General features: G+C 60.4%; 56 protein-coding genes, 1 tRNA gene and 1 pseudogene (1 of these 58 cut by a window edge). 36 read left to right on the top strand and 22 right to left on the bottom strand.

All coding sequences use genetic code 11. The features are described from left to right. The 6 genes from ACVW0R_RS01010 to ACVW0R_RS00985 all read left to right on the top strand — a co-directional run. Nucleotides 1-388, top strand: partial view of a hypothetical protein gene (locus ACVW0R_RS01010; protein WP_457501492.1) — the 3' portion only. It extends 86 nt beyond the left edge of the window; only the last 388 of its 474 coding nucleotides appear in the window; the start codon falls outside the window, past its left edge; the stop codon is at nucleotides 386-388. Nucleotides 389-530: 142 nt separating this feature from the next. Next, complete coding sequence (locus ACVW0R_RS01005; protein WP_457501491.1) at nucleotides 531-1,709, top strand: hypothetical protein; 1,179 nt, start codon at nucleotides 531-533, stop codon at nucleotides 1,707-1,709. A gap of 108 nt (nucleotides 1,710-1,817) precedes the next feature. Next, a complete protein-coding gene (locus ACVW0R_RS01000; protein WP_240530346.1) occupies nucleotides 1,818-2,219 on the top strand; it encodes a hypothetical protein in 402 nt (133 codons plus the stop codon). Nucleotides 2,220-2,336: 117 nt separating this feature from the next. Further along, the gene (locus ACVW0R_RS00995; protein ID WP_011429403.1) at nucleotides 2,337-3,638 is read left to right on the top strand and encodes an aldehyde dehydrogenase family protein; all 1,302 of its coding nucleotides are present in this window, start codon (nucleotides 2,337-2,339) and stop codon (nucleotides 3,636-3,638) included. 132 nt (nucleotides 3,639-3,770) lie between these two features. Next, entirely contained in the window at nucleotides 3,771-4,412 is a 642-nt protein-coding gene (locus tag ACVW0R_RS00990) for a hypothetical protein (protein ID WP_011429402.1), read from the top strand. Between the two features lie 2 nt (nucleotides 4,413-4,414). Further along, complete coding sequence (locus ACVW0R_RS00985) at nucleotides 4,415-4,789, top strand: DUF3493 domain-containing protein (protein ID WP_011429401.1); 375 nt, start codon at nucleotides 4,415-4,417, stop codon at nucleotides 4,787-4,789. A gap of 19 nt (nucleotides 4,790-4,808) precedes the next feature. Here ACVW0R_RS00985 and ACVW0R_RS00980 read toward each other — a convergent pair whose 3' ends face one another. Further along, nucleotides 4,809-5,186: a hypothetical protein gene (locus tag ACVW0R_RS00980; RefSeq protein ID WP_011429400.1), complete on the bottom strand. Its 378-nt coding sequence runs from the start codon at nucleotides 5,184-5,186 to the stop codon at nucleotides 4,809-4,811. A 238-nt stretch (nucleotides 5,187-5,424) separates the two neighbouring features. Here ACVW0R_RS00980 and psaC point away from each other — a divergent pair, with 238 nt between their 5' ends. Then, on the top strand, nucleotides 5,425-5,673 hold the full coding sequence (psaC, locus tag ACVW0R_RS00975) for a photosystem I iron-sulfur center protein PsaC (RefSeq protein ID WP_011429399.1): 249 nt from the start codon (nucleotides 5,425-5,427) through the stop codon (nucleotides 5,671-5,673). Nucleotides 5,674-5,834: 161 nt separating this feature from the next. Here psaC and nadD read toward each other — a convergent pair whose 3' ends face one another. Then, nucleotides 5,835-6,458: a nicotinate-nucleotide adenylyltransferase gene (gene nadD, locus ACVW0R_RS00970; RefSeq protein WP_011429398.1), complete on the bottom strand. Its 624-nt coding sequence runs from the start codon at nucleotides 6,456-6,458 to the stop codon at nucleotides 5,835-5,837. Continuing rightward, nucleotides 6,455-7,069 carry a Holliday junction branch migration protein RuvA gene (gene ruvA / locus ACVW0R_RS00965; RefSeq protein ID WP_011429397.1) on the bottom strand — a complete coding sequence of 205 codons (615 nt, stop codon included), beginning with the start codon at nucleotides 7,067-7,069 and terminating at the stop codon, nucleotides 6,455-6,457. The genes nadD and ruvA overlap by 4 nt, the downstream gene beginning before the upstream one ends. A 136-nt stretch (nucleotides 7,070-7,205) precedes the next feature. Here ruvA and ACVW0R_RS00960 point away from each other — a divergent pair, with 136 nt between their 5' ends. Beyond that, nucleotides 7,206-8,141: an alpha/beta fold hydrolase gene (locus ACVW0R_RS00960; protein WP_011429396.1), complete on the top strand. Its 936-nt coding sequence runs from the start codon at nucleotides 7,206-7,208 to the stop codon at nucleotides 8,139-8,141. A gap of 9 nt (nucleotides 8,142-8,150) precedes the next feature. Here the strand turns inward: ACVW0R_RS00960 and ACVW0R_RS00955 are convergent, their stop codons facing one another. Further along, on the bottom strand, nucleotides 8,151-8,687 hold the full coding sequence (locus ACVW0R_RS00955; protein ID WP_099812453.1) for an HNH endonuclease: 537 nt from the start codon (nucleotides 8,685-8,687) through the stop codon (nucleotides 8,151-8,153). Between the two features lie 379 nt (nucleotides 8,688-9,066). Here ACVW0R_RS00955 and ACVW0R_RS00950 point away from each other — a divergent pair. After that, a pseudogene (locus tag ACVW0R_RS00950) lies at nucleotides 9,067-9,417 on the top strand (metallophosphoesterase family protein); the annotation flags it as partial. 93 nt (nucleotides 9,418-9,510) lie between these two features. Here the strand turns inward: ACVW0R_RS00950 and ACVW0R_RS00945 are convergent. Beyond that, nucleotides 9,511-10,425, bottom strand: a complete 915-nt coding sequence (locus ACVW0R_RS00945; protein ID WP_011429393.1) for a cation diffusion facilitator family transporter — start codon at nucleotides 10,423-10,425, stop codon at nucleotides 9,511-9,513. 141 nt (nucleotides 10,426-10,566) lie between these two features. On the opposite strand from ACVW0R_RS00945, the gene ACVW0R_RS00940 reads away from it, so the two are divergent. The 3 genes from ACVW0R_RS00940 (at nucleotide 10,567) to ACVW0R_RS00930 (ending at nucleotide 13,959) form a co-directional block, all read left to right on the top strand. Further along, entirely contained in the window at nucleotides 10,567-11,985 is a 1,419-nt protein-coding gene (locus ACVW0R_RS00940) for a UDP-glucose dehydrogenase family protein (RefSeq protein WP_457501490.1), read from the top strand. Continuing rightward, nucleotides 11,982-12,929, top strand: coding sequence for a UDP-glucuronic acid decarboxylase family protein (locus ACVW0R_RS00935; protein WP_457501489.1), 948 nt, complete (start codon nucleotides 11,982-11,984; stop codon nucleotides 12,927-12,929). Before ACVW0R_RS00940 ends, ACVW0R_RS00935 begins: the two co-directional genes overlap by 4 nt. A 139-nt stretch (nucleotides 12,930-13,068) precedes the next feature. Next, nucleotides 13,069-13,959, top strand: coding sequence for a diguanylate cyclase (locus tag ACVW0R_RS00930; protein ID WP_457501487.1), 891 nt, complete (start codon nucleotides 13,069-13,071; stop codon nucleotides 13,957-13,959). Between the two features lie 3 nt (nucleotides 13,960-13,962). On the opposite strand, the gene gcvH is transcribed toward ACVW0R_RS00930, so the two are convergent. Continuing rightward, entirely contained in the window at nucleotides 13,963-14,352 is a 390-nt protein-coding gene (gcvH, locus tag ACVW0R_RS00925; protein WP_099812456.1) for a glycine cleavage system protein GcvH, read from the bottom strand. 78 nt (nucleotides 14,353-14,430) lie between these two features. Beyond that, complete coding sequence (locus ACVW0R_RS00920) at nucleotides 14,431-15,336, bottom strand: alpha/beta fold hydrolase (protein ID WP_099812457.1); 906 nt, start codon at nucleotides 15,334-15,336, stop codon at nucleotides 14,431-14,433. A gap of 119 nt (nucleotides 15,337-15,455) precedes the next feature. Between ACVW0R_RS00920 and ACVW0R_RS00915 the strand changes: the two genes are divergently transcribed. Then, the gene (locus tag ACVW0R_RS00915) at nucleotides 15,456-16,388 is read left to right on the top strand and encodes an NAD(P)H-dependent glycerol-3-phosphate dehydrogenase (protein WP_011429387.1); all 933 of its coding nucleotides are present in this window, start codon (nucleotides 15,456-15,458) and stop codon (nucleotides 16,386-16,388) included. Nucleotides 16,389-16,699: 311 nt separating this feature from the next. Next, entirely contained in the window at nucleotides 16,700-17,065 is a 366-nt protein-coding gene (locus tag ACVW0R_RS00910) for a response regulator (RefSeq protein WP_099812459.1), read from the top strand. A gap of 81 nt (nucleotides 17,066-17,146) precedes the next feature. On the opposite strand, the gene ACVW0R_RS00905 is transcribed toward ACVW0R_RS00910, so the two are convergent. Continuing rightward, nucleotides 17,147-18,199, bottom strand: coding sequence for a VOC family protein (locus ACVW0R_RS00905; RefSeq protein WP_011429385.1), 1,053 nt, complete (start codon nucleotides 18,197-18,199; stop codon nucleotides 17,147-17,149). A gap of 397 nt (nucleotides 18,200-18,596) precedes the next feature. Here ACVW0R_RS00905 and pflB point away from each other — a divergent pair, with 397 nt between their 5' ends. The 10 genes from pflB (at nucleotide 18,597) to cysW (ending at nucleotide 32,373) form a co-directional block, all read left to right on the top strand. Continuing rightward, nucleotides 18,597-20,903: a formate C-acetyltransferase gene (gene pflB / locus ACVW0R_RS00900; protein WP_414508716.1), complete on the top strand. Its 2,307-nt coding sequence runs from the start codon at nucleotides 18,597-18,599 to the stop codon at nucleotides 20,901-20,903. A gap of 86 nt (nucleotides 20,904-20,989) precedes the next feature. Beyond that, on the top strand, nucleotides 20,990-21,367 hold the full coding sequence (locus tag ACVW0R_RS00895; protein WP_011429383.1) for a pentapeptide repeat-containing protein: 378 nt from the start codon (nucleotides 20,990-20,992) through the stop codon (nucleotides 21,365-21,367). A gap of 161 nt (nucleotides 21,368-21,528) precedes the next feature. Then, the gene (pflA, locus tag ACVW0R_RS00890; RefSeq protein ID WP_011429382.1) at nucleotides 21,529-22,281 is read left to right on the top strand and encodes a pyruvate formate-lyase-activating protein; all 753 of its coding nucleotides are present in this window, start codon (nucleotides 21,529-21,531) and stop codon (nucleotides 22,279-22,281) included. A 181-nt stretch (nucleotides 22,282-22,462) separates the two neighbouring features. Next, nucleotides 22,463-22,873 (top strand): OsmC family protein, encoded by a 411-nt coding sequence (locus ACVW0R_RS00885; protein WP_011429381.1) that lies wholly within the window; start codon nucleotides 22,463-22,465, stop codon nucleotides 22,871-22,873. Nucleotides 22,874-22,963: 90 nt separating this feature from the next. After that, nucleotides 22,964-25,594 carry a bifunctional acetaldehyde-CoA/alcohol dehydrogenase gene (gene adhE / locus ACVW0R_RS00880; RefSeq protein ID WP_457501486.1) on the top strand — a complete coding sequence of 877 codons (2,631 nt, stop codon included), beginning with the start codon at nucleotides 22,964-22,966 and terminating at the stop codon, nucleotides 25,592-25,594. A 25-nt stretch (nucleotides 25,595-25,619) separates the two neighbouring features. After that, the gene (locus tag ACVW0R_RS00875; protein ID WP_457501485.1) at nucleotides 25,620-28,397 is read left to right on the top strand and encodes a bifunctional acetate--CoA ligase family protein/GNAT family N-acetyltransferase; all 2,778 of its coding nucleotides are present in this window, start codon (nucleotides 25,620-25,622) and stop codon (nucleotides 28,395-28,397) included. Nucleotides 28,398-28,465: 68 nt separating this feature from the next. Further along, nucleotides 28,466-29,506, top strand: coding sequence for a sulfate ABC transporter substrate-binding protein (locus ACVW0R_RS00870; protein WP_457501484.1), 1,041 nt, complete (start codon nucleotides 28,466-28,468; stop codon nucleotides 29,504-29,506). 139 nt (nucleotides 29,507-29,645) lie between these two features. Further along, a complete protein-coding gene (locus ACVW0R_RS00865) occupies nucleotides 29,646-30,725 on the top strand; it encodes a sulfate/molybdate ABC transporter ATP-binding protein (protein ID WP_099812463.1) in 1,080 nt (359 codons plus the stop codon). Nucleotides 30,726-30,731: 6 nt separating this feature from the next. Continuing rightward, the gene (gene cysT, locus ACVW0R_RS00860) at nucleotides 30,732-31,544 is read left to right on the top strand and encodes a sulfate ABC transporter permease subunit CysT (RefSeq protein WP_099812464.1); all 813 of its coding nucleotides are present in this window, start codon (nucleotides 30,732-30,734) and stop codon (nucleotides 31,542-31,544) included. After that, nucleotides 31,534-32,373, top strand: a complete 840-nt coding sequence (gene cysW / locus ACVW0R_RS00855; protein ID WP_099812465.1) for a sulfate ABC transporter permease subunit CysW — start codon at nucleotides 31,534-31,536, stop codon at nucleotides 32,371-32,373. Before cysT ends, cysW begins: the two co-directional genes overlap by 11 nt. A 113-nt stretch (nucleotides 32,374-32,486) precedes the next feature. On the opposite strand, the gene msrA is transcribed toward cysW, so the two are convergent. From msrA to sfsA, 3 genes are all read right to left on the bottom strand, one after another. After that, complete coding sequence (msrA, locus tag ACVW0R_RS00850; RefSeq protein ID WP_099812466.1) at nucleotides 32,487-33,155, bottom strand: peptide-methionine (S)-S-oxide reductase MsrA; 669 nt, start codon at nucleotides 33,153-33,155, stop codon at nucleotides 32,487-32,489. Nucleotides 33,156-33,253: 98 nt separating this feature from the next. Beyond that, complete coding sequence (gene xth / locus ACVW0R_RS00845; RefSeq protein WP_457501483.1) at nucleotides 33,254-34,039, bottom strand: exodeoxyribonuclease III; 786 nt, start codon at nucleotides 34,037-34,039, stop codon at nucleotides 33,254-33,256. A gap of 24 nt (nucleotides 34,040-34,063) precedes the next feature. After that, nucleotides 34,064-34,783 (bottom strand): DNA/RNA nuclease SfsA, encoded by a 720-nt coding sequence (gene sfsA, locus ACVW0R_RS00840; RefSeq protein WP_011429372.1) that lies wholly within the window; start codon nucleotides 34,781-34,783, stop codon nucleotides 34,064-34,066. Between the two features lie 190 nt (nucleotides 34,784-34,973). Here sfsA and ACVW0R_RS00835 point away from each other — a divergent pair, with 190 nt between their 5' ends. Further along, nucleotides 34,974-35,570, top strand: coding sequence for a LabA-like NYN domain-containing protein (locus ACVW0R_RS00835; protein WP_011429371.1), 597 nt, complete (start codon nucleotides 34,974-34,976; stop codon nucleotides 35,568-35,570). Between the two features lie 34 nt (nucleotides 35,571-35,604). Here ACVW0R_RS00835 and cbiE read toward each other — a convergent pair whose 3' ends face one another. From cbiE to ACVW0R_RS00820, 3 genes are read right to left on the bottom strand one after another with little or no spacing between them, the layout of a single operon-like run. Next, nucleotides 35,605-36,864 (bottom strand): precorrin-6y C5,15-methyltransferase (decarboxylating) subunit CbiE, encoded by a 1,260-nt coding sequence (cbiE, locus tag ACVW0R_RS00830; protein ID WP_099812468.1) that lies wholly within the window; start codon nucleotides 36,862-36,864, stop codon nucleotides 35,605-35,607. Further along, nucleotides 36,865-37,752, bottom strand: a complete 888-nt coding sequence (locus ACVW0R_RS00825) for a hypothetical protein (protein WP_457501482.1) — start codon at nucleotides 37,750-37,752, stop codon at nucleotides 36,865-36,867. Nucleotides 37,753-37,785: 33 nt separating this feature from the next. Then, nucleotides 37,786-38,415, bottom strand: a complete 630-nt coding sequence (locus ACVW0R_RS00820) for a cobalt-precorrin-8X methylmutase (protein WP_011429368.1) — start codon at nucleotides 38,413-38,415, stop codon at nucleotides 37,786-37,788. Between the two features lie 493 nt (nucleotides 38,416-38,908). On the opposite strand from ACVW0R_RS00820, the gene ACVW0R_RS00815 reads away from it, so the two are divergent. Further along, nucleotides 38,909-39,979: an alpha/beta fold hydrolase gene (locus ACVW0R_RS00815; RefSeq protein ID WP_099884263.1), complete on the top strand. Its 1,071-nt coding sequence runs from the start codon at nucleotides 38,909-38,911 to the stop codon at nucleotides 39,977-39,979. A 141-nt stretch (nucleotides 39,980-40,120) separates the two neighbouring features. Here the strand turns inward: ACVW0R_RS00815 and ACVW0R_RS00810 are convergent, their stop codons facing one another. The 3 genes from ACVW0R_RS00810 to rimP form a co-directional block, all read right to left on the bottom strand. Continuing rightward, the gene (locus ACVW0R_RS00810) at nucleotides 40,121-40,768 is read right to left on the bottom strand and encodes a flavin prenyltransferase UbiX (RefSeq protein ID WP_011429365.1); all 648 of its coding nucleotides are present in this window, start codon (nucleotides 40,766-40,768) and stop codon (nucleotides 40,121-40,123) included. A gap of 55 nt (nucleotides 40,769-40,823) precedes the next feature. Next, nucleotides 40,824-42,191: a transcription termination factor NusA gene (gene nusA / locus ACVW0R_RS00805; RefSeq protein WP_011429364.1), complete on the bottom strand. Its 1,368-nt coding sequence runs from the start codon at nucleotides 42,189-42,191 to the stop codon at nucleotides 40,824-40,826. Nucleotides 42,192-42,350: 159 nt separating this feature from the next. Beyond that, complete coding sequence (rimP, locus tag ACVW0R_RS00800; RefSeq protein WP_099812470.1) at nucleotides 42,351-42,824, bottom strand: ribosome maturation factor RimP; 474 nt, start codon at nucleotides 42,822-42,824, stop codon at nucleotides 42,351-42,353. A 321-nt stretch (nucleotides 42,825-43,145) separates the two neighbouring features. On the opposite strand from rimP, the gene ACVW0R_RS00795 reads away from it, so the two are divergent. Continuing rightward, nucleotides 43,146-43,661 (top strand): TIGR02652 family protein, encoded by a 516-nt coding sequence (locus ACVW0R_RS00795; protein ID WP_457501481.1) that lies wholly within the window; start codon nucleotides 43,146-43,148, stop codon nucleotides 43,659-43,661. A 34-nt stretch (nucleotides 43,662-43,695) separates the two neighbouring features. On the opposite strand, the gene ACVW0R_RS00790 is transcribed toward ACVW0R_RS00795, so the two are convergent. After that, a complete protein-coding gene (locus ACVW0R_RS00790; RefSeq protein WP_011429360.1) occupies nucleotides 43,696-43,836 on the bottom strand; it encodes a hypothetical protein in 141 nt (46 codons plus the stop codon). Here ACVW0R_RS00790 and ACVW0R_RS00785 point away from each other — a divergent pair. Next, nucleotides 43,786-44,178, top strand: a complete 393-nt coding sequence (locus ACVW0R_RS00785; RefSeq protein WP_049749706.1) for a DUF29 domain-containing protein — start codon at nucleotides 43,786-43,788, stop codon at nucleotides 44,176-44,178. The genes ACVW0R_RS00790 and ACVW0R_RS00785 overlap by 51 nt on opposite strands. A 112-nt stretch (nucleotides 44,179-44,290) precedes the next feature. Here ACVW0R_RS00785 and ACVW0R_RS00780 read toward each other — a convergent pair. Beyond that, a tRNA-Met gene (locus ACVW0R_RS00780) sits at nucleotides 44,291-44,362 on the bottom strand. A 59-nt stretch (nucleotides 44,363-44,421) separates the two neighbouring features. Here ACVW0R_RS00780 and ACVW0R_RS00775 point away from each other — a divergent pair. Then, nucleotides 44,422-44,967: a GDYXXLXY domain-containing protein gene (locus ACVW0R_RS00775; protein ID WP_414402642.1), complete on the top strand. Its 546-nt coding sequence runs from the start codon at nucleotides 44,422-44,424 to the stop codon at nucleotides 44,965-44,967. 35 nt (nucleotides 44,968-45,002) lie between these two features. Here the strand turns inward: ACVW0R_RS00775 and ACVW0R_RS00770 are convergent, their stop codons facing one another. The 3 genes from ACVW0R_RS00770 to ACVW0R_RS00760 are packed head-to-tail and all read right to left on the bottom strand — an operon-like array spanning nucleotide 45,003 to nucleotide 49,240. Further along, entirely contained in the window at nucleotides 45,003-45,647 is a 645-nt protein-coding gene (locus tag ACVW0R_RS00770) for a Rho termination factor (protein WP_457501480.1), read from the bottom strand. Beyond that, complete coding sequence (locus tag ACVW0R_RS00765) at nucleotides 45,640-46,986, bottom strand: AAA family ATPase (protein WP_414515229.1); 1,347 nt, start codon at nucleotides 46,984-46,986, stop codon at nucleotides 45,640-45,642. The genes ACVW0R_RS00770 and ACVW0R_RS00765 overlap by 8 nt, the downstream gene beginning before the upstream one ends. A 46-nt stretch (nucleotides 46,987-47,032) precedes the next feature. Next, nucleotides 47,033-49,240 (bottom strand): phosphoketolase family protein, encoded by a 2,208-nt coding sequence (locus ACVW0R_RS00760; RefSeq protein ID WP_457501479.1) that lies wholly within the window; start codon nucleotides 49,238-49,240, stop codon nucleotides 47,033-47,035. Nucleotides 49,241-49,962: 722 nt separating this feature from the next. Between ACVW0R_RS00760 and ACVW0R_RS00755 the strand changes: the two genes are divergently transcribed. From ACVW0R_RS00755 to ACVW0R_RS00725, 7 genes are all read left to right on the top strand, one after another. Then, nucleotides 49,963-50,388 carry a hypothetical protein gene (locus ACVW0R_RS00755; protein ID WP_228375410.1) on the top strand — a complete coding sequence of 142 codons (426 nt, stop codon included), beginning with the start codon at nucleotides 49,963-49,965 and terminating at the stop codon, nucleotides 50,386-50,388. Between the two features lie 534 nt (nucleotides 50,389-50,922). Next, on the top strand, nucleotides 50,923-51,978 hold the full coding sequence (locus ACVW0R_RS00750; RefSeq protein WP_414403017.1) for a leishmanolysin-related zinc metalloendopeptidase: 1,056 nt from the start codon (nucleotides 50,923-50,925) through the stop codon (nucleotides 51,976-51,978). 95 nt (nucleotides 51,979-52,073) lie between these two features. Further along, nucleotides 52,074-52,361 (top strand): hypothetical protein, encoded by a 288-nt coding sequence (locus ACVW0R_RS00745; protein ID WP_457501478.1) that lies wholly within the window; start codon nucleotides 52,074-52,076, stop codon nucleotides 52,359-52,361. A 60-nt stretch (nucleotides 52,362-52,421) separates the two neighbouring features. After that, nucleotides 52,422-52,769: a hypothetical protein gene (locus ACVW0R_RS00740; protein WP_099812476.1), complete on the top strand. Its 348-nt coding sequence runs from the start codon at nucleotides 52,422-52,424 to the stop codon at nucleotides 52,767-52,769. Next, the gene (locus ACVW0R_RS00735) at nucleotides 52,769-53,662 is read left to right on the top strand and encodes a DMT family transporter (RefSeq protein WP_011429349.1); all 894 of its coding nucleotides are present in this window, start codon (nucleotides 52,769-52,771) and stop codon (nucleotides 53,660-53,662) included. Before ACVW0R_RS00740 ends, ACVW0R_RS00735 begins: the two co-directional genes overlap by 1 nt. A 4-nt stretch (nucleotides 53,663-53,666) precedes the next feature. Further along, nucleotides 53,667-54,749, top strand: coding sequence for a glycosyl transferase (locus tag ACVW0R_RS00730; RefSeq protein ID WP_414348137.1), 1,083 nt, complete (start codon nucleotides 53,667-53,669; stop codon nucleotides 54,747-54,749). 81 nt (nucleotides 54,750-54,830) lie between these two features. Next, on the top strand, nucleotides 54,831-55,354 hold a 524-nt coding region (locus ACVW0R_RS00725), incomplete at its 3' end, for an IS607 family transposase (RefSeq protein WP_457501477.1).

Genomic DNA, 55,354 nt, shown 5'->3' with positions numbered 1-55,354 from the left:
CAGTCAACTGTTTGTTCTCCTCACGCTGGGATCCCTAGTTATTACAGGCCTGCTGGATGGGTGGAGTGTCCTGGCCGGCAAGAGCCGGCGCTGGCAAGAGCGACTGGGGTTTCACCTAGCCGCCTGGGCCATGTTCTCCATTTCCGTGGCTGGTATGAGTGCTGTGGCCCAGAGAAGTATGATCCGCTACTGCCTGCCAGTCCACATCCTGCAGGTGCTGACCTGGCTGCATGGGGTTAAATACACCAATTTCAGCTTCATCCCGCAACAGGTGCGTCCCTATCTTGGCAGTGTCCTGAGGCTGGGCTACTGGATCTTGGCTTTAGTCTTCTTTGCCCTGAATCAAGTCCTCACCTGGCGCTACGTCCAGCATCTCTGGGTGGCTTGATTGAACTTCCGTAGTCAAGAAGGAGAATGCGCCAATGAGTTTGCGCCCTTGCCACCTGTTGCAACAGATTTGCAGACTTTTAGTTGGCTTTTCTGCTCGGATTTTTTTGCTGGGCCTAGCGCTGACTGTTTTGCAAGTGTTAATGATATACCTTTGGACAAAACACAGCGACTATGCTTCTGCCTTTACAGCCCTGAGCCAGCGCGATAGCTACTGGTACCTGAGCATTGTGCGGCGGGGCTATCAGTTTGTGGGCTTTGACAAGATCGCCTACGAGCAGAGCAATGTGGCTTTCTTTCCGGGCTATCCTCTGGCGGTGGCCATCATGAGCCGCCTGTTAGGAGTTGAGCCGGAGCTGGGGCTTTATCTTACTGCCCAGCTCTTTTGCTGGCTGATGTGGATTTACCTTTTCCTGCTTTACCGCCGCTGGCAGATCCCCACTCTTTGGCAGGTTTTGGCAAGTCTAATAATCTTGGTTTATCCTAGTAGCTTCTACTTGGTAGTAGGTTACAGCGAGTCTCTGTTCGTAGCCAGCCTGCTAGGTTTTTTCTACTGGTCAATGGACTTGAACTCTCTCCGGGCGGCACTTTTGGCTGGGGCCCACGGCTTGGCGATGAGTGCCACTCGCATTGTGGGCCTGCCGGTGGCGTTGCTTCCTCTGCTGCGCCTGGGGGAGGGATCCCGCCGTTGGTTTTGGACGGCAGGCGCCGTTGTTTTGGCCTTGTTGGGGGGGCTGAGTTTTTTCCTCTACTGTCAGCTCCGCTTCGGTCGCTGGGATCTCTACATGGAGATGCAGCGCTACTTTACCGGCGTCCAGGCCAATTACCAAGCCCTTTTCCAGGCTCATACCTATGTTCTTTCCCCTGAGCGATGGCAGGTCTTGCTCTCTCCTTCTGCACCGCTGCAGGATCCTGGCCTGTGGTCTGATGCTCTCAGCCAACTGTTTGTGTCTGTTACGCTGGGATCCCTAGTTGTTACAGGCTTGCTGGATGGTTTGAGTGTCGTGGCCGGTAAGAGCCGGCGCTGGCAGGAGCGGCTGGGGTTTCACCTAGCTGCCTGGGCTATGTTCTACATCGCTGTAGCCGGCATGAGTCCCCTAGGCCAGCGAAGCATGATTCGCTACTGCCTACCGGTTCACCTCGTGCAAGTGCTGGCCCTCCTGCACTGGGCCAAGCACACAGATTTCGGCTTCCTTCCCCTGTGGGCGCGCCCCCACCTAAGCAGAGTTCTCAAGCTGGGCTATGGGCTTCTGGGCCTGATCTTCCTCGTCCTCAACCAGATCTTGACCTGGCGCTACGTCCACCATCTCTGGGTGGCTTGACCCTGCTTTCTTGAGGATAGGATGTGAGGGATCCCGACTTCTCACCGACTGAGAGCTGTGGCGTTTTCCTCTCCCCACAAGTGGCCTCGGCAGAAATCGTCCCTGCGAGTGGCTCAGCCCATCGAGCCCACCAAAATTTACCCCTGCCCCTGTTGCCACCAAGGTCAGTTGCGCCTGATTACCCTGACTGAGGCTTTTGGCTGCAGCCGTTGCCAGCATATTTTCGCCATCACCCCCGACCGTTTGCACATTGAGCAACTGGCCGTCTCCTACCCCTACCGTAAAATCTGGTTCTGGAACGGCCATCAGTGGGTGTTGCACCGGCAAAGCACTTTCCAGGGATCTGCGCTCTTGGGCCTCACCCTCAGCCTGGGGGTTGCTTTGGCGGTGGGGTTTCTGGGCGTGTTGCTCTTCCCCAGCCAAGCCCAGTTGCTCAGTTGGTTCCTGATTCTTTGCCTGTTGCTGACGCTGTTGATGGTGACGGCGATCCTGCTGCTGCGGCGGCCTTGAGATGCTTGGGATCGTTGCCAGGGATCCCTAGTTTCAGCCCTTGTGGATCTAGCCATTTCTTGTTAGCAGTGGTCAGGAGCAGGTCTGTCGTCGGTCAGCCGGGCAGGAGGGAAGCGAGTGACCGATTTTGGTTCAGCCTTTGACCTCAGCACCACCCTGCGCCAGGTGCGCCGCTTGCTGCCTCAGCTCCAGCGCTTGAGCGGCGAAACCAAACGCCAGGCCCTGCTGGCTCTCTCGCGCCGTTTGCTGGAGCGCTCCGATCTGCTGTTGGAGGCCAATACCCTCGACCTGGAAAGCTGCCGCGAGCAAACCCTGCCGGAGTGGATCCTCAACGGCCTCAAGCTTACCCCCGAGCGCCTGCAGCGATCCGCCCAGTTGCTTGCTCTCCTGGCCCAACAGCCGGATCCCATCGGGAGCCTGGAGAGGGGGTGCCGTCAGGACAACGGGCTGTTTATTGGCCGCTACCGCGTCCCTTTGGGGCTGATCGCCTTGGTCTACGAGATCTACCCCGAGTTTGCCTTGAATGGCATTGGCATGTGTCTCAAGACGAGCAATGGCGTGATCTTGGCCGGCAGCGGCCCCATCCAGAAAACCCATCAGGCCCTGGTCAACCTGTTGGCAGAGACCGCCTACGAGCACGGGATCCCGGAAGGGGCCATTCAAACCCTCCCCGCCCAAGACCAAGCGACCGATCCCCAGGCCGATTCCCCACTGTTGCTGTTGTTGCAGCAAACCCGCTATGTGGATCTGGTGATCCCCTGCGGTCGCCCCGGCTGGGTGGAGTTCCTGTTGCAGGCCAGCAAAGTGCCGACTCTGGTCACGCATCTGGGGTACGGCCACATCTATGTGGATCGCACCGCTCCTTGGCCTTTGGTGAAGTCGGTTTTGTTGGATCCCTTGGCTCGCTATGGCCCAGAAGGGATCCCGATCTATCAGCCCCTCACCCTTTGGCTGCTGATCCACACCGATTGGGCCGCCCATCATCTGACCGCCCTGATTGAAGACTTGCTGGGTCAAGGGATCGATATACAGGCAGCAGCCCCCATTCTGGAGCGATTCCCCCAGCTTCAGCCGCTGGGGGAAGGCTTTGACTCCACAGAACGGCCTCATCTGCGCCTCCAGCCCGTTGCCGACCTGACGGAGGCGATCGCCTGGATCAACAAAAATGGCTGTCGTCAATCGGAGACGATCCTCACCGACAGCCAATCGGCAGCCCAGCGCTTTCTCCAGGAGGTGGATGCCGCCCTGATCCACATCAACACCTCTCCCCTCTCGGCAGGCCGGGGAGCCGGGATCCCCACCTTGGGAGCGTTTCGCGACCTGTCTTTGGGCATTTCCACCCAGCGGCTGCACGTGCGCGGGCCCATCGACCTGGAAGCCTTGACAACGGTGAAGGTAGTGGCTCAGGGTGACCTGTAGCAGGGGAAAGTTGGGATACCGAACTGCTGTTCTCCCCAAAAGCCAAGAGATGGCGTGAGACTAGAAAGGGAGGAATGCCGGCCCCGTCGTCCGACGTCCAACCCAGCCCAACAGACAGGGGGGAGAACTCCTTTGGGGATTGACCTGCGCAGTTACGTGTTTTTGGATCGGCTCCAGCCCCAGTACGCTGCTTATCTGGGCACGGTGGCCCAGGGCTTTTTGCCTCTGCCAGGGGATACTTCCCTCTGGGTCGAGATTTCCCCCGGCATCGAGATCAACCGCGTTATGGACATCGCCCTCAAAGCCACCTCGGTAAGGCCGGGGCTGCAGGTGGTGGAGCGCCTCTACGGCCTTTTGGAGGTACACTCCAGCAACCAGGGGGATACCCGCACTGCCGGTCGGGCCATCCTGGCGGCTTTGGGGGTGAGCGAAAAGGAGCGCCTCAGGCCGCGCATCATCTCCAGCCAGATCATTCGCAACATCGATCCCCACCAAACCCAGTTGATCAACCGTTTCCGCCGCGGCCAGATGCTCCTAGCCGGCCAAACCCTCTACATCCTGGAGGTGCAGCCGGCAGGCTATGCCCCCCTGGCCGCCAACGAGGCAGAAAAATCGGCCCGCATCAACATCCTCGAAGTGATGCCCTTTGGCAGCTTTGGCCGCGTCTACTTGGGCGGGGAAGAGCAAGATATTCTGGCTGCCTGTCGGGCTGCCGAGGAAAGCTTGGCGGCGATTTCTGGCCGGGATCCCCTACTATTGCCCGAGGAGGTGTAGCCGTGGCAACATCGGAGCCCAAACCTTCCCCAAAACCTGGCTCGCCCCTGCCCCCAGGTCGGGATCCAGCGGCAGATCGGGTGAGGCTGCTCACGGAACTGGCCGCCCCCTACCGCAGTCTGCGGCGCTTTGTCTACCTGGCGGTGGGTTTTTCGGCCACCATCGGGGCATTTGTATTTTTCTTTCGAGCCTTGGCAGGGCGGGATCTGGAGACCACCCTGCCCAGCTTGGCCTTACAGTTAGGGATCCTGGCCGGCGCCCTCGGCCTCAACAGGCTGGAAAGCCACTCCCAGCAAAAGCTGGTCAGACGGATGAAGCAGCGCCTTAGCAGCCAAAAAGACTCGCCCCGTCCGCCCGAGGGCGATGCCCCGCTTTAGGGCAGGGACGGCTAGCCTGTCAATAGTCCCAGTCCCCTTGGCGGGGGTCGGAGTCGTCTTCCTCGTCGGCGCTGGGAAGATAACGGCGGGCTTCCTGGGGCCACTTTTGGGCTATTTGGATGGCAAGAAAGGCCGCGAGAGCCACTAAAACTGCCAAGGTGAGAATTGGAATCGCCAGGATCACCACTGCGCCCAACACGTAGATGGCCACCTTGGGCAAGGAAGGATCCACCCTCCAGCCACGCCTGTACACCCAGTCGGTGAGCTGCCGATCCCAGCGGCGCAGGCGAGGTATGTTCTCCGCATAGATTTCCTGGAGAATGCCGGCCAAAACGGGCCCCAGGCGGTGCATTTGGCTTCGAGTTTGCCTTCTCCAATTCCGCAGCGAGCGTCCCATTCGTAGGATCCTTGCCCTGTCCTTCCTCAGGCAATCCTAGCCCAACCGCGAGGGCGACCTTCCCGTCGGCGCGGCAAGGGATCCCTGGGGATGTAAATTTGTTTGAACATTTGGATCGCAGATCGGGGTGGTTTGGCAGGACTACAGTACACTGAAGGCACCCGTGCAGTGGTGTTGCTGCCACGCCCTTCGGTAAACCTTTTTTTAATCTTTCAAACAGCTCGACTGGAGAACGCTAATGGCTCACACGGTCAAGATCTACGACACCTGCATCGGCTGTACTCAGTGTGTGCGGGCCTGCCCTACTGATGTGTTGGAAATGGTGCCCTGGAAGGGGAACAACAAGGCCGGCATGATTGCCGCAGCCCCCCGCACCGAAGACTGTGTTGGCTGCAAACGCTGTGAGACTGCCTGCCCCACGGACTTCTTGAGCATCCGCGTCTACCTTGGCCCCGAAACCACCCGCAGCATGGGCTTGGCTTACTAAGCCATCGGCAGGTTGGGTTGCAATTTTCATTTGAGACAAGCCTTCCTACTTTCAGCGAAACAGCCTCTCTTCAGCCCCTCCTGGCTGGGAAAAAGTTGGGCGGGCTGTTGCTCTAGTGAACGGGTTTATCGGAGAGGAGGGATCCCTTCTCTTTATTTTCTTCAAGGGTCGAGGTAGAGCCGGTGTTGGCGAATGTAGTGCTCCACAGCAGGGGGCACCAGGTAGCGGATGGATCCCCCCTTTTGGATTTGCTGGCGCAGGTAGGTGGAAGAGAGCGTTAGGGTGGGGGCGTCCAGGATTGCTGCCCGGATGGGCAGCTTTGCGGCCACCGACCGCAGCACTTGGGCGGCGTCGCCGGCATCGATACGGGGGGCAACAATCCAATGGCAGAGGCGGGCCAATTCTTCCGCCTGGTACCACTGGGGCAGATCCCGCAGGGCATCCACGCCGATAATCCAATACCACTGGGTATCCGGCTGCTCTTGCATCAGGCTGCGCAGCGTCTCGATGGTGTAGGAGGGGCCGGGACGGCGGATCTCCAGGTCGGAGCAGGCAAAGCGCTCGTGGTCGGCAATGGCCAGCTTCACCATGGCCAGGCGATCGGCTTTGCTGGCGCCGGCGGCCAAGGGCTTGTGGGGAGGATCCCCTGCCGGCATCCACAGCACCTGATCCAGGTTGAACTGCCAGAGGGCCTGCTCCGCCATGATCAGATGGCCGTGGTGGACGGGGTTGAAGGTGCCGCCCAGAATGCCAATGCGGCGCTGCTGGGGATCCGGAGGGCTCATGGCTGCCGGCTGAGGTAGGTGATGGCATCCCGCAGCCACTCTTCCGTTGGGCGGGGTTGGGAGGGCAAAGCTTGCAGGGCCGCTTGAATTTCTTGGAGGCTGTAGCCGAGGGCCAGCAAGGCCATTTCCACCTCTTCCCGGATGGCCGGAGGCGGCCCGCCGGCCAGGGGGCGATCGGCGTTCTCCAGGCCTTGTCGCCAGTGGGCCAGCTTGGTTTTCAGCTCCAAGGCTAGCCGTTGGGCCGTTTTGTGCCCTACCCCTGGCGTGAGGGAAAGTAGGCGCACGTTTTCGGTCACCACTGCCTGAACCAGCTCCGGCAGGCCGAAGGTATTCAGCAGAGCCAAGCCCAAAGCCGGCCCCACCCCCGAAACTTTGATGAGCTCCACAAACACATCGCGCTCGGCTGGCGAGCCAAACCCGTACAACACCAGCTCGGTCTCTCGCACCACCAAGTGGGTAAACACCCGCACGGGCTCTCCGATGGGGGGCAGTTGCTTGAGAAAACGCGCCGGGGCCTTGACCCGATAGCCGATCCCCTGCACCTCAACGGTGAGGCTACTGCGCTCTCCCCATTCGATGGCGACGAGGTGGCCGCTCAAAAACGCGATCATGCTGCGAGTCCAATCCGTGTTTAGGATACGCTGCTCGGCTACAGCTCCAGAGTCGGCCGAGCAGAATCTAAAAGAATCTAGAAAAAGAATCTAGAATAAGAAAAGCTTAAATAACAAAAGCTTACAAGCGACCTCTATGGCTTCAACATCGGCATCGGCCACTCCTATCTCGGCACGCTGGATTTGGCGGGGGCAATCCGTCCATTACGTCAAACAGGGCGAGCAGGGGCAGCCTTTGCTTTTGGTGCACGGCTTTGGGGCTTCCACCGACCACTGGCGTAAAAACATTCCCGAATTGGCTCAACACTACCAGGTCTATGCCATCGATTTGCTCGGCTTTGGCCGTTCGGCCAAGCCCAACTGGGACTATCGCGCCGAGATCTGGCGGGATCAACTGCGGGATTTCTGTCAACAGGTGATCCGGCGGCCTGTGGTGGCCATTGGCAACTCCCTGGGCGGCTATGTGGTGCTCAGCCTGGCGGCAGAGTGGCCGGAGTGGGTGCGGGGGGTGGTGCTGCTTAACGGGGCAGGCGGCTTTTCCACGGTTAAGGGATCCCCATCTGGCTGGCGGCAATGGCTGGGTGGCCTGGTAGGCTGGGGCCTGCGCCAGCGCCTGGTGTCTTACCTATTGTTTCAGTATTTGCGGCAGCCGCGGGTGATTCGCTCCAAGCTGAAGCAGGTCTATTACGACCCGGCGGCAGTGACGGATCAACTGGTGGAAGACATTCATCGCCCCACGCGGGATCCGGGGGCTGCCGATGTGTTCGTGGCCCTGATGCGGGGCGGGCAGAAGGGGCGCTATGTGGACGAGCTGCTGCGCAGCTTGGTGCGCCCCCTGTTGTTGATTTGGGGCGAACGGGATCCCTGGATGCGGGTCCGCGAGCGCTCTAAGCTCTACCGGGCTCACTACCCTCAGGCGGTGGAATACTTCCTGGAGGCCGGCCACTGCCCTCACGATGAGCGCCCCGAAGAGGTCAACGCCCTGATCCATCGCTGGATCGAGCTGGGGATCCCGGCCACCACCTCTCCTCCCCTTTCCAAAGCAGCGCCGGTCTCAGACCTGCATCCTTAGCCTCGGGAGCTAGGCGGGCTTGACTGCCAGCTCCGGCGGCGGATCCCCTTCCAGGCCGATGGCGTACTTCAGCCATTCCCGATGGGATCCGCTGCCGACGGCTTTGGAGATTTCAAAGTAAAGGGTGCTGTGGGGGCGGCGGGGCTGGCGGAGCAAGGGCATGCCGGCCTCCCAAGGGGTGCGATTCCCTTTTTTCACGTTGCAGCGCACACAGGCGCTGACTACATTCTCCCAGGTATCTTCACCGCCGCGGGAGCGCGGGATCACGTGATCCAGGGTTAGGTCTTCGCCGTAACAGCCGCAGTACTGGCAGCGGTGCCCATCGCGGTAGAGGACATTGCGCCGCGTCAGGGGGATCTCCTTGTGGGGAACGTGAACGTAGTGGCGCAGGCGGATGACGGTGGGCAGAGGGATGTTGCCGTAGACTACTTTGCCATTGTGCTCGATTTGCTCGGCCTTGCCCTTGAGCAAAAGGACAACAGCTCTGCGCCAACTGGTGATGTTGAGCGGCTCGTAGGAGGCATTTAAAACCAAAACCTTGCCCATAGTGCTACGCACCGCTGACGAAATCCCCTACCGGATCTGAAAGGCGCCAGCTCTCTTGAAGTTACGCAAAATCTTAACACAGCTTTAGAGGCGAGGTAGCCCACTTCACTCCGGTAAAACCTCGGGTTCCCTTCCCTCTGCCGGCTCAGCACAACAGGATCCCGACGTGGTGGATCGAGATCCCGAGGCACTTTCTAGCCCTTGCTGTTAGAGCCGGCCCTAATCCCAGGCAGGGTGGGCTTCGGCTGCTGAGGCTGCTCCGGCTCGCGGCCGAAGTTGGTAATCAGAGTTAGAGATTGGGCTTTTTCAGCTCGATTTGCTCCCCGTCGGCCTCCCCAGCCGTCACCTGTAAGGTGGCCTTGCCGAGGTTATCCCGGAGATCCTCTGCCAAAAGACCGGAATCCCCCCAGGGGCAATCGGGCCTTGCGCCGGATCTGTCCTTTGGGATCATCTCAACCGGTTTCATTTGGTGAAGCTAAGCATCCCGGCTCTGGAGCAGGTTTTGCAACACCGGATGCAGTTGCTCTTGGATTTTTTGCTGCTGCCGAGGGATCTGACCCAGCACGGGGAGCCAGAAAACCACGCTTGGTTGGCAGAGCGGCTGGCCCGTTTACCTTTTCCGGCTTTTGTGGTGCCCGGCAACCACGACGTGCCCCAGCCCGAGGCATTGGCAGAGTTTCCCCGCTACTACCGAGCTTTTGGCTATGAGGACGGGCTTTCCACTTTCTTTCCACTTTCTTTCCACTTTCTAGGAATCCCCCCGAAGGGGGAAATCTACCCCCATTAAACCCACGCAGAGCAAGGAATGCAAGGCCCATTGTGGCTAGGAACGGGATCCCTCGATGTGGGAGTAGGGCTCCAGGTGGATGGTGACCCGCACCGGCCCGTAGCGCTGCTGCAGCAGTTGCTCCACCGCTTCGGTAAGGCGATGGGCCGACTCCACATCCAGCGGCTCCACCACCATGTGCATTTCGATAAAGATCATCTGCCCCGGGATGCCGCGGGAGGTGATGTCGTGGCAGTCGAGGATCCCGGGCAGGCTGAGAACCAGCTCCCGCAAGGTTTTGGGGGGGATAGCCACCCGGTCGGTTAAGAAGGGAACGTTTTCCCGCAGCACTTCCCAGCCGCTCCAGAACACCAGCAGCCCCACCGGCACCGCCAGCACCTGGTCCAGCCAAGGGATCCCCCAGAAGTGGATCCCGGCCAGACCCAGCAATACCGTCAGGGTTACCCAGACATCGCTGAGGGTATGGCGGGCATCGGCCAAGAGCAGCGAGCTGGCCAGCGCCCTGCCCCAGAAACGTTCATAGACGGCCACGAAGAGGTTGATCCCCAGCACGCCCAGCATCAGCGTCAAGGTCAACCCCTCGATCCGGAGCTGCGGCGGCTGGGGTGCAAAAAACCGCCCCACCGCTGCGCTGAGGATCTCGAAGCTGGCCACTCCCAAAAAGGCGGCGATCCCCAGCGCTCCAATGGCCTCAAACTTGCTGCGGCCATAGGGATGGTCTTCGTCCGGCTCTGGCGAGGAAAAGCGGGCTGCCAGCAGGGCAAGAATGTTGCTGGCGCTGTCGGTAACACTGTGCAGGGCATCGGCCACCAAGCTGAGGGATCCCGTCGCCAATCCCAGGATCAACTTGACCGAAAACACCAAAAGATTGAGCCCCAGGGTGACATAGAGCACCCTCTGCACCTGGCGCTGACGGCGGCTGGCTATGGCAGCAGAATCGGGGAAGCTCACCGCTGGGGAGCCTCAGACCAAGCCGGTTCAGCTTTATTTTGCCACCGACTCCCCCTAGGGGCCGACCTTCTTCGAGGGGATAGGAAATGCGGGCCGGCGGGGTATTTTAGAACCAAGCACCGACGCGAGGGGGAGGCGGCCATGGACATGGCGGTCGTGGGAGCTGGCTATGTGGGGTTGGTAACCGGCGCCTGTCTGGCCCACCTGGGCCACAGCGTTATTTGTATAGACAACAACCCTGTCAAAATCGAAAACCTGCAGCGAGGTCGTCTGCCCATCTACGAGCCCGGCCTGGAAGAGCTGGTGCGGGAAGGCGCCGAGGCTGGCCGGCTGCACTTTACCACCGACCTGGGCCTGGGGGTGAAGGCCAGCGAAGTGATCTTCATTGCCGTGGGCACCCCGGCTTTGCCCAGCGGCGAGCCAGACCTGCGCTACGTAGAGGCCGTGGCGCGAGGGATCGGCCAGCACCTGGACAACCGCTACCGCGTCATCGTCAACAAGTCCACCGTGCCCATCGGCTCCGGCGACTGGGTGCGCATGCTCATCCTCGACGGCGCCGCCGAGGCTGTCCAGCAGCGCCTAAGCAGCCAACAGATGGCTCTGGCTGGGGGGGATCCCACCCCCTCCTCCCTGGCCACCCTGGACAGGTCTTCCTGGGTGCCGCCCTTCGACGTGGTGAGCAACCCCGAGTTTCTGCGGGAGGGCAGCGCCATCCAGGATACCTTCTACCCGGATCGCATTGTGATTGGCTCCAGCAGCCCCCGGGCCATCGAGATCCTGCGGCAACTTTACGAGCCCATCCTCAGCCGCCAGCAGGGCTTGGGCGGGGATCCCGTGCCCTTGCTGGTCACCGACCTGGCCTCGGCCGAGATGATCAAATATGCCGCCAACGCCTTCCTGGCCACCAAGATCAGCTTCATCAACGAGATCGCCAACATCTGCGAGCGCACTGGCGCCGACATCACCCAGGTGGCCGAAGGGATCGGCCTCGATAAGCGCATTGGCCGCGCCTTCCTCAACGCTGGTCTAGGCTGGGGAGGGAGCTGCTTTCCCAAGGATCTGGCCGCTTTGATCCAGACGGCAGCCGACTACGGCTATGAGGCCAAGCTGTTGCGGGCCACCGTCGAGGTCAACCGCGAGCAGCGGCAGCGCCTGCTGGAAAAGCTGCAGCAGGCCCTCAAGGTGCTCAAGGGCAAGACCATCGGCCTTCTGGGCCTCACCTTCAAGCCCCACACCGACGACCTGCGGGATGCGCCGTCCCTGACCCTCATCGAGCAGCTCCACCGGCTGGGGGCCAAGGTAAAAGCCTATGATCCCATTGTGTCGGCTTCGGGGATGCGGGAGGGCCTGGCCCACGTGGTGGTGGAAACGGACGTGTTCCGCCTGGCCCAGGATTGCGACGCCCTGGTGCTGGTGACCGAGTGGCCGGAGTTTTTGTCGCTGGATTACCGGCGCCTTGCCGAGCTGATGCGGCGGCCCCTCATCCTCGACGGCCGCAACTGCCTTGACCGGCAGGCCGTTCAGCAGGCGGGCATTACCCTGATTGGAGTGGGCTGGTGAAGATCCTGGTTACGGGTGGTTTGGGGTTTATCGGCTCCCATCTGGTCAGCCGTCTGCTGCAGGAGGGCCACACGGTGATCTGCCTCGACAACGGCTACACGGGGCGGGAGGAGAACCTGCAGGCCCACCGCAACAACCCTGCCTTGACCTTGCTGTGGCACGACGTGGCCGAGCCGCTGCCGCCGGAGCTGGAGAAAGCTGGCATTGAGCAAATCTACCACCTGGCCTGCCCTGCCTCTCCCCCCCACTACCAAGCGGATCCCATCCGCACCATCCGCACCAGCGTCTGGGGCACCTACCACCTCCTGGAGCTGGCCCAAAAGACGGGGGCCCGCTTCCTCCTAGCCTCCACTTCGGAAGTGTACGGGGATCCCCAGGTGCATCCCCAGCCGGAGGACTACTGGGGCCATGTCAACCCCATCGGCCCGCGGGCCTGCTACGACGAGTCCAAGCGCCTGGCCGAAACCCTAACCTTTGACTGGCAGCGGCAGTACCAAACGGAGATCCGCGTGGCCCGCATCTTCAACACCTATGGGCCCGCCATGCGGGAAGAGGATGGTCGTGTGGTCAGCAACTTCATCGTCCAGGCGCTGCGCGGGGATCCCCTCACCGTCTATGGCGATGGATCCCAAACCCGCAGCTTTTGCTACATCTCCGACCTCATCGAGGGCCTGGTGCGCCTGATGAACAGCCCTTATCCCGGCCCCTTTAACCTGGGCAACCCGCAGGAGGTCACCATTCTAGAGTTGGCTCGGCAGATTTTGGCCCTCACCGGCAGCTCTTCTCCCATCGTCCACCGGCCTCTGCCCACAGATGATCCCAAGCAGCGCCGGCCCGACATCAACAAGGCCCGCGCCCTGCTGGGCTGGGATCCCCAGATTCCTCTGCAGCTTGGCCTGGAGCTGACTATCCCCTACTTTCGCCGCCGGCTGGGCCTGGAGTAGAGGATCCCTCTTGTCCTGGCGGGGCAGGCAGGAGGGTGGGCAGAGCTCGGCAAAACCGTCATAATACGGAGAGAGGCCGTCTTAAGCCTTCCATAACCTCTGCCTAGGTGGGATCCCTGTAACTTTGGATACTTACCCTTTGTCTCTCGAAGAGCCGACCACCTGCATCTCCCTGGAGTGCTATGGGCTGGGAGTGGAGAGAGAGCCTGTGGGCGCCTTTTTGACCGTGCTCTGGGGGGCCAATATGGGCATGACCTTTCCCTTGGGGGAAACAGCGGTAGTGGGGCGCAGCTCCCAGGCTGACATTCAGCTCTGGGATCACGCCGTTTCTCGGCAGCACTGTCGGCTGGAGAGAGAAGGGGGAACCTACATCCTCACCGACCTAGGCAGCCTCAACGGTACCTATGTCAACTGGCAGAGGGTAACTCGCCTTCCCTTGGCCGATAGGGATCGCATCCAGGTGGGAAATAGCCTGCTGCAGTTTGCCTACTATGACCGGCTGGCGGAGGCTTTCTTTTCCCAGATGGCCGCCGCTGCCCTCTATGACCCCCTCACCGGCCTCCACAACCGCCGTTTTTTTCTAGAACAGCTGGAGTGGGAGATCCCCTTTGCCCTGCGCCATCGCCTTCCCCTCCACCTGCTCTACCTGGACTTGGACAACTTCAAGCTCATCAACGATCGCTGGGGGCACTTGGCCGGGGATCAAGCCCTGATCCAGGTGGCCCGCCAACTGCAGGACCAGGTTCGCCGCGAGGATCTGCTGGCCCGGCTAGGGGGCGACGAATTTGTCCTCATGGTGCGCGGGGTTCCGGAAGCTCAAATCCTGCAGTTGGCCAAGCGCCTGCGGCAGGCCGTCCAATCCCTCCCTCTGCAGGTGGGAGCGGAAGTTATCCACCTCACCTGTAGCATTGGCGTCGCCTCTTGGCTCAGCCTTTCAGCAGAACCTTCCGTCCAAAGCTTTCTAGAGGCAGCCGACCAAGCCCTCCGCCAGGCCAAGATGCAAGGGGGCAACCGGGAAGTGTTGCTGTAGGTCTTAGGATCCTTCTACCAAGCTGGCGTAGGCCTCGGCGCTCATCGTGTCGTCGAGATCTTCCGGGTTGGTCATGCGCACCTTGATCAGCCAGCCATCGCCATAGGGATCGTCGGCAATGCTCTCTGGGCTGTCCACCACTGCTTTGTTCACTGCCACCACTTCCCCCGAAACAGGGGCATAGAGATCCTCGACCGCCTTAACGGATTCCACCGAGCCAAAGCTTTCGCCCTTTTCAATCTCTGTTCCTTCCTCGGGCAGGCCGACAAAGACAATATCCCCGAGCTGATCGACGGCATAAGCCGTGATCCCAATCACCGCAATGTCATCCTCAACGCGGATGTACTCGTGGGTGTCCACATAGCGCAGATGGGGCGGATACTCCAGGGCCATGCCGTTTCCCCTGCTAGAATTCAGTGGATTATTCTAGGGTGAACCCCTGGGGCTGGTAAAGCTCTCCCAACTTGACACCTAGAGGAACTCCATCAGCAGCCGATTCACGGTTTGCGGCGCCTCCTGCTGCGCCCAGTGGCCGCACTCGGGGATGTATTCTTTGCGAATGCCGTTGGGGAAAAAGGGATCCATTCCCTCGGTCAGCTCGCGGCTGAGGGCAAAGTCTTCCTCTCCCCAAATGAGCAGGGTGGGGGCGAGGATCTGCCGCAGGGGCTGTAAAAACAGGTTCTGCAGAGTGGGCAGGCTAAACAGGTGGCGGTAGTAGTTAAGGGCAGAGGTGAGCACCTTGGGTTTGGCGAGAGCCTCTTGGTAGATCTTCAGGTCGTGTCGGGTGAAGGCACTCTTGCGCACCGAGGTCTCTCGGAAGATGCGCTGCACCCAATCGCCCAAGTTCCACTGGAGCACCCACTCCGGCAGCCAGGGCAACTGGAAGAAAAACAAGTACCAACTGCGGCGCATCTGGTCCAAATTGGTCAGGAACTCCCGGCGAAAGCAAGCTGGGTGAGGAGAGTTGAGCACGGCCAGCTTGCGGATCTCGTCGGGGAAAAATTGCGCCCAGTGCCAGGCAATGGCTCCTCCCCAGTCGTGGGCCACCACTACCGCCCTCTTGGCCCCAAAGTGATCCAGGAGGCCGCGGACATCCGCCGTGAGGGTATCTAGGTCGTAGCCGTGATCCGGCTTGTCGGAATCGTTGTAGCCGCGTAGATCGGGGGCCACCACGCAAAACCGCTGCGCCAACACCGGGATCTGGTGCCGCCAGGAGTACCAAAACTCCGGGAAACCATGCAGCAAGATGGCCAGCTCCCCTTCCCCCTGGGTGACGTAGTGCAGTTGAATACCATTGGTGAGGGCATAGCCGTGCCGCCAGCTCCCCATCTTGGCGGCTACCTCAGCAGGAAGGCGTCGGATCCCTGCTTCTGTCATCTCGTCTGCTCTTTGGCCGAACCCATGATTTGGTATCCAACCATACTAACCTTTGTCGCTCTCTTGCTAACGGGGAGTTTAAGGCATCCTGGGAGAGAAGCTGCGGCTGCAAAGGTCAGATGAAAACTAACACAACATCCCCCCAGAAGATCGCCATTCTAGGGGCGGGAGCCTGGGGAAGTACGCTGGCTCTGCTGGCCCAGGCCCAGGGGCACCGAGTGCAGGTTTGGGACCGGCGCAAAGATCTGGATCTCAAAGAGGTGCTCCAGGGATCCCAAATCCTCATCTCGGCAGTCTCGATGGCAGGGGTGCGCCCCGTGGCCGAGGTTGTGCGCCAGGTGGGGATCCCACCGCAGGTTATTTTGGTCTCAGCCACTAAGGGACTGGATCCGCTCCAACTTTTGACTCCTGCCCAAATCTGGGGGGCTGCCTTCCCCAACCAGCCGTTGGTGGTGCTCTCCGGGCCTAACCTTTCCGCCGAGATCCGCCAGGGTTTGCCGGCAGCAGCAGTGGTAGCCAGCCGGGATCTCTGGGCAGCCGTGCAGGTGCAGCATGCCCTGGCTTCAGAGCGCTTTCGCCTCTACACCAGCAGCGATCCGCTGGGGGTGGAGCTGGGAGGCATCCTGAAAAATGTTATCGCCATCGCCGTGGGGGTGTGTGATGCGCTGCACCTGGGCACCAATGCTCGGGCTGCCCTGGTTACCCGCGGCTTGGCAGAGATGATCCGGGTGGGATCCCGCTTAGGGGCGCGGCCTGAGACCTTCAACGGCCTCTCAGGCCTGGGGGATCTGCTGGCCACCTGTCACAGTCCTCTGAGCCGCAACTACCAGGTGGGCTACGGGTTGGGCCAAGGTAGGCCTTTGTCCCAGGTTCTGGCTGAAATCGAGGGCACTGCCGAAGGAGTTTACACCGCTCCTGTCGTGGTCAAGATCGCCGCCCAACACAACATCCGGGTGCCTATCACCCAGGAGGTGCATCGGTTGTTGCAAGGACAGACCACCCCCACTGCTGCCCTGGCCAGGCTGATGGAGCGACAACTCACCTCGGAATAAGACCCTCACCCCCCTGCCCCTCTCCCTCTGGGAGAGGGGAGTTAGGGATAAACGTTGCATTGCTATTTGAAATGACCATAGCCGCAAATCCGCGGATGAGGAAAGGGGTTCTGCACCGTATCAGGATTTTTGCAGAGGGTTAGGGTACCAGAATGAGCCATTTGGCGGAGCTTTTTTCCCCAGAGTTTTTCTATGCTGTCTCTGTAGCTTCCCTGTTCGTTCCCGCATCAACTCGGCTCTCGGTTGTTCCAGGAAGCCGACGGCCAGCCCAAGGGATTGGGGGTTTCTTGTTTGCTTTTTTACGAAGCCACATGTCCAAACGCATCTTGGTGATTGAAGACGAACCCGCCATCCGCACCTATTTGCAGAAAGTGTTGCAACGAGCTGGGTACGACACTGTCGCGGCCAGCGATGGGGAGGAAGGATTACAGATGGTGCACGCTCTCCTGCCGGATTTGGTGTTGTGCGATGTGGTCATGCCCAAGCTGAACGGCTATGGAGTGTTAGATGCCGTGAGATGGGATCGGTCCACTGCCCACATCCCCTTTGTCTTTCTCTCCTCGAAAACCAGCCGAGAAGACATGGAAGAAGGGCTGCGGCTTGGCTCTAATGCCTACTTAACCAAGCCCATCGACCAAAATCACCTGTTGAGAGCAATCGCCGCCCAACTGCTCTGAACTCTTAGCTATAGCCATTTACTATTGGGATAAAACTTCCAGGGAACCGAGAAAAGTTTTCCGGATCCCTGCCGGCTGTAGCTAAGGGGTCAGCGCCTGGTGTCGCTGTCGCTGTTGCCGTTCCAGGGCCTCGAACAAAGCCTGAAAATTGGCCTCGCCAAAGCCCGTGGCCCCGCCTAGCCGTTGAATGACTTCAAAGAAAAAGGTGGGCCGACCAAAGAGGGGCTGGGTAAAGGTCTGCAGCAGAAGGGGGCGATCCTGGCCATCAGAAGCGGGCAGGGTAGCATCCAGAAGGATCTGCTGCTCCACCAGGTCTTGCCAGGAGATGGCCTGCCCAAGGGCAGAACGGAGCGCCAACCCCAGCTCCCTTTCCAGGCTGGTGTAGTACTGCGGCGCCACTTGCAAAAAGTCCACTCCCCCCTGCCGCAACCGGCGCAGGCTGGCAACAATGTCTGAGCTGTGCAGCGCCGCGTGCTGAATGCCCGGGCCGCCATGGGCATGCAAAAACTCCTGAATCTGGGAAGCGGCACAGGTGGGCTCGTTGATGGCCCATTGGATCCCCGCTTCCGGATCCCCCACCACCACGCTTTCCAGGCCGGAGGTGGCGGTGCCGATGCTGTAGCGGTACAGCCGCCGCCAGCCCAGCACCCGCCCATACCAGTCGGCTGCCGCCTGCAGGGATCCCTGCTCCACGTTCAACACCACGTGATCCCAGTGGGAAAACAGGCCCGCTTCGGCAGGGGCGGCATCCAAGGGGCCAGGGATCAGAGAATGCCGGATCCCGTAGGGGGTGTGGAGGCAGAGCGCCGCTGCTGCCGGGATCCACGCCAGTTGGGCGCCTCGGCCCCGCAACAGCTCCGCCAAGGCCGGTAGCTCCTGCTCTCCCACCGCCAAGGCCACATCCACCACCCCCGGCCCATGCCGCTGCAAATGGCGGTCCACCTCGTCCCCCGCCCGTGCCGGCTGAGACAGGCGCAAGCGCAGGGATCCCTGCTCCAGCTCCAGGGTGTTGCCGGCGTCGCTTGCCACCCGGAAGCCCCAAACCCGACAAAAGTGTTCCCGCCAACGGGGCAGATCCCAAAGGTAGAAGTGCAGGTGGTGGATCCCTTGGACAATTCGAATGGACGGGTTCATAGAAAACTTCATAGAAAACGCACTGCTAACGCGAACACCAGGTCTTCTGGTGGGGCAACCGGGGCTGCCCTACCTCAGCATAGGTCGGCCCTTCGGCGAGGGAAAAGGTCAAAACTCTTTCCAGCAAACTCTTAAGACAACATTAAAAAACACGGTTAAAAATGCGCCCACAAAAACATCTTCCCAGGGCAAGAGACTAAAATTGAAGTGGGCGAGGTGTAGGGCCAACATCTAAAAAAAGAAACAGCAGAGTTGCTAAAAGCTCTCCCTCAAGTGAGTGGCTAGACCTTCCCTTTTGCAAAGATTGTTGTAGCTTTTGGCAGCTGCTGAGGCGTCGCCTCGCCCTGTCGCCAGCCTATTGGCGGAGTTGTTAGGCGTAATAGCCGGGAGGATTGTTATGATAGCAAGCGCGCAGCGTTCTGTAGCTTTATCTACAGAATCGAAGGCCCAAAAAACCACAGAACGCAAAGTATCCGATCAAACGATTGGGAGAGATTTTCTGCCGGGACGGTGGCAACGCTGCATTGATGTCCGAGATTTTATTCAGCGCAATTACACTCCCTACACCGGCGACGAAAGCTTCTTGGCGCCGGCCAGCGAACGCACGCAGCGGCTGTGGGCCAAGGTTAAGGATTTGATGGCGCTGGAGCGGGAGCGGGGGGTTTTGGATGCCGACACGGACCTTCCTTCCAGCATCACCAGCCACCCGCCGGGCTATATCGACCGGGAGCTGGAGCAAATTGTAGGCCTACAGACCGACAAGCCCCTGAAGCGGGCCATTATGCCGTTCGGCGGCATCCGCATGGTGGAGACGGCCCTCAAGGCCTACGGCTACGAGCTGGATCCAAAGGTTAAGGAAATCTTTACCAAGTACCGCAAGACCCACAACGACGGGGTTTTCGACGCCTACACGGAGGAGATGCGCCGCTGCCGCCGCTCTGGCATCATCACGGGCTTGCCGGACGCCTATGGGCGGGGCCGCATCATCGGCGACTACCGGCGGGTGGCCCTCTATGGGGTGGATCGGCTGATTGAGGACAAGGAGGCGCAAAAAGCCAGCCTCGACCTGGACACGATGGATGAAGAAACCATCCGCCTGCGGGAGGAGCTCTCGGAGCAGATCAAAGCCCTACACGAGCTCAAGGAAATGGGGGCCAGCTACGGCTTTGACCTGGGCCGTCCGGCCAGCAACGCCCGCGAGGCCATCCAGTGGCTGTACCTGGCCTACCTGGCAGCCGTCAAAGAGCAAAATGGCGCTGCCATGTCCCTGGGGCGGGTCTCCACGTTCCTAGACATCTACATCGAGCGGGATCTGCAGGCCGGGATCCTCACCGAGGAAGAGGCCCAAGAGCTCATCGACCACTTTGTCATGAAGCTGCGCATGGTCAGGTTTTTGCGCACGCCGGAGTACAACGAGCTCTTTAGCGGGGATCCCACCTGGGTAACCGAGTGCATCGGCGGCATGGGGCTGGATGGGCGGCCTCTGGTTACCAAGACCAGCTTCCGCATGCTGCATACCCTCTACAACCTGGGGCCGGCACCGGAGCCCAACCTGACGGTGCTCTGGTCGGAGCGGCTGCCGGAAGCCTTCAAGCGCTACTGCGCCAAGGTCTCCATCGAAACCAGCTCCATCCAGTACGAAAACGACGACCTGATGCGCCCCTACTGGGGGGATGACTACGGCATCGCCTGCTGCGTGTCGGCCATGCGCATCGGCAAGCAGATGCAGTTTTTTGGGGCGCGGGTCAACCTGGCCAAGTGCCTACTCTATGCCATCAATGGCGGCCGGGACGAGATCTCCGGCGAGCAGGTGGCCCCGGCCTATGCCCCCATTACTTCTGAGGTGCTGGAGTATGACGAGGTGTGGCCGCGCCTGGTGCAGATGATGGCCTGGCTGGCCAAGACCTACGTCAACACCATGAACATCATCCACTACATGCACGACAAGTACTGCTACGAGCGCCTGGAGATGGCCCTGCACGACCGGGACGTGCTGCGCACCATGGCCTTTGGCCTGGCCGGCCTGTCGGTGGTGGCGGATTCCCTCTCGGCCATCAAGTACGCGCGGGTGCGGGCTATCCGGGACGAGCGCGGCCTGGTGGTGGATTACGCGGTGGAGGGGGACTTCCCCAAATACGGCAACAACGACGACCGGGTTGACCAGATGGCGGTGCAATTGGTGCAGACCTTCATGGCGGAGCTGCGCAAGCACAAGACCTACCGCAACGCCATCCCCACCCAGTCCATCCTCACCATCACCTCCAACGTGGTCTACGGCAAAAAAACCGGCAACACCCCCGATGGGCGGCGGGCCGGCGAGCCCTTTGCGCCGGGGGCCAACCCCATGCACGGCCGGGACACCAAGGGGGCGGTGGCCTCGCTGGCTTCTGTGGCCAAGCTGCCCTACGACGACGCCCTGGATGGCATCTCCAACACCTTCTCGATTGTGCCGGCGGCCCTAGGTCGCACCGCCGAGGAGCGGGTTGCCAACCTGGTGGGGCTGCTGGACGGCTACATGCGGGATGGCGGCTTTCACCTCAACGTCAACGTCCTCAACCGCGAGACCCTGCTGCAGGCCATGGAGCACCCCGAGCTCTATCCCCAGCTCACCATCCGAGTGTCTGGCTACGCGGTGAACTTCATCAAGCTCACCCGCGAGCAACAACTGGATGTGATTAACCGCACCTTCCACCAACACTTCTAACGGAAAACGGCGGAGTGGGGGATCCCGGAAGGCTGCCCGTAGCAGGGTCGAGGGAAGGGATCCCCCTCCCCAAGCAAGGAGGTTCGATGAGCTATAGCGTTTTGGACTTGGTTAGAGACTACGCGGCGGGACGGCGCGATTTCCAGGAGATCGAGCTGCCCCAGGCCGACTTGCGGGGCATCCACCTAGCCGGTGCCGACCTGCGCTCTGCTGATTTCAGAGGGGCCAACCTGGCAGGCGCCAACCTGCGGGGGTGTGACCTCAGCTTTGCCGATTTCACCGGCGCCAACCTATCGGGAGCGGATCTGCGGGGATGCCTGCTTTTCGGCAGCGATTTCCGCGGTGCCCTCTTGGAGGGGGCTTTGCTGGATCACGCCGATTACGATGCCTATACCCATTTCCCGGCGGGCTTTGATCCCAAAGCCCATCGCCTGCACAACATCTCGGCAGGTGTTTCCCAGTAGGGGGGTCTTTCCAGGGGTTGTCAACTGTTAAGCAAAACCCAGTTCGGGTAAAGCCCAAATCTCAAAAGAGACAAAACCATGGTGTGCGCAGCATAGACAGCAATTGGGAAGAAAACCTCAAGATTAATTGATATTTTGCAAAAGCTGTTGAGGATAGAAGTATGGATACCCCGCTCAACCCCTTGACGCCGATAACCGGCCGCATTCACTCGGTCGAGACCTGTGGCACGGTAGATGGGCCAGGGATCCGCTTTGTTATCTTTCTGCAGGGCTGTCCTCTGCGCTGTCTGTACTGCCACAATCCCGACTGTCGGGATCCCAATGCCGGCCAGGTGGTGACGGTGGATTCCCTCATGGCGGAGATCCAGCGCTGCCGCAACTACTACCTCAAGGGCGGGGGAGTCACGGCCAGCGGGGGGGAACCGTTGATGCAGCCCAACTTTGTGGCGGAGATTTTCCGCCGCTGCCATGAGCTGGACTTGCACACGGCTCTAGATACTTCCGGCTATGCGCCCTTGGGCGTGGCCAAGCCGGTGTTGGCCCATACAGACTTGGTGCTACTGGATATCAAGTCCTATCTGCCGGAGCTCTATCGCAAAGTTACCGGCGTTTCGCTGCAGCCCACTCTCGATCTGGCTCGCTATTTGGATCAGATTCACAAGCCCACCTGGATTCGTTTTGTGCTGGTTCCCGGGCTAACAGATCCCGAGGAAAACATCAAGGGCTTGGCCGAGTTTGTGGCCACGCTCTCCAACGTGGAGCGGGTGGAAGTTTTGCCCTTTCACAAGATGGGGGAATACAAATGGCAGCAGTTGGGATTGCCCTATACCCTCAGCGATGTTCAGCCGCCCACCCCGGAACAGATCAACCACGCTTTGCAGATCTTTCGCGAGCGGGGATTGGTGGCAGTTTAGTTTATCGCTGGAGCGACAGCAACAAAACTAGAGCCAATTCTGACTTGAGCCAGCCTGATCCCAAAGTCATCTCTAAAGTCCTTAGGCTGTCTCCAAGGTAATGCTAAGTTGAACTTAGTTGAACCCAATAGTCTAGCAGCTTGCCAACTCTGGTAGCTCCAAAAATGAGGAGGGATCCCCGGTGGAAGTGCGCGTAACCTACCAAAATGGCGTTCAATTTCAAGCCCAAAGCCGCGGCCATCGCATCCTCAGCGATCAGCCTTTGGACAACCACGGCCAAGATCAGGGAATGACGCCGCCGGAGTGGTTTTTGGCCTCTTTGGGTGCTTGTGTGGGGTTCTATGCCGTCAAGTATTTGGAAGCGCGGCAGTTGGATCCCAAAGGGCTGGAAGTGGTTGTTACCGCAGATAAAGTCGAGCACCCTGCCCGCCTAGACAACATTTGCATTCGGGTGAAAAGTGGGATCCCGCTCGACGAAAAACACCAAAAAGGGTTGGAAAAGGCAGTCGATGCGTGCATCATCCACAACACCCTTACCCATCCCCCAAAAATGACCACTGAGATCCAGGTTCCCGCGCCTGTTGGCGCTTAGCCGGTCAGCAGGCCCATGGAGTCTTGCAGCAATTTCTAACGGTTGCCTCAACTTTTAACCTGTATGGATGTAATTTTGGAGGATCCACCTATGCCTGTCACCAACCTCGAGGAACTGGAAGCTCTGATCCAACAGGTAAAAGCTGCCCAGGCTGAGTATGCCACCTTCACCCAGGAACAGGTGGATCGGATCTTTCACAAAGCTGCCCTGGCCGCCAACAACGAACGGATCCCGCTGGCCAAGCTGGCCGTGGAAGAGACCGGCATGGGGATTGTGGAAGACAAGGTGATCAAAAATCACTTTGCCTCTGAATACATTTACAACAAATACAAACACGAGAAAACCTGTGGCGTCATCGAGCGGGACGAGAGTTTTGGCTACGAGCGCATTGCCGAGCCGGTGGGGCTTTTGGCGGGCATTGTGCCAGTCACCAACCCCACTTCGACAACCATTTTCAAAGCTCTCATCACCCTGAAAACCCGCAACGCCATCATCTTTTCCCCTCACCCCCGCGCCAAACGATGCACCATTGCCGCGGCCAAGGTGGTCAAGGAGGCGGCTGAGGCAGCCGGTGCGCCTGTGGGGTTGATCGGCTGGATCGACGAGCCCACCATCGAGCTGTCTCAGGCTTTGATGCAACATCCGGAGGTGAAGTTGATCCTGGCCACCGGCGGCCCCGCCCTAGTCAAGGCGGCCTATTCCTCCGGCCACCCCTCGCTGGGTGTGGGGGCGGGCAACACGCCGGCGGTGATCGACGCCAGCGCCGACATTCCCACAGCCGTCAGCTCGATCTTGCTCAGCAAAACTTTTGACAACGGCATGATCTGCGCCTCGGAACAGGCGGTGATCGTGGTGGAGGCCGTTTATGAGCAGGTGAAGGCGGAGTTTTGCCATCGAGGGGCCTACTTTTTGGATCCGGAACAGACGCAAGCGGTGCGCCGCATTCTCCTCAAGGATGGCCGTCTCAATCCAGCTATTGTTGGCCAATCGGTGCAGACCATCGCTGCTCTGGCCGGGATCCAGGTACCCGAAGGCAGCAAGCTGCTGATTGGGGAAGTGGAGAAGGTGGGGCCCGAAGAGCCGTTTTCCTACGAAAAATTGGCTCCTGTTTTGGCCCTCTACCGCGCCAAGGATTTCCCCAGCGCTGTCGATATGGCCGTCCAAGTGGTCAATTTCGGGGGGCGGGGCCACACCTCTGTTTTGTATACCGATCCCGCCAATCGGGACGATATTGCCTACTTTGAAAATGCCCTACAAACAGCGCGGGTGCTGATCAACACCCCCTCTTCCCAGGGAGCAATTGGGGATCTCTATAACTTCAGGCTGGATCCCTCGCTCACCCTAGGCTGTGGCACTTGGGGGGGCAATTCGGTCTCGGACAATGTGGGGCCGCGCCACCTGCTCAACATTAAAACGGTGGCCTACCGGCGGGAAAATATGCTCTGGTTTCGGGTGCCGCCCAAGATCTACTTCAAGCCGGGATGTCTACCGGTGGCGCTGCGGGAGTTGGCCGGCAAAAAACGGGCTTTTTTGGTTACCGATAGGCCCCTCTTCGAGCTGGGCGTGCTGCAGGCGGTTACCCGGGTTTTGGACGAACTGCAGATCAAGTGGGATGTCTACCACGACGTGGAGCCGGATCCCACCCTCAGCAACGTCAACCGCGGCCTGGAGCAGTTGCGCCAATTCCAGCCGGATGTGATCATCGCCGTGGGGGGCGGATCCCCGATGGACGCGGCCAAGGTGATGTGGCTGATGTACGAGCAGCCGCAGGTGGAGTTTGAAGGCCTGGCCACGCGCTTTATGGACATCCGCAAGCGGGTCTACGAGCTGCCGCCGCTGGGGCAAAAAGCCCAACTGGTCTGCATCCCCACCACTTCCGGGACGGGATCCGAGGTGACGCCCTTTGCCGTAGTCACCGACGACCGGGTGGGGATCAAGTACCCACTGGCCGACTACGCCCTCACCCCCAGCATGGCCATCGTGGATCCGGATCTCACTTTGAAGATGCCCAAGAAGCTAACCGCCTACGGCGGCCTCGATGCCCTTACCCATGCCCTGGAAGCCTATGTCTCGGTGATGGCCAGCGAGTTTACCGATGGGCTGGCGCTGCAGGCGATTAAGCTGCTGATGACCTACCTGCCGCGGGCCTACGAGAAGGGGGCCGAAGATCCAGAAGCCAGAGAAAAAGTCCACTACGCCGCCACCATTGCCGGCATGGCCTTTGCCAACGCCTTTTTGGGGGTGTGCCACTCCTTGGCCCACAAGCTGGGATCCACCTTCCACCTGCCCCACGGCCTGGCCAATGCCCTGATGATTACCCACGTCATCCGCTACAACGCCACCGACGCCCCCTTTAAGCAGGCCATCTTCCCCCAATACCGCTACCCCAACGCCAAGCACCGCTATGCCGAGATTGCCGATTACCTGCAGTTGGGCGGAGCCAATGATGATGAAAAGGTCATGCGCCTCATTGAGGCCATCGAGGAGCTCAAGCGGAAGCTGGGGATCCCGGCTACCATCCGCGAGGCCCTCAGCGAGAGCGAGCAGGCGTTCTACGACCGTCTGGAGGCGATGGCGGAGCAGGCTTTCGATGATCAATGCACCGGCGCCAACCCCCGCTACCCGCTGATTCAGGACATGAAGGAGCTGTACGTCTTGGCCTACCGGGGCTGCCGGGTGGAGGCTGCCCTCTACCACCAGCCGGAGCCGGTGTTGGCCTAGTCACCAGACATTGAGGAGTAAGCCCATGCGGCGCCGCCCTGACCCCAGCCTCGACATCTGGAAGGCCAGATCCCACCCCTTAGATCCCATTTTTCTGCCCCGCTCGGTGGCGGTGGTGGGGGCAACAGAGCGGGAGGGCAGTGTTGGGCGCACGGTCTTGTGGAACCTGATCAGCCACCCGTTTGGGGGCACGGTCTACCCGGTCAACCCCAAGCGGCACCAGGTGTTGGGCATCCGGGCCTATGAGCGGCTGTCTGCTTTGCCGGAGCCGGTGGATCTGGCCATCATCGCCATCCCGGCAGCCGGGGTGCCGGCGGTTATTCAAGAATGCGTCGAGGCCGGCGTCAAGGGAGCTATTGTCCTCTCGGCGGGCTTTAAGGAAATCGGCCCCGAGGGGCTGGAGCTGGAAAAGGCCATCCAAGAGGCTGCCCGCGGCAAGCTGCGCCTGATTGGCCCCAACTGCCTGGGGATCCAAAACCCCCACACGGGCCTAAATGCCACCTTTGCGGCCCAGATGGCCCGGCCCGGCAACGTGGGCTTTATCAGCCAAAGCGGGGCCCTCTGCACCTCGATCCTAGACTGGAGCCTGCAGGAAAATGTCGGCTTTAGCGCCTTTATCTCCCTGGGATCGATGCTGGATGTGGGCTGGGGGGATCTCATCGACTACCTGGGCCAGGATCCCCATACCCACAGCATCGTCCTCTACATGGAATCCGTCGGGGATGCGCGGTCGTTTTTGTCGGCGGCCCGCGAGGTGGCGCTGAGCAAGCCCATCATCGTCATCAAGGCGGGGCGCACCCAGGCGGCGGCCCAGGCGGCGGCCTCCCACACGGGATCCCTCACCGGCAGCGACGCGGTTTTGGATGCGGCCTTCCGCCGCTGCGGCGTGCTGCGGGTGGATCACATTGAAGATCTCTTCGACATGGCGGAGGTGCTGGCCAAACAGCCCCGTCCGCAAGGGCCCCACCTCAGCATCCTCACCAATGCCGGCGGGCCAGGGGTGCTGGCCACCGACGCCCTCATTCGCGCCGGCGGATCCCTGGCCTCTCTTGCCCCGGAGACGCTGGAGCAGCTCAGCCAGATCCTGCCGCCCCACTGGAGCCACGGCAACCCCATCGACGTTTTGGGCGATGCCGGGCCGGAGCGCTTTGCCCAGGCGCTGGAGATCGTGCTGCGGGATCCCGGCAGCCAGGGCTGTCTGGTGATCCTCACCCCCCAGGCGATGACAGATCCCACCGCCACGGCCGCCAAGGTGGTGGAGACCTGGCGGCGCAGCGGATCTCGCCAACCCATCCTGGCCAGTTGGATGGGGGGAGCCCTGGTGGATGCCGGCGAGCAGATCCTCAACCAGGCCGGGATCCCCACCTACCGCTATCCGGATCAGGCGGCGCGGGTGTTCAGCTATCTGTGGCGCTTCAGCGACAACCTCAAGGCCCTCTACGAAACCCCCGCGCTGCCCCCTGCAACAGCGGTCGAGCGCGAGAGGGTGCAGCCAATCCTCAGCCAAGCCCGGCGGCAAGGCCGCACGCTCCTGACCGAGGTCGAGTCCAAGGAGCTCCTGGCCGCCTACGGGATCCCGGTGGTGCCCACGCGGGTGGCCGAGAGCCCGGAAGCGGCTGTAGAGGCCGCCGAACAAATCGGCTACCCGGTGGTGCTCAAGCTCTACTCCCACACCCTCACCCACAAGACCGATGTGGGCGGCGTGCAGCTCAACCTGCCCGATGCCGAAGCCGTGCGGCGGGCCTACCGGCAGATCCAGACCAATGTTGCCGAAAAAGCCGGATCCCAGCACTTCCAAGGGGTGACGGTGCAGCCGATGATCCGCACCGACGGCTACGAGCTGATCCTGGGCAGCAGCGAGGATCCCCAGTTTGGGCCGGTGTTGCTGTTTGGCAGCGGCGGCCAATTGGTGGAAGTGTTCCAGGATCGCGCCATCGGCCTTCCCCCCCTCAACACCACCTTGGCGCGGCGCCTGATGGAGAATACCCTCATCTACAAGGCCCTCAAGGGGGTGCGGGGGCGCCGAGCCGTCAAGCTGGAAGCGCTGGAACAGCTTTTGGTGCGCTTCAGCCAACTGGTGGCCGAACAGCGGGAGATCAAGGAGATCGACATCAACCCCCTGCTGGCCTCGGGCGAGGGGCTGGTGGCTTTGGATGCCCGCGTCATTCTGCGCTCAGAGCAAGAACCACCGGTGCCGTTGGCCATCCGCCCCTATCCCACCCAGTACATCTGGCCCTTCCGGGACGGCATCACCATCCGCCCCATCCGCCCTGAAGACGAGCCGCTGGTAATCCAGTTTCATCGCCACGTCTCCGACTACAGCATCTACCTGCGCTACTTCCACCCCATCAAATACAGCGCCCGCATCGCCCACGAGCGCTTAATCCGCATCTGCTTCAACGACTACGACCGCGAGATCGCCCTGGTGGCGGAAAAACAGGAGCCAGAAGCCACAATCCTCGGCATCAGCCGCCTCTCCAAAAGACACGGCCTCCCCGAAGAGGCGGAGTTTGCCCTGCTGGTGGCGGATCCCTATCAACGGCAGGGGATCGGCACGGAGCTGCTGACCCGCCTGATTCAGGTGGCCCGCTGCGAAGGGATCCAGCGCCTGGCCGGCGAGGTGCTCAGCGAAAACGAGGGCATGCGCCGCCTGTGTAGGCGCTTGGGGTTCCAGTTGCTCCCCTCCCCAGAGGATCCCGGCCTCCTCAGGGCCACGTTGGATCTTGCTGCCGATGCAGCGCTCCCCACGCCCTGCCTAGCTAGCCCTGGCTCTAAAAACGGTTTACCGACCGGCTTACCGTAGAATAGATCCCTGGCGCCCAACCTTCCCGCGCCTTTGGGGAGAGGGTTGAGGATGAGAAGCTTTTGGGGATGGCTGTGAACAGATTACCCATCGCGGTGGCCTGGTCGGCGAGAGTGGGGCGGTGGCTGGGGCTGGGATCCCTGGTTCTAGGACTTCTGCTGGGGCTGGGTGGCTGCGGCGGCGGGGCGGGATCCCACGGGGAAGTGAGGATTCTTCTGGCTTCTTTTGCGGTGACCCGCGATGCCTACCGCCAGATCATCCCTGCCTTTGAGGCCCATTGGCTGGCCCAGACCGGACAACGGGTGCGGGTGGAAAGCAGCTACGCCGGCTCGGCAACGCAGGCGCGGGCGGTCATCGAGGGGCTGGATGCCGATGTGGTGGCCCTGGCCCTAGGCCTGGATGTGGAGCGCATTGTGGCTGCCGGCCTGATTCGGCCAGGCTGGGAAAGCCGCACCCCCAACCAAGGGATCGTCACCCGTTCGGTGGTGGTGATGGTAACGCGGGAGGGCAACCCCCACGATATCCGCTCCTGGACGGATCTGGCTCGGCCTGGCTTGCAGGTGGTTACTGCCAACCCCAAAACCTCAGGGGGCGCCCGCTGGAACTTTTTGGCCCTCTGGAGCGCTGTCCCTGAACCTCAGGCCCTGGAGTTCGCCACCCAGGTCTACAAAAATGTCCGCGTCCTGCCGCGGGACTCGCGGGAGGCCACCGATGTCTTCTTCCAAAAAGGGCAGGGGGATGTTCTGCTTACCTACGAACATGAGGTAATCCTGGCCGGCCTGCGCGGCCAGCCCCTGCCCTACCTGGTGCCGGATCCCAACATTTCCATCGACAACCCGGTAGCGGTGGTGGATGCCAACGTAGACCGCAAGGGCACCCGCGCCGTGGCCGAAGCCTTTGTAGACTATCTCTTTACGCCCGAGGCGCAGCGGGCCTTTGCCGAGGTGGGTTTTCGGCCGGTGGAGCCCACGGTGGCCCAAGAGTTTGCCTGGCGCTACCCTCCCATCAAAAATCTGGTGACTGTCGCCGACCTGGGCGGCTGGGAAGCTGTCCAGAACCGCTTCTTTGCCGACGGGGCTTTGTTTGACCGCATCCAAGCCCAGTTGTAGACCGATCCCTTGTCTTCCTCTCCCCGTTCGGGGTATCCTGGGGGCTGTATCAACGGTTTGTTGACAGGTTTACCGTAGATTAGAGGCTCCCTCCTTCGTCAGAAACGCCGTCCGGCCAACCCTTAGCTAGGCAGAACCTATGGGCATCACCATCGCAGGGGTATCGAAGCGTTTTGGGCAGTTTCAGGCCCTCCACCCTACGGATCTCACCATTCCCACGGGATCCCTGGTCGCCCTGTTGGGGCCGTCGGGTTCGGGCAAATCCACCCTCTTGCGCCTCATTGCTGGTCTAGAAAAGCCGGACACGGGGCGGATTTTCCTCACCGGTCGGGATGCCACCCACGCCAGCGTCCAGGAGCGCAATGTTGGCTTTGTCTTCCAGCACTACGCCCTGTTCAAGCACATGACGGTGCGGCAGAACATTGCCTTTGGCCTGGAGATCCGCAAAGCTTCGCGGGCCGAGATCCGGGCGCGGGTGGACGAGCTGTTGGAGCTGGTGCAACTGTCGGGGTTTGGGGATCGCTATCCCTCGCAGCTTTCGGGGGGGCAGCGGCAGCGGGTGGCCCTGGCCCGCGCCTTGGCGGTGGAGCCGCAGGTATTGCTTTTGGACGAGCCTTTTGGGGCGCTGGATGCCAGGGTGCGCAAGGAGCTGCGCCAGTGGCTGCGGCGCCTGCACGACAAGGTGCACGTCACCACCGTCTTGGTTACCCACGACCAAGAGGAGGCCATGGAGGTGGCCGACCAGATCGTGGTCATGAACCAGGGGCGGATCGAGCAGGTGGGATCCCCTGCCGAGATCTACGATCACCCGGCCACCCCCTTTGTCATGAGCTTTATCGGCCCGGTTAACGAGCTCTCTCCCCGCTCCCTGTTATCTTGCCAGCTTCCCGAGGCGCAGGCCGGCCCGCACCAGCTTTTCTTGCGCCCCCACGATGTGCAGATCGAGGTCAACCCCAATAGCAGCGGCGTCCCCGCGTGGGTAAAAGCGATCATCCACCTGGGGCGGGAGATCCAGGCGGAGCTGGTCTTGAGCGATGGCGGATCCCTCTGGGCCCACCTGAGCCGGGATCAATACGCCAGCCAGCCGCTGCAGGTGGGGCAGCAGGTCTATGTCCGTCCCAAGGTGGTCAAGGCCTTTCCCCTCAAAAAAAACGACAAGAAAACTGCCATGACCCCGCTGGCGACGGCGGGACGAAGTCCGATGTCGCTGGGAGCTTGAGGAAAGTTGCAGCAAGCTGGGTTTCAACTGTCTTGGCCGTGGCGGCTGAGCTTGGGCTATCTCTTCCTGATGTTGGCCCTGCCGCTGGCCGCCTTGATCGCCAAGTCCAGCAGCGTGGGCTGGGCGGAGTTTTGGCGGATCGCGACGGATCCGGTGGCCCTCTCCGCCTATGAAGTTACTTTTGTAACTGCGCTGCTGGCGGCCTTAGTGAATGGTGTAATGGGCACCCTGACGGCTTGGGTGTTGGTGCGCTACACCTTTCCCGGCAAAAAGCTCCTCGAGGGGTTGATCGATCTGCCCTTTGCCCTGCCCACGGCTGTTGCCGGCCTCACCCTGGCGACGGTTTACAGCAGCAACGGCTGGATTGGATCCCTGTTGGCCCCCTTGGGGATCCGCATTGCCTTCACTCGCTTGGGGGTGGGGGTGGCGATGCTGTTTATCTCTTTTCCCTTTGTGGTGCGGACGGTGCAGCCAGTGCTGCAGGAGCTGGAACAAGAGGTGGAAGAAGCGGCCTGGAGTTTGGGCGCCTCCCGCTGGCAGACCTTCTGGCGGGTGGTGCTGCCCCAGATTTTGCCCGCTGTTTTAACCGGGGTGGCCCTGGGGTTTTCCCGCGCTGTGGGCGAATATGGCTCCATCGTTATCATCGCCTCCAGCATCCCCTTCCGGGATCTCATCGCGGCAGTGCTGGTGATCCAGCGGCTGGAACAGTACGACTATGCCGGGGCAACGGTAATCGGGACAGTGATGCTGGGGATCTCTTTCTTGTCGCTGGTGGTGATTAACCTTCTGCAAGCTTGGGGAAGTCGCCATGAAACCTGACGGGATATCGGGGGTCCAACCGGAGCCATCGACAAACCCTTGGCTGTCGGGCCTGTTGATCGGCATTGTCGGGCTCTACATTGCCCTGCTGCTTGGGATCCCGGTGGTGAACATCTTCTACCAAGCGTTTCGAGAAGGGATCCCAGCTTTTCTGCAGCACCTGACCGAGCGGGAGCTGCTCAGTGCCCTCCGATTGACGGTGCTGACTGCCTTGGTTGTCGTGCCTCTCAATACCCTTTTCGGCCTCTGTGCCGCCTTGGCCCTGGCTCGCCGCCGTTTTCCGGGGCGGGCCTTGCTGCTCAGCCTCATCGATCTGCCCTTTTCCATTTCGCCAGTGGTGGCCGGCCTGATGCTGGTGCTGATCTTTGGCCGTCAGGGTTGGCTGGGATCCTGGAATCTGCGGGTCATTTTTGCCTTTCCGGGCATTGTGCTGGCCACCGCTTTCATCACTTTGCCCTTTGTGGTGCGGGAGGTGCTGCCGGTGTTGGAAGAGGCCGGCACCGAAGAGGAAGAGGCCGCCAAAACGCTGGGGGCCAATTCCTGGCAGATCTTCTTGCGCATCACCCTGCCCAACATCCGCTGGGGCCTTCTCTACGGCGTCATCCTGACCAATGCCCGCGCCATGGGGGAGTTCGGGGCGGTGGCCGTGGTCTCCGGCAACATCATCGGCCGTACCCAGACCCTTCCCTTGTTTGTGGAAGATGCCTACCGCAGCTATGCCACGGGCTCGGCCTATGCGGCAGCGGTGGTGCTCTCCTTGCTGGCAGTGGTGACCCTGGTGGCCAAGGAGCTGCTAGAGCGGGGATCCCCTTCCCGCCGCATCTTCTAGGCCTTCTTTGGGATCCTTATCGCTAGGCAACCTCATCACGAACGCGCCGCTCTAACTTCCCTCTCCCTCAGGGAGAGGGGCCGGGGGTGAGGGTGGGACGGCCAGGGTGTGGCTCAAACAGACTCGGCAGCCAGCTCTGGCAAGGGAACTTTGGTGCCGCCCAAGCCGCAGTAGCCGCGCGGATTCTTGGCCAGGTATTGCTGGTGGTAGTCTTCGGCGTAGTAGAACTCTGGGGCGTCCAGGATCTCAGTGGTGATCTGGCCGTAGCCGTGGGCGCTCAGGGCTTGCTGGTAGAGATCGCGGGTTTTTTCTGCCAGCTCCTGCTGGGCCTGGGAATAGACGTAGATGCCGGAGCGATACTGGGTGCCCACATCATTGCCCTGCCGCATCCCTTGGGTGGGATCGTGGTTTTCCCAAAACACCTTCAAAAGCTGCAGGTAGCTGATTTGAGCCGGATCGTAAACCACCCGCACCACCTCGTTGTGGCCGGTCAAGCCGGTGCAAACCTCCTCATAGGTTGGGTTGGGAGTATACCCGCCGGCGTAGCCCACCGCAGTAGTGAACACTCCCGGCAACTGCCAAAACTTGCGCTCGGCTCCCCAGAAGCAGCCCATGCCGAACAGGGCCAGCTCCATGCCCTCCGGAAAGGGGGGCTTTAGCGGCGTGCCCTTGACGTAGTGCCGGTTAACGATCGCCATTGGCTCGGAGCGGCCCGGCAAAGCCTCCTCCGGGGTGGGCAGGGTCAGTTTCTTGCCCAATTTGCCAAAACCAAAGAGCGCCATCGCGATAGCCCGATACATTCGTTAACACTTATCAGCCTAACGCAGGTGGCCGCTGTTGTCTTGAAATTAAGGATTGGCAAGCGAGCAGCCTGGGGATTTCAGATTGCCAGCTCCACAACCACAGGGGCATGGTCGCTGGGCTTTTGTGCCCGCCGCGGTTCGACGTCGATCCAGCAGGCAGTAGCTTTGTCCTGGAGCAGAGGGGAAAGGTAGAAGTGATCGATGCGCCAGCCGCGGTTCTTCTGGAACCCACCCCCGCGGTAGTCCCACCAGCTAAAATGTCCGGGATCCGGGGTGAATTTGCGAAAGGCATCCTCAAACCCCAAAGCCAGGATCTCCCGCAGGGCCTGCCGCTCCGGCTCCGAGGCCATGATTTCCCCGGCTTTGCGGGGATCGTAAATATCCCGGTCTTCGGGGGCAATGTTGAAGTCGCCGCAGAGGAGGATGGGCTGCCCCTGGCCCAGGGCGATGTTGAGGTAATCCTTCAGGCGGGCCAACCAGTGCAATTTGTAAGCGTACTTGTCGGATCCCACCGCCTCGCCATTGGGCACGTAGAGGTTGAGAATGCGGATGCCGCGGTAGAGGCCGCCGATCAGCCGCTTTTGCTCGTCCAGCTCCGCCGCTGGCGGCAGCAGGGCCCCAAAGCCACGCTCTACTTTTTCCGGCACCTCCCGGCTGATCAGGGCAACGCCGTTGTAGGCTTTCTGCCCGTACACTTCTACGTAAAAGCCTCGCTCCTCAAAGGGCGCGCGGGGAAAGTCCGCATCCACCACCTTGGTCTCCTGCAAGCAGAGCACATCCAGGGATCCCTGCTTGTCCAGCCAAGCCAAAACCTGGGGCAGCCGGGTGCGAATGGAGTTGACGTTCCAGGTGGCCACTTGCATGGCAGCAGGTTTCCAAGACGACGCTCAGGCCACTATTTTGGCCAAACCCAGCGGACGGATCCCCTGTGGCGAGACCGCGATCCGGTAGGGCAGCACCTCAACCCCAGCCTGCAGCGCCTGGCGAAACAGATGGGCATAGCGGGGATCCCGTTCTTCGCCGGGGGCAAACTCGGTGCAATCGGCGCGGTTGATCCAATACAGCAGCAGAGCCCGCTGCCCTTGCCGGCGGATCTCGATGAGATCTTCCAGGTGCTTTTGGCCGCGAGTCGTCACCGTATCGGGAAACAGGGCGCGGGATCCCACGGCCCAAGTGGTATTTTTAACCTCTAGGTAGGCCAAGCCAGAGTCTCCCATCAGCAGGAAGTCGATTTTGCTCCTGCCGCAAGTCACTTCCCGTTGCCAGCGGGAGAACTCCGCCAATTGGGGAAACCACCCTCGTGCCAGCCCCCATTCCACCAGGCGATTGGGCAGGCCGGTGTTGATCCCCACCCACACCCCTTCCACCTGGATCATCTCCCAGGTGTAGGCCAATTTGCGCTTGGGATCGGGGTGATAGGAGAGGTACACAGGCGCTCCCACCTGGCAAACCCCCGTCATCGGCCCGGTGTTGGGGCAGTGAGCGGTTACCGGTTGCCCATTTTCCAGCTCCACCTCGGCAAAGAAGCGCCGGTAGCGGCTGCGCAACACCCCCCTGCGCAAGGGGGTGGAAAAACAGTAAGGGGGCGGCCCCTCTTGGGCGGGCATCTGCAAGCGTCCTCCGGTGAGTATTTTTCTTTAGGATTTTGGAAGTCTTCCGGGTGGAGGGAGCTTCCTGCGCTAGGGTAAATGACGTATCTCTCCAGCCAGGGCCTTTTTTGCCGACGCCTTGTTCCTATAGCTTTTAATACTTTATCTTTTTCTATCCCTTTGCCAAAACTTGGAGAAGAAAGCCCGAATGTTGCGTCTTGATCCTGAGCCCGGCTTTCAGCCCCCGGATCCCTTCCAGGACGACCGTGGGCGCGTGGCCATCTTTATCGACGGATCCAACCTCTTCTATGCCGCCCTACAGATGGGCATTGAGATCGACTACACCCGCCTGCTGAAGACGCTGACCGGCCGTTCTCCCCTCCTGCGCTCCTTTTTCTACACCGGCGTCGATCGCAACAACGAAAAGCAGCAGGGGTTTTTGCTCTGGATGCGCCGCAACGGCTACCGTGTGGTTACCAAAGAGCTGACCCAACTGCCCGATGGCTCCAAGCGGGCCAATCTAGATGTGGAAATCGCTGTGGACATGTTGTCGCTGGTGCGCTGGTACGAGACGGCGGTGCTGGTGAGCGGCGATGGGGATCTGGCCTATGCAGTCAATGCCGTCAGCTACCAAGGGGCGCGGGTGGAGGTAGTTAGCCTGCGCTCGATGACCAGCGACCAGCTAATTAACTTGGCGGATCGCTACATCGACCTGGAGTCCATCAAGGATCAAATTAAGAAGACCAACCGCCCCTCCTACCTGTACCGACCGAGCTTCACCACCGATGAGGAGGACGAGGGGTAAATTGCCCCCAGCTGGGGGCAGGGCGACGAGGCCGTTACTGCAACCTCAAATTTGAAGGGATCCCTTGCAGCAGGTAAACGGGGTTGAGCGGGGAAAAGCGGGTGCCCTCGGCCAAGGCCGTGGAACGGGAGATCTGGATGTGTTCCACCCGCACCTGCCAGCCCCGCGAGCGCAGCCATTGCAGAGCTTCGCTGCAGGTTTCCAGGGTGGCGAAGTTAGCCACCAAGATCCCCTCAGGCCGCAGGCGGGCCGCCACCGCCGGCAGCAGATCGCGGATCCCTTTGCCGCCTCCCCCCAGCAACACCCGCTCCGGATCCGGCAGGTCGGCCAGCACCCGGGGCGCTGTCCCCGGGATCACGTGCAGGTTTTCCAGATCGAAGCGTTGGCGGTTGCGCCGGATAAGACAAATGCCTGTGGCGTTGCGCTCGATGGCATAGACCTGGAGCTGGGGGGAGAGGCGGGCGATCTCCACGGCTACGGAACCGGTGCCGGCCCCGATATCCCACACCACTCCCTGCCGCGGCAGTTGCAGCGCCCCCAGCGTGAGCAGTCGGATGGGCTGCTTGGTGATCAGGCCGGGCTGGTCGGGAAAGGTGTGGAACTGGTCGTCCGGGATCCCCACCAAAGGCCAGCGGCGGGGATCCGGTTCCGGCTCAACGCGCCGCAACACCACCAAGTTGGGGCTGGGGAAGGCAGATTTCTCCCCTTCTTGCAGGGGCAGGATCTGCTCGTGGGGGGATCCCAGTTGGCTGCACACCCAGCCCTGGTAGCGCACCGGCAGCCGCAGGTCGGCGATAAACTGGGCCACCGCCGCCGGGGTGTGCTCCGGATCGGTCAGGGCCACAATAAGAGGGGATCCCTGCCTAAGGGCGTCTTGCAACCGCTCCACCCCCCGCCCGTGCAGGCTGAGGATGGTGGCCTCCTGCCAGGGGATCTGCAGGCGGTTGAGGGCCAACTGCACTGAGCTGACTTGGGGATAAAAGGCCAGTTGCTCCGCCGGGAAGTACTGCGTTAACAGGCGCCCAATCCCAAAAAACAGCGGATCCCCGCTGGCCAACAAAACCAGGGATCCCTGCGCCAGCTCCTTTTGCAAAAGCGGGATCCAACTTTCCACTGGTCCAGTAAGCCGGATCTGGCGGGCCGGATGGTCAGCAAAGTGCTGCAGCAAGCTGGAGGGCCCGGCCAAGGTTTGCGCTTGGGAGAGGGGGGGAATCGCCCAAGAGGCCACCGAGCCATCTGCTGCTACCCCTATAACCGCAAGCTGAGGTGATCGGCCAGATGTTGTCGTAGCCATCTAGCGTTCGACAGGCGGGTGGTACTGGCGCATGTGGTTGAGAAAATCCAGGCGCAACTCCGCCACTTCCCGCTGCATCTCCCGCATTTCCCGAATAAAGCCCAGATGAGCCTCGATCAGGCGGCCATCCCGCTCCCGGAATTGCTCCATCATCAGGGCTTGCGCCTCCCTCAGCTCGGCAAAGCCGGCCTGCATATCGCGGCGGGATTCCTGGATGGCCCTCTCCAGCTCATCTCCCCGCTCTTCGTTCTGGCGAATCCGCTCCTGGTTGTGCTGAATCAGCGTCCGGATCTCCTGGATTTCGGTCTGGAGCTGGGCTTCGATGGCCTGCCGCTCGGCTCGCATTGCGGCCATCTGGACCTCAAAGCGCTCGGCAGCCCGCTGCTGCTCAGTTCGGATCTCGGCGATCTCGGCGGAGAAACGCTCGGCAGCCCGCTGCTGCTCGGCCCGGATCTCGGCAATTTGGGCGGCAAAGGCCTGCCGCATCTCCGTCATCTGAGCCTCAAACCGCTCGGCAGCTTGTTGCCGCTCAGCCCGGAGTTCGGCGATCTCGGCGGAGAAACGCTCGGCGGCCCGCTGCTGCTCGGCCCGGATCTCGGCAATTTGGGCGGCAAAGGCCTGCCGCATCTCCGTCATCTGAGCCTCAAAGCGCTCGGCAGCCCGCTGCTGCTCAGTTCGGATCTCGGCGATCTCGGCGGAGAAACGCTCGGCGGCCCGCTGCTGCTCGGCTCGGATCTCGGCAATTTGGGCGGCAAAGGCCTGCCGCATCTCCGTCATCTGGGCCTCAAACCGCTCGGCAGCTCTCTGCTGTTCGGCTCGGATCTCTTGAAGCTGTTCTTGTTGAAGCTGAAGGTTGCGGATCAGCCACTCCTCTTGTTCGGGGGTCATGGGAAAGGTCTGAAGATGTCGTTCCAATTCTAGTCAGTTGGGGATGGGATCCCGGCGGGCGGCCAGCAGTAGGGCATTGACGATGGCAGCGGCCACCGGGGATCCGCCTTTGCGGCCCTCCACCCGAATCTGGGGGACATCCGTTTGCGCTAGCGCCCGTTTGGCCTCTTCCACTGCCACAAAGCCCACTGGCACCCCGATCACCAGGCTGGGCCGGATCCGCTGGGCCCGCATCTCTTCCACCAGCGCCAGCAGCGCCGTGGGCGCGTTGCCGACGACAAAGATCGCTTCCGGGTAGCGCCGGGCTACCTTGACCATCCCCTGGGCCGTGCGCGTTTGCCCGGCTTCAAGAGGCTCTTCTGCCCAGTCCAAAGCGCAATGGAGCGGGATCCCCTGCGCCGCGAGGCCAGCTTGGATCCCGGCGGCCACCATCCGCACATCCACCACCAGCGGCCGTCGTTGCCGCAGGGCCGCCAGTCCCGCCTCAACTGCCGTGGGGCTGAACACAAAGCGATCCCGCAGCTCGAAGTCAGCGGTGGCGTGGATGGCGCGGCGCACGATCTCATAGGGGATCCCTTGCCAGGGATGGGGGCCGATCTCTTGGTCAATCTGGCGGAAGCTGGCCGCTGTAATGGGGTCTATCCAAGCTGTTTCATCCATCATGGGATCGGTAGGCAGAGCCACATCTGGCAGGAGGGTTTTCTCCATCCTGTTGACGCAAGCGGTTTTGTTTGGAAAAAGGGGTGGGGAATGTCCAGAAAAAGCCGCTCAAGAGGGTTATCTGAGAGAAACGCCCCTCCAGTCCACTCTAGACGCCCTCCAGCAACCGCTAAGATCGGTCTATCCTGATGGAGGTGGGCCTGCTGTTGTCACATACAAAAGGATAGCTTGGTAGCCCCGCACTTTAGTGCGGGGCGGAAAAGCCCGCTAGCGACTTTAGTTGCTAACTGCTATAATCCTAGCCAGACCAGGGGAAAACGCTAACTACGGTGAAAAACCCGAGCAGCAACAAATCCTCTGGAGCGAGAAGTAAGCAGAACCTTGGGGCTTTGCCTTAAGGAACTGTCTAGAGGCGCTTTGACAACGCCGTTATGGGTTCTTTTGTGGACTGCGTAAGAATCCCCCGCCCTTAGGCGGTGGGAGTGTCAATCCTCCCTTGCCTGAACATAACCCTCCTTCTTCTTCTCCCTCTGCTGCTGTCGGCGGGGCAGGTTTCCCCTCCCTTGCGACGCCCCCCTCTTCGGTCGGCAGCAGGGATCCCGTCTCAGGGCTTCCTCGCTATGGTCATTCCCAAACCTGGCTCTGGCGCGGCTGGCCTATTCATTTCACCTACACCCCCAGTCGCGCCCAAACCGCCAGCGGCCAGGTGAACTTGACGGCGGCTCCGGCCATCTTGATCCATGGCTTTGGGGCCTCGGTGGGCCATTGGCGCCACAACATTGTTCCTCTGGGATCCCAGCGCTCCGTCTATGCTCTCGACCTGCTGGGATTTGGCGAGAGTGCCAAGCCGGAGATCGCCTACAGCGTCGATCTGTGGGTCGAGCAGGTGTACGAGTTTTGGCGAACCCACATCCAGCAGCCCAGCCTCCTGGTAGGCCATTCCATTGGGGGCCTGGTGGGGGTGATTGTGGCTGCCCGCTATCCCCAGATGGTGAAGGGTTTGTGCTTGATCAGTTGTGCCGATGGGCCTCACCCCGAAGAATTGTCCCCTCCTTGGGATGTGTTGGTGCAGGCCCTTTGCGAAGGGATCCTGGCTGTTTTGGGCTGCCCGCTCACCTATCCTCATTTGTTTAACTGGCTGCGACAAACCGAGGTGCTGCGGGCCTGGATCAAAAATGTCTACAAGCGGGACGAGCAGGTGGACGAGGAGCTGGTGCAGATCTTCCAGAGGCCGGCCTTTGAGCCGGGGGCAGCCCACGTGTTTTTGGATAGCCTGAGGGCCATTCTCTGCCGCCGCTTCGACAGTCCCAAGCGCCTGTTGCCCACGCTCAAGATGCCCATTCTCCTCCTCTGGGGCCAGGAAGATCCGGCGGTGCCCAGCTTTTTGGCGGATCAGTTTAAGCGCTGGCAGCCGGCTCTTACGTTGGTGAAGCTGCCAGGGGTGGGCCACTGCGCTCACGACGAGCTGCCCCACTGGGTCAACACCCTCATTAGTGAGTGGGCAGCTAGCCTGGAGACTTGCCCTAACTTGTCCACCCACCTTCGCAAGAATCCCGCGGCTGGCTAGTCCAGCCAGTTCCCCTGCCCAGGTTCAGCAGTGCCCTCCCTGCTAGCGGTGAAACCTTATGTATGAATGAATGATCGCGCTAGGTGGGAACCTCCCTCTCCGGTTGGGAAAGCGGCTAGGGATGAGGGCCAAGGGATCCCTTTAGTCCTCGGGGGGCAGCTTGAGGATCTGACGCTGACGCATCCCCTGCCAGCGCTGGATGAGGTCGCTGTCGATGCCAAACTGATCCAGGGCCTTCACCACCACAAAGTCCACCAAGTCCAAGAGGGTACGCGGCTGGTGGTACCAGGCCGGAATGGCCGGGACGATGCGCGCCCCTGCCTCTGCCAGGATGGTCAGGTTGCGCAGGTGAATGAGGCTGAAGGGGGTTTCCCGCGGCACGATGACCAGGCGGCGGCCTTCTTTGAGCTGCACGTCAGCCGCCCGCTCCAGCAGGTCAGAGCTCAGCCCAGCGGCCAACTTGGCTACCGTGCCCATGCTGCATGGGATCACCAACATCCCCTGCGTGCGGTAGGAGCCGCTGGCAATGGTTGCCCCCACATCTTGCCAGCGGTGGCAGACCAAGGATCCGCCCTCGCTTTCGGCCTGCTGCCGCCAAAACTGGGCCTGCCGCTGGGGATCTGCCGGCAACGGCACCCCTTGCTCCCCTTGCCACACCTGATAGGCCGCTTTGGAGGCCACCACCTCGACGCGGTAATCCAGGCTGAGCAGAACGTGTAGGGCGCGCACGGCGTAGAGCATCCCGGAGGCGCCCGATATACCAAGGATGATCGGCTGGGAGGAGTTCAAGGGCAGGCGGAAAGGGTCTTTACCTCAGTTTACCGACTGCCGAGGCCCCTCGGCTCTAGGCCTTGGGCTGGGCGATGTCGAACTCGGCGTCGTAGTCGAAGTCCTCGTCTTCCTCGACCCAGTCTTCCTCCAGCCTATCGTCCTCTTCCAGCTCCTCCTCTAGGCGAAGCTTCTCTGGGTACTCCTCGTCCAGCCCCAAAGCGGCTCGCTCTTCCCGCCGCCGGAAGCGCTCCAAAGCCGCCGGCGTGATGAAGGGATACGGCAGCCCCTGCGCTTGCGCCTCCTCCAGCGCTGCCCGGTAGCTCTCCACTTCCTTGATGTCAATTTTCCAGCCAGTGAGGCGAGCGGCCAGGCGCACATTTTGCCCCTCTTTGCCGATGGCCAGGCTGAGCTGGTCGCTGGTCACCAGCACATGGGCCTGTTGGATCTCCGGATCCACCAACCGCACCTCCACCACCTTGGCCGGGCTGAGGGCGTTGGCGATGTAGGTGGCCGGATCCGGCGACCAGCGGATGACGTCGATCTTCTCGTTGCGCAGCTCTGCCACCACCGCCTGAATCCGGGATCCCCTTGCCCCAATACAGGCCCCCACCGGATCCACGTCCCGCTCCACGGTATCGACGGCAATCTTGGTGCGCGGCCCCACGTTGCGGGAAGGCGGGTTGGCCTCCCGCGCCACCGCCACGATGCGCACAATGTCCTCTTCGATCTCCGGCACCTCGTTGGCGAACAGGTTCACCACCAAGCCGGCGTCGGCCCGAGAAACCAAAAGCTGCGGCCCCCGCCGGGATCCCTCGTATACCTTTTTGAGGTAGACCTTCATCACCGCGTTGGGGGTGTAGCGATCGCTGGCCAACTGCTCCTTCTTGGGCAGTTCGGCTTCCACCTCCGGCTGCCCAAAACCGCTGGATACCGCCATGATCACCGTCTGCCGCTCCGTGCGCAGCACCCGTGCCTGCAACACGGTATTTTCCAGGTCGCGGAACTCTTCTTGAATCAGGCGGCGCTGCTGGTCACGCAACTTCTGGGCCAGCACCTGCTTGGTTTGGATGGCCGCCATGCGGCCAAACTCCGCCTGTTGGGGAGTGACGTCATTGGTTACTTCCCAGCCAACTTCGGCTTCCGGGTAGTCCTGCTGCACGTCGTACAGGGAGATCTCGTGATCTGGATCCCGTACCTCCTCGACAATGGTTTTGGTGGCCAAAATGCGAAAGCCCCCTGCCTCCACATCCAGCTCTACATCGAAGTTGCGGAAGTGGTCTTCTTCAAAGACGACATCTCGCTGAATGGTTTTGCGGTAGCGTTCGTAGCCCTTGAGCAGCGCCTCCCGCAAGGCGTTGGTGACCGCATGGCGGGGCAAGTTGCGCTCCCGCGAGATCATCTCCACCATTTCTGCCAAACCGGGCAGAGGCACCATCGACATAAGCTGTTGTCCTCCTAATGCAACTTAAGCTGGGATGAAACTGCTATCACTGTTGCTCCGCAATCCTGACGGGAAATGCATCGCCGCACAGCAGGCAGCTCCGACGCGAAGACAGGGCAACACACTTCGCGCTCGAACGTCCTCTCTATCCCCATTCCTCTACTCGGTTTCCGCCTCTGAGAGGACAACCCGCTGCACCGAGGCGCGGGGCAACTGCACGCGCCGTCCCTTGAGGGATAGGGCAACTTTCTCCTCATCCCGACCCAGCAGATGCCCTGACCAGACAGCTTTGCCCTTGTAGGGGGGATCCACCGTCACCTCCACCGCAAACCCTTTGAAAACCACAAAGTCGCGGTCGCTGATGAGGAGGTTGCTGATGCCGGGGCTGGAGACCTCCAGCACATAATGGCCGGGGATCAGATCCACTCGATCCAGCTCCACTTCCAAGGCCTGGCTCATAGCTTCGCAATCGGCGTGGCTGGTTTCCTGCTCCGGATCCAGCGGACGGATATCCACCCGCAGCACCGGCGGATACTGGTTGGTGTGAAAAACCATCTGTACCAACTCGTACCCCAGTCGAGCGGCCAAGGGACGGGCCAGACTCTCCAACTGCGGGATCAGAGGGTGAACCATAGCCAACTCATCGCCAACTCGGTGTAACGGCCAGATCCCAGCCCAGCGAAGCTGGAGCCGGCAGCGGGGGCATCTTCCCCCTAAAAAAGCAAAGAAGTGGGCGCTACCCACTCCCCGTTATCATTGCGGAGATCCTTGGGAATCTACCTGCCGTCGCGGGGGGCTTTGGGCAGGCTTTTCCCTGGCTATGATCTTAGAATACTTTGTCGGATTTGGCCAGAGGGATCCGCGTGAGCCAGATCTGCAAAAGGCCACACCTATAATTAATGTGGACAGCCGCGGATTTGCCCAGACACCCAGCCGCATTCTGTGGGGTTTCCTATGACCGTTGCTTTCTCCTATCCCATCTTTGGCCCCAGCATTCAATGCCCCCACTGTCGGCAGACGATTGCGGCCCTTACCCTGACCGATACCTACCTCTGCCATCGCCACGGCGCCTTTGAGGCAGATCCCGAGCAAGAGGAGCTGGTTCACCTGCAATCAGGGCGGCGTTGGCGCCTCTGGGAAGGCCGCTGGTACCGCCAGCACACCCATGCCGATGGGATCCGCTTCGAGATTCACGAAGAGCTGGATCGCCTGCGCATGAAGGGGATGCGGGCCACGCAGGTGATCGTGGCCGAGCGCTACCGCTCTTTGCTCACCCCCTACCTGGAGCAGGGATCCCAGCGGCGCCCCGGCCCACCCCGCCTCTACGGCCTGCCGGTTAGCTTCAGCTCCCAGCTTCCTGAAGGAGCCGGTGGCTCGCCGCAGCGCTGGCGGGTGATCAACTTCGAGCTGATCTGCGAGCTGGATCCGGCCATGCGACAGCCGCAATCCCGGCTGCAGTTCTGTGACTAGCCCTGAGAAAGGCAAGGTCGGGCTTTAGAAGCGGCTAACCCGCCTGGGATCCCCCCTCCGGCTCAGGGGAGGCTATACCCCAGTAGGTGTAGCCGACCCACTTTGGTTGGCTAGGCATGTAGAATTGTTCCAACTGCTCAAAGCGAAACCCTGCCTCTCGGAGCGAGCGGGCCATCTGGCAGAGGAAATCGAGGCTTTGGGCAGGCAAGAGCGCCGCGAATTGGTCAATCGCTTGGGGATCCTGCCGGGACACCTCCTCAAGGGGCAGTTCCAGCTCCAGCTTCGCGGCAAAAGTTGGCGGGCAACTATTAGCGAACAACGTCGCCAAATCCAGCAATTGCTCAAAGAGAGTCCTAGCCTAAAGCCTGAGCTTTTGGCAGCTCTGCCAGAGGCTTACCAAGACGGGATCCTGTTGGTGGTGAAAGAAACGCCGCTCTCGGAAGAGGATCTGCCCGCCGAGTGTCCCTACACGCTTGAGCAGGTAATGGATCTCGGCTTTTATCCGGGATCGGAATAGCTCAAGGGGCTTTGCTCGCCCTTGGAAGTGCCGCCTCTTGCAACCTGAGAGCAAAAGCCGGAGCTCCAGCTTAACTGTCCTCCACAAGCTGTAACCAGAGCCTTAGGAAGGATGGCTCAGGCGTGATTTGAACACGCGACCCAGGGCTTATGAGTCCCCTGCTCTACCGCTGAGCTACTGAGCCGGGAAGATGCTTAACTAGGATAGCATCTTTGTGCAGGAAGTTGCTCTCGTCGGCTGGCAATGTCGCCTCCTTTTCTTAAGGGATCCCTGTTTTGGCTGGCCCTGGTGCTGCAGGTGGGCCTGGTTGGGCTGGTGCCAGCTCGGAAGGCGCTTACCCTTGCCACTGGCTCCCCGATCTACTTGCAGATTGCTCCTCTGGATCCCTATGACCCCTTGCGGGGCCGCTACGTAGCTTTGAGCTACACCGTTGCCCAGCTTTCCACCCTAGAGAAACTGCCCGGCTGGTCCCCTGAGCTCGCTAAGCCAGGGATCCTCTACCTGTGCTTGGCCCCTCCTGCCGGGGATCCTGCTCAACCCTGGCAGGCCATTGCCATCAGTCGCGACCGGCCCAGGGAGCTGCGGCCTGGGGAGGTTGTCCTGCAAGGGTGGTTTGATGGGCGGCAGCTTAGGTTTGGGATCGAAGAGTTTTTCATTTCGGAAGCGCTGGGAGATGTTCTGGAACTAGAGATCCGCCGCAACCCAGAAACACTGCGAGCAGAGGTGAAGGTGGATCCCTGGGGCCAAGCAGCGCTGGTGGGCCTTTGGGTAGGAGAACAGCGGTACTAAGAGAAGAGTAAAGCTGGTCTTGCTCTGCCGCCCTTCTAGCCCTCTTTCTTTTTGCGGGAGCAAGTTGCGCTTGTTTTCTTGGCCCTGGCAGATGCTGTGGATTTTTTAGACGACTTCTTCTGGCTAGGAGGTGGCGCTGTAGGAGCTAGAAAAAATACTTCTTTCAGGGCCTCCAACTTTTTGCCTCGTGTAATTTTGCACCCCAGCTTGGTTATGGGGGTTAAGTCCTGCCACCAGCTCCTATCTGCCTCCGCAATTCGCGCGGCTGCAATGGTTATATCAACTCCCTTAAGGGGGGTGCCGGGCTGCTCGGCCAGGTATCTCAACGCGGCCAAGATAGTTTCTCTCGGGGCCTCTGTCAGATTCACCTTTGGGACAATTTCTCTGGTGAGGATTTGGGCCTGCTTAACCTGCTCTGGGTCGGGATCGACAACAATGCACCAGAGCCTCTCCAGCCCTGCCTCTCGAGCAACTGCATAGACAAAATGGTTACCAATGGCCTTGTACTGATAGTCGCCAGCCTCGACCACCAGCAGAGGAACCCAGTTGTGTCCTCCTGTCGCCCTTAGCTGATCTGCGGCTGCGGCAACAAGGAAGGAGGGAGCAGAAAACCCGTCGGCGGGCGTAATGCTCTCAAGGGGTAAGTTAACCAACCTACCTAGATCTGAAAACTCACTCATCGATAAAGTACTCACGGGCAAGACTCTGGTAGTATTCTAAAACTTTCTTGTGAAAGACGGCAGGCTTTCGATCAAAGCTTGCAGAGGATATCACTACATAGTCAGGTATCCCAAAAATGCTTTTGTTTTCATTACCTCTCTTAAAATGCGGCCAGAAATATGGAAGTAGGTTCATGCTTCTCTCTTGGCTGACAATTTTTTCTATCTCATCATTTGCTCGTTTAATAGTGTTTTCGTTTCCTGAGGGGACGCCATTGAAAAAGATAGGCAAAGTCCTGGGGCCACCATCCTGTCGTGACCTAGCAGTTTCTGGAACAAATCTGGTGATTACTCTAGCAGCATTATTCAGGGAAGACAGATCGTCGGGGCGGGTAGGTATCAAAATAACGTCGGCAGCAAAAACACCACTCTGGCTAAAGTAAAGCCATTGAGTTGGGCAGTCAATTAGGATGTAGTCATACTCATTGCGAAGAGGAGCAATGAGATCGCGAAGGCGCCGAGTTCCCTTCTGAATATATGCTACCGCCTGGCTATCAGTTAACGTTTCCAGTTCAGGGTCTCTTGGGATGATGTCAAAGATGGAAACTATACTCTGTTTGCCTTGTCTAACTGTCTTGAGTCTGTATGTTTGGACAACGGAATGAACATCTATTTTGGGATCCTTTAAGCACTGCGTCAGTGTAATTTTTCCAGGAGTAACTCCCAAGTTTCTTGTCAGATCTCCTTGGGAATCAAAGTCAACAACTAAGACCTTTTTTCTCTTGGCTGCTAGTGTTGCCGCAAGGTTAATGACCGTCGTTGTTTTGCCTACGCCCCCTTTATTGTTATACACGCAGATAGTCAAAGCCCGCTCGTAGTTTTCTATCTTGTCTCGCAAGTTGCGAACTATGCCCTCAATGTTATTTGAGCTAATATCAAGGTTTGCTGTAGCAGGGTGAACAACTTTTCCGTGCCTCCTCCAAAGCTGGATGTTATTTGCATTGGTGATAATTCCCCATTTTGCAGATTTGCAGTTCTTGGCAAGCAAGTAACTTTCTATCTGACAAACTGCATCCCTATAGCAAGATCCTTCTTTGAGGTTGACTACTCTGGATTTTGCCTCCAAAAGCAAGTAGGGGTTCCTTTGGGAGTTAAAGAAAGTATCTTCAGGATCTTCGTTCTTTCTTGCGGCGAGGTCGACCTGGCCACAACCTGTCTCGAATTCATATCTAATTTCCAAGTCGTGAAAGCCAAGCGCATGCAGGAGGGGAACAGCAAAGTGTTGGACAACAACTCGCTCTACACTCTCGGTGGGAGATATCCTCTCAAGCTTCTCTCGGAGATAGCTAGCCTCAGTCATAGGAAAAAATAAGGTGGACAATGCTAACCAAGCTAAAAGCTCGCCCTCAGCCTAGCAGTTGCTTTGCCCTCTCTGCCAGCGCCTGGGCTGTCAGGCTGTTGTAGTCCATGAGTTCCGTAGGGGTGGCGGTGGTTTCGCCACGTTTCCAGGCAAAGATGTCGCGCGGGCCAGTGTAGCGCAGCAACAGGGGCTCCAACATCAGGCTGGAGCCGCCGGTCACGCCGATAAGGGCTTCGCCGGCAAACCAGGCGGCAAACTCCTGGTCAGACATGAACTCCCCATCGGGTTGGGCACAGGTAGACCAGGCTATATCGCCGGGGCGATAGAGACGGCGGGGGTTGACCACGGAAACAATTTTGCTGCCGATCCCCTGGGCTTGGAGCTGCTCAGCCGCGGCAAACACCGGCAGGAGGATCATATCCCCCACCACGGCAAAGACCACTGTGCGGGATCCGGGCACTTCCTGCAGCACGGTGCAGCCCTGCTCTACTGCTTGGCGAGCCTGTTCCAGGGTGGTGCGGATGGGCAGGGGGGTTTTGCTGGCAAAGATCGGGATCCCTTTGTTGTAGGTAGACAAGGCCCACTCGTAGGCGGCTTGGGCGCAGTTGGCGTCGGGGGGAAAGAGGGGGAAGATGTTGCCGTTGCGCATCATGGCCGCCAGGTAGGCTTCAATTTCCGGGCGTTGGTGGGTCCAGCCGTTGCGGCCTTGTTCCAGGGCTCCGGCGGTGTAGAGAGCAATGGCGGAAGGGGTGGGGCGGCGCAGCTCGGCCATCGCCTGGGTCACCGTCTGCCAGATGGGCAGGCCGTTGACGGCAAAGGATTCGTAAGAACACCACAGGGAGCGCCCGCCAAAGAGCGCCAGGCCTGCCGTCAGGCCGGCACAAGCATCTTCGCTAAGGGGTTCGTAGACCTGCCCTTGGGGCTGTTGGTTGTAGAGGGGATCCGCCGTGGGGTGGATCACTTTCAGGCCCTGGTTGACATTGGCAAGGCCAGAGGCCTCATTGCCGTCAGCGTTGGCCACCAGAAAGTCGGGGTCTTTCTGCCCCACCTGTAGCACCAGGGCGCCGATGGCAGTGGTGGAAACCTGCTTATCGCCGAGGGAGAACTCGGTTAAGTTGAGGGATCCCAAGGGCGGCAGAGGGCGGACGAATTCGGTTACCACCACCTTGGCTGCCGGCCCGCCAGCAGCCCGTTCACAATTTTGGCGCACCAGAGCCCAAGCGGCTGGGTGCAGGGCCCGTGCCTCCAGAGCGGCCACGATGTCGGGGTGATCCAAGGTGTGGTGGGCGTAGAGGTTGTGGGATTTGGATCCCTTGGCGTGCACGCCTGCCCCCTTCAGTTGCTTGAGGATGAAAACCGTCAGGTGGCCGCCTAGAGCGCACTGGATGGCCCGTTCCATCTCTACCAGCACTCTTTGGACAAAGGCCAAGCGGGCTTCCAGGGAAAATTGGGTGCTATCCACGTAGGGGCCAGGCTGTTGGGCATCGTCGAAGTCTTTGGCATCCACCAGCACCACTTCCTCAAAGCCGTTGCCCCGCCAGTACTCGGCCATCTGAGCGTTGGTGAAGGTAGAGATCATGCTGTGGTGCTCTTGGCTGTAGCCGTTCCAGACCAGCACCGGCAGGAAGTTGGTGCGCTGCGGGAAGGCGGTGTGAAAGTGGATCATGGAGCTCATCACGTAGGGCTCCCCCAGGCCCCCATCGCCGATGGTGACGGGGAAGAGCCGATCCGGGTAGAGCAAGGCGGCGGCCATGGCAAAATGCTGCCCCTGCCCAAGGGGCCCTGCTGGCGCTAGCAGGCCGGGGATGTAGCCAGAGAGGTGACCCAGCAGCCCTTCCCGTTCCCGAAAGCGAGCCTGCAAGTCGGCGACGGTGTGGATGCCCATCTCCGCCAGCGATCCATCCAAGAACATGGCGGCATAGAAGCCGGGCGCGTGGTGGCCCACCTCGGTAGGGATGTTCTTTTGGCCCAGGTACACCAAAGCGGCATAGGCTTCCGCTTGGCTGGCAAAGCCGCCCGGGTGGCCCGAGGCTTTGCTGGCGGTCATCTGCAGGGTGAGGTAGCGCAGCGCATCGGCATAGAGCAAGGTCTGGTAGGCGGCCATGCGACTGCCCGGATCCCGCAGCTTGCCGGTGGCAGCATCCACTGCAGGTTCCTGGCCCAGGCGGTCGAATTCCGGCCAGGGATCGCCAAAGTAGCGGATCCCTTCGCAAAAGGCGGGGATTTGGGCGGTTGCCTCCTGAGCCAGCGTCATGGTCGAGCCTCACTCTTTGTCGGGTTACTCCTCACTTTAAACCTAATAGAGCCTCTTGGATGTTCTAAGCAGAACTCGTCTAACTGAGGCTACCCCTCTCGGCCCCCAAGTTGGTCAAGCGGTGGGTGGTGCGGCCCAACAGGCTGTTGGCAAGCTTTCGTCATCGATGACAGACGATCTGGACAAGTAAATCAAAAGGGTAGCCAAGATCCATCCTAGGGCAGAGGTTCGGTCGCGATGGCCCGTCCTCACCCTTACCTACAATATCTAGTGTCTCAAACCCTTTAATCACCTATTTTCCCACAATATACAGATGAAAATCTGCTGGCTATTGACCAGTTTCCCTTGTCCTTTACCTGGGAGGGATCGGTGCCCCTTTTTGGAAAGCTGTGGTACATTCGAGGGAGGCCAGAACTGAGTTTCCGAGAAGCAGGCTAGAGGCTTTTTGGAGCAAAGCAAAGGGCTGTACTGCAATGGCTTAAGTTTGTAGGGCTGTTGACTTTTTCTCGTCTTGATTGCCTGAGGTTCTCTGGTTTTGTTTGCCCAAGTCTTAGACTTGTGGGGGGTTGCTATTTTCTAGAGGATTTGCGATGGTTGCTAGCTGTTGTTGAGCATTACTTCTAATTGCTTCTTGCCTGTTGTCGATCCGCTTGCTCCCCAAGACCGACTGCTCCATGACAGACACTCGTCCTTGTGCCCCCTGTATCGTAGATAGCGGAATTTTGGTTAATAAGCGGGATATTTACCGTCTTCTGGCGGATCTGGGGCGGGTTCGCTACTTCGATATTGTCGATGGTCGGGTACGAAAGCAGGGGGAGGGCTATGTGATGGAGGTGTTTCAGGATGCAACGGCGGCTACCTTGGTGGCCAATCGCAGCCTTTATCTCAACCTAAACAGCTTTGACTACGCCTGCTTGCGGGATCCCTCCCCCTCGGAGGTGGCAGGCCTGGAGGGGGAACGGCCCAGTGTGGTGATCGATCTGGTTCAGGAGAGCCGCATCTTGCGTTTGGTGCCTTTGTCGGATCCGCTATCGGATCCTGCGCAGTTGTGGGCGGACACTCAGGCGTTGCGGGCGGCAGCAGCGGACGCTTTGGGGGCGGGTTGGAGCCTAGAAGAGGAAGACGGTTCTTCCGACCTGCTGGATTGAAAGGGCTCAAAAAAACGTGCCGCCAGGCCCATCTTCGCTCACTCTTGAGGTGACTGTTATTATTCACACTCCCACTGCCTAAAGGCAGGGGATTCTTACGCAGTCCAGGAACGGACTCGCAAGGGGGCTGTCAAGACGCTTCTAGACAGTTCCTTGGGGCAAAGCCCCAAAGTTCTGCCTACTTAGCAAGTTAGCTGAGACATCTCCTGGGCGCTTGCCCCTACTCGGGTTTTTCACCGTTTTGGGTGCTTGCCTAGGAAGGGCACGCCTCATCAACAATCACACCATTGGCGAGCAACTTGCTTACGGGCTTTTCCTCGCCGCACTAAAATACGGGGCTACCAAGCTATCCTTGCTGTGTCATTCAGGCCCCAGTTTTTGTTCATGAGGATCCACAGAGGTTTCCCCAGCCTCCTAGACATCGCCCATTGAGAATGGGTATGGGTGGCAGAGCCCAGGGCCAATCCTGCTCGGCAAATGGAGGCAACCGGTATGATCTGTCTGGGCTGTGGGGCTTTTGGGTTGGGAGGCAGTGTGAAGGATTTTCGGAAGCTTGGCGGCAGAACGTGGAGCTTGCGCCCGATCGGATCCCTGGTGGCGATGCTCTTGCTGCTGGCGCTCAAGGCTTGCGGGGGAAGTGGTGGTTCCTCTTCGGTAAGTGTCATTCCTACTCCCATTCCAACCATCGTTCCCACCTCTACTCCAGCTGTCGTCCTCACCCCTACCCCGACTGTTCTGCCTTCGCTGACGCCTACCTCTGTTCCCCAGTTCACGATCGACCTTCGCTTTCCCGACAACAGCCTCACTCCCAGTCAGCAAGCCATTGTCCGCAGCGCGGCCTTGAGATGGCAGCAGATCATTGTCGGGGACCAGCCAGATTTGCCCCCCACCTCTATTCAGGCCGACGCATGCAATCAGGGATTTCCCAGCACGCCGCTCAATTTCCCCATTGACGATCTGTTGGTAGAGGTGAGGGCGAGAGACCTAGGCAACGAGCGGGTTTTGGGGGGGGCGGCTCCTTGCTTTGTGCGGGCCTCGAATGGCTTGCCGTTCTATTCAATTGTGCTCTTCAACAGCCAAAACCTCTCGGCTTTGGAAGAGCGGGGGGATCTGCCCATTACTGCCCTGCACGAGTTGGGCCATGCGCTTGGCTTTTTGCCCAGCGTCTGGGATCCCAAGGGGCTGACGGTAGGGTTGGTGAGGCGGGATCAGCCGACGCCGCCGGGCTATGACCCCCGCTTTATCGGCCCGCGGGCAGTTGACGCTTTTATCACATTGGGGGGGAACGCCCCTTCTGTTCCTTTAGAGAATCAGTTTGGGGAGGGATCCCGCGATGCCCATTGGCGGGAGAGCGTCTTGGGCCGCGAGCTGATGACCAGCCGCCTCGACCGGGGGGTGCCCAACCCCTTGAGCATCCTCACGGTGGGAGCCATGGCGGATATCGGCTACGCGGTGAATCCGGCGGCAGCGGATGGCTTTGAGCTGGGGCGCAGCCGGCGCTTCTCGGAGCCGCTGGAGCTGCAGGAGCTGGAGTTGGCCCTGCCGCTGCGGCGGTTTGATGCCACCGGCAGGCAGGTATGGGATCCCTGAGTCGAAAAAAGCATATCTACCTATAGCCAAGCTGCCCGTTCTTAACAATAATGAATGGCCAGTTGCAGAACTTTACGACATCGGCAAACTCTTATATGGGCATCCTCAAAAAGCTGTTCGGCGGTCTTTTTTCCTTCTTTGCCATTCTCTTCGGCGGCCTCGTGGATTTTGTTACCGGCCCTTTTCGTCCGGCGCCTGCCCAATCCGCTCCAACCCAGTCCTCTAGCCCTGCGGCAACGGCTACGCCTGCCAAGCCCAAGGTGGTGGTTGAGAAGCCGTTTGTGCCCAACGAGATCCCGGCTCCGCGTCCTAACCGTCGCCCTGGCCCGGCTTTGGATGTGTTCCGGGCTATGGTTCAGGAGATCCCTTCGGCGCGGGCTTAGTCTGCCCATCTTCGGGAGCAGCTCGTAAGATGGAGGTGACACCGCTGGAGACTGCTCTCTATGTCCGATCTCTCTTTCTCAGAACAAGAACGGCTGAAACAGCTTGAGCGTGAACTGGAGCAAGCGGCGGCGGCCTCTGGAGATCCAGGAACATCCGTTGCGTCTCAGGGGAAAAGTGCCGTCCGAGCTTGGGTTGAGACTTGGGGGCGTCCACTGGTGACGGTCTTCGCCATTCTGGGCTGTATTCTTCTGGTCGGGCTGTTCTTCCGGGTTTTCGGCACCGTTCTCAGGTGGGCAGTGGTGGCGGGGCTGGGCTATCTGCTCTACGCCTGGGTGGTGGCGCCGCGGCTGGGCCTTTCCACCGGAGCTAGGCCAAAGGCGGACGACAGGGATCTGGACCGCTTTTGATGGGCAGGGATCCCTGGCGGGCTTATGCCTACCTGGCGGCAGCTATCTTGGGCTGGGCCACGGCGGCCAGCGCCTTTAAGTTTGGCCTGCAACACCTTGCGCCAACGCTTTTGCTAATTTTTTCCGCGTGCAGCTCCTGCCTGATCTTGGGGATGGTTCTGGTGGCTACAGGGCGGGCGCATCTTGTCCGCCAGCAGAAGCGATCCCAGATTGCCTTGTCGGCGCTGCAGGGGCTACTTAACCCGCTCGGCTACTACGGGGTGCTGTTCCAGGCCTATGATCGCCTCTCGGCCCAGGCGGCGCTGGCTTTGAATTACACCTGGCCGCTGCTGCTGGCTCTCTTGGCGGCGCCGCTGTTGGGGGAGCGCCTGCGCGGGCGGCTGCTGCTGGCTTTGGGCATGAGCCTAGTGGGGGCGGTGCTGGTGGCCACGGGGGGATCCTGGGACACCTGGCAGGTGGAGGATCCCTGGGGGGTGGGGCTGGCGGTGGGCAGCGCTGCCATTTGGGCCCTCTACTGGCTGCTCAATGTGCGGGATGGACGGGACGCGGTGCTGAAGCTGTTCATGGGGTTTGTCTTCGGCAGCTTCTACTGCCTGCTGCTCTTGCCGTTTCAGGAGCTGAGGTGGACAATGGCGGGGCTGGCCTGGGCAGCCTACATCGGCTTGGCGGAGATGGGGTTGACTTTTGTGTTTTGGCTGCGGGCCCTGGAGCTGGCCCACGAGCGCGGATCCCTGGCCAATTGGGTCTATGTAACGCCATTCTTGTCGCTGGGGCTGATTGGGGTGCTGTTGCGGGAGCCGATCGCGCCGGGATCGGTGCTGGGCCTGGGACTTATCTTGGCCGGCAACCTCTGGGGATCCCGGCGGGAAAAACCTCAGCCTGTTCTTTCTTAAGGCTATGGCGGTGAATCCCATTCCTCTCTATGTAGCGGCAACGGCCCACGGGTTTGGGCACGTCACCCGGCTGGCGGCGGTGGTGAACACTTTGCGGCGGCAGGATGCGCAGATCCTGCCCATTTGGGTGACGCCGGCCCCCGCCTGGCTGCTGCAGCGCTACGGGGAAGGGGAGTTTGTGCACCGGCCGCGGGGTTTGGATGTGGGGGTGGTGCAGCCGGATGGCTTGCAGGCGGATCTGCCGGCCACGCTGGCTGCTCTCAAGGCGTTTCAAGCGGGGGCTGCCGACCTCATCCGGGAGGAGGCCGAGTTCATTCGCAGCCAGGGGGTGCCGTTGATCCTGGCGGATGTGCCCCCCATCGCCACCGCCATTGCCGAGGCCGCCGGGATCCCCTGCTGGATGGCCAGCAACTTCGGCTGGGATTTTATCTACCAAGACTACGGCCCCCAGTTTCAGCCCTTGGTGGCCTGGATCCGCGAGCTGTACGGGCGCTGCCAGCGGCTGTTTCGCCTGCCCTTTGCCGAGCCTATGGCCGCCTTCCCTCACCAAGAGGCAGTGGGGCTGACGGGGTCGGATCCGCGCTACTCAGGAGAGGAGGTGGCCCGGCGCCTGGGGCTGGAGCGGGAGCGGCCCACGGTTTTGTTAACCTTTGGCGGGCTGGGGTTGCAGGGCTTGCCTTACGAGCGGCTGGCGGATTTTCCCGACTGGCAGTTTCTCACCTTCGACCCAAAGGCTCCTGCTCTGCCCAACTTGCAGATTCTAGACGGCCAGGTGTGGCGGCCGGTGGATGTCATGCCCCTCTGCCGTTGGGTGGTGTCCAAGCCGGGCTATGGCACCTTGGCAGAGGCGCTGCGCTGTGGCACGCCCATGGCCTGTGTCAACCGGTCGGGGTTTGCCGAGTCGCCCCTGTTGGTGGAGGGATTGCGGCGCTACGGATGGCACCGCATCCTCTCGCCGGAAGAGTTCTTTGCGGGATCCTGGGACTTCCTGCGGGATCCCCCCTACCCACCCCAGGCGTCGGAGAAGTTGGATCGGGGGGGCAATGAGGCCATTGCCGGCGCTATTGCGGCCTTCCTGGGGCAGTAGCATAGGGAGCATGACTCTAGTCAATGATATGCTGGACTATACTGAAAATAATGCCCAGTATGTTCAGTATGGCTGCTTGGTATGGCTAGGTATGTAAAACCGAGAGAAGCGGCGGATTATTTTGGGGTGTGTCTCCACACCTTGAGGCGATGGGAACAGAAAGGCTGGATCAAAGCAATACGTACTCCATCTGGTAGGGCAAGAAGGTATGACCTCGACAGCTACATCAGAACGCCAAAGAAAGCCAAACGAGTCGTTTTGTACGCCCGAGTCAGCAGTCGAGGGCAAAAGTCAGACTTGGAGAGACAGATTGCAAGACTGGTTAACCTCTATCCTGGAGCCGAAGTGGTCGGAGAGGTTGGCGGCGGTCTCAACTTCAAAAGGCCAAAGTTCCTTGCCTTATTGGAACGAGTTCGTGCGGGAGATGTCGGAACAATTGTGGTCGCTCACCGGGATCGACTCTGCCGGTTTGGATTTGAGTTCGTTGAGTGGTACTGCCGTCAATACGGATGCGAAGTCTTGGTTCTCGATGACGATCACCTCTCTCCCCAGCAGGAACTGGTTGAGGATATCCTCACCATCCTGCACTGCTTCAGCAGTCGGCT

This window comes from Thermostichus sp. MS-CIW-15 (genome assembly GCF_054060575.1).
This window is presented reverse-complemented; position numbering and strand designations above follow the sequence as displayed.

Bases quoted from the DNA above. Each gene is read 5' to 3' on its own strand.
- ACVW0R_RS01005 (WP_457501491.1), top strand. From the start codon at position 531: ATGATATACCTTTGGACAAAACACAGCGACTATGCTTCTGCCTTTACA.
- ACVW0R_RS00980 (WP_011429400.1), bottom strand. From the start codon at position 5,186: ATGGGACGCTCGCTGCGGAATTGGAGAAGGCAAACTCGAAGCCAAATG.
- psaC (WP_011429399.1), top strand. From the start codon at position 5,425: ATGGCTCACACGGTCAAGATCTACGACACCTGCATCGGCTGTACTCAG.
- nadD (WP_011429398.1), bottom strand. From the start codon at position 6,458: ATGAGCCCTCCGGATCCCCAGCAGCGCCGCATTGGCATTCTGGGCGGC.
- ruvA (WP_011429397.1), bottom strand. From the start codon at position 7,069: ATGATCGCGTTTTTGAGCGGCCACCTCGTCGCCATCGAATGGGGAGAG.
- ACVW0R_RS00960 (WP_011429396.1), top strand. From the start codon at position 7,206: ATGGCTTCAACATCGGCATCGGCCACTCCTATCTCGGCACGCTGGATT.
- ACVW0R_RS00955 (WP_099812453.1), bottom strand. From the start codon at position 8,687: ATGGGCAAGGTTTTGGTTTTAAATGCCTCCTACGAGCCGCTCAACATC.
- ACVW0R_RS00940 (WP_457501490.1), top strand. From the start codon at position 10,567: ATGGACATGGCGGTCGTGGGAGCTGGCTATGTGGGGTTGGTAACCGGC.
- gcvH (WP_099812456.1), bottom strand. From the start codon at position 14,352: ATGGCCCTGGAGTATCCGCCCCATCTGCGCTATGTGGACACCCACGAG.
- ACVW0R_RS00920 (WP_099812457.1), bottom strand. From the start codon at position 15,336: ATGACAGAAGCAGGGATCCGACGCCTTCCTGCTGAGGTAGCCGCCAAG.
- ACVW0R_RS00915 (WP_011429387.1), top strand. From the start codon at position 15,456: ATGAAAACTAACACAACATCCCCCCAGAAGATCGCCATTCTAGGGGCG.
- ACVW0R_RS00910 (WP_099812459.1), top strand. From the start codon at position 16,700: ATGTCCAAACGCATCTTGGTGATTGAAGACGAACCCGCCATCCGCACC.
- ACVW0R_RS00905 (WP_011429385.1), bottom strand. From the start codon at position 18,199: ATGAACCCGTCCATTCGAATTGTCCAAGGGATCCACCACCTGCACTTC.
- pflB (WP_414508716.1), top strand. From the start codon at position 18,597: ATGATAGCAAGCGCGCAGCGTTCTGTAGCTTTATCTACAGAATCGAAG.
- ACVW0R_RS00895 (WP_011429383.1), top strand. From the start codon at position 20,990: ATGAGCTATAGCGTTTTGGACTTGGTTAGAGACTACGCGGCGGGACGG.
- pflA (WP_011429382.1), top strand. From the start codon at position 21,529: ATGGATACCCCGCTCAACCCCTTGACGCCGATAACCGGCCGCATTCAC.
- adhE (WP_457501486.1), top strand. From the start codon at position 22,964: ATGCCTGTCACCAACCTCGAGGAACTGGAAGCTCTGATCCAACAGGTA.
- ACVW0R_RS00875 (WP_457501485.1), top strand. From the start codon at position 25,620: ATGCGGCGCCGCCCTGACCCCAGCCTCGACATCTGGAAGGCCAGATCC.
- ACVW0R_RS00870 (WP_457501484.1), top strand. From the start codon at position 28,466: ATGGCTGTGAACAGATTACCCATCGCGGTGGCCTGGTCGGCGAGAGTG.
- ACVW0R_RS00865 (WP_099812463.1), top strand. From the start codon at position 29,646: ATGGGCATCACCATCGCAGGGGTATCGAAGCGTTTTGGGCAGTTTCAG.
- cysW (WP_099812465.1), top strand. From the start codon at position 31,534: ATGAAACCTGACGGGATATCGGGGGTCCAACCGGAGCCATCGACAAAC.
- msrA (WP_099812466.1), bottom strand. From the start codon at position 33,155: ATGGCGCTCTTTGGTTTTGGCAAATTGGGCAAGAAACTGACCCTGCCC.
- xth (WP_457501483.1), bottom strand. From the start codon at position 34,039: ATGCAAGTGGCCACCTGGAACGTCAACTCCATTCGCACCCGGCTGCCC.
- sfsA (WP_011429372.1), bottom strand. From the start codon at position 34,783: ATGCCCGCCCAAGAGGGGCCGCCCCCTTACTGTTTTTCCACCCCCTTG.
- ACVW0R_RS00835 (WP_011429371.1), top strand. From the start codon at position 34,974: ATGTTGCGTCTTGATCCTGAGCCCGGCTTTCAGCCCCCGGATCCCTTC.
- cbiE (WP_099812468.1), bottom strand. From the start codon at position 36,864: ATGGCTACGACAACATCTGGCCGATCACCTCAGCTTGCGGTTATAGGG.
- ACVW0R_RS00825 (WP_457501482.1), bottom strand. From the start codon at position 37,752: ATGACCCCCGAACAAGAGGAGTGGCTGATCCGCAACCTTCAGCTTCAA.
- ACVW0R_RS00820 (WP_011429368.1), bottom strand. From the start codon at position 38,415: ATGATGGATGAAACAGCTTGGATAGACCCCATTACAGCGGCCAGCTTC.
- nusA (WP_011429364.1), bottom strand. From the start codon at position 42,191: ATGTCGATGGTGCCTCTGCCCGGTTTGGCAGAAATGGTGGAGATGATC.
- rimP (WP_099812470.1), bottom strand. From the start codon at position 42,824: ATGGTTCACCCTCTGATCCCGCAGTTGGAGAGTCTGGCCCGTCCCTTG.
- ACVW0R_RS00795 (WP_457501481.1), top strand. From the start codon at position 43,146: ATGACCGTTGCTTTCTCCTATCCCATCTTTGGCCCCAGCATTCAATGC.
- ACVW0R_RS00790 (WP_011429360.1), bottom strand. From the start codon at position 43,836: ATGGCCCGCTCGCTCCGAGAGGCAGGGTTTCGCTTTGAGCAGTTGGAA.
- ACVW0R_RS00775 (WP_414402642.1), top strand. From the start codon at position 44,422: ATGTCGCCTCCTTTTCTTAAGGGATCCCTGTTTTGGCTGGCCCTGGTG.
- ACVW0R_RS00770 (WP_457501480.1), bottom strand. From the start codon at position 45,647: ATGAGTGAGTTTTCAGATCTAGGTAGGTTGGTTAACTTACCCCTTGAG.
- ACVW0R_RS00765 (WP_414515229.1), bottom strand. From the start codon at position 46,986: ATGACTGAGGCTAGCTATCTCCGAGAGAAGCTTGAGAGGATATCTCCC.
- ACVW0R_RS00760 (WP_457501479.1), bottom strand. From the start codon at position 49,240: ATGACGCTGGCTCAGGAGGCAACCGCCCAAATCCCCGCCTTTTGCGAA.
- ACVW0R_RS00745 (WP_457501478.1), top strand. From the start codon at position 52,074: ATGGGCATCCTCAAAAAGCTGTTCGGCGGTCTTTTTTCCTTCTTTGCC.
- ACVW0R_RS00740 (WP_099812476.1), top strand. From the start codon at position 52,422: ATGTCCGATCTCTCTTTCTCAGAACAAGAACGGCTGAAACAGCTTGAG.
- ACVW0R_RS00735 (WP_011429349.1), top strand. From the start codon at position 52,769: ATGGGCAGGGATCCCTGGCGGGCTTATGCCTACCTGGCGGCAGCTATC.
- ACVW0R_RS00730 (WP_414348137.1), top strand. From the start codon at position 53,667: ATGGCGGTGAATCCCATTCCTCTCTATGTAGCGGCAACGGCCCACGGG.